This is a genomic window from Nitrospirota bacterium, from assembly GCA_040757595.1.
Classification (GTDB): Bacteria; Nitrospirota; Nitrospiria; order Nitrospirales; family Nitrospiraceae; genus JBFLWP01.
In genome coordinates, this window is the sequence record JBFLWP010000004.1 from 1 (window position 1) to 57,671 (window position 57,671).

At 66.2% G+C, this 57,671-nt stretch carries 44 protein-coding genes and 1 pseudogene (1 of these 45 running past the window's edge); 15 read left to right on the forward strand and 30 right to left on the reverse strand.

What is annotated here, in order from left to right; all coding sequences use genetic code 11:
* Positions 1-328: 328 nt before the first annotated feature.
* The 4 genes and pseudogenes from AB1411_05010 to gltB form a co-directional block, all read right to left on the reverse strand.
* A pseudogene (locus AB1411_05010) lies at positions 329-856 on the reverse strand (nucleotidyltransferase).
* On the reverse strand, positions 826-1,053 hold the full coding sequence (locus AB1411_05015; protein MEW6542955.1) for a hypothetical protein: 228 nt from the start codon (positions 1,051-1,053) through the stop codon (positions 826-828). Before AB1411_05015 ends, AB1411_05010 begins: the two are co-directional and overlap by 31 nt.
* Complete coding sequence (locus AB1411_05020; protein ID MEW6542956.1) at positions 1,050-2,486, reverse strand: glutamate synthase subunit beta; 1,437 nt, start codon at positions 2,484-2,486, stop codon at positions 1,050-1,052. Before AB1411_05020 ends, AB1411_05015 begins: the two co-directional genes overlap by 4 nt.
* 120 nt (positions 2,487-2,606) lie before the next feature.
* Positions 2,607-7,148, reverse strand: coding sequence for a glutamate synthase large subunit (gene gltB, locus AB1411_05025; GenBank protein ID MEW6542957.1), 4,542 nt, complete (start codon positions 7,146-7,148; stop codon positions 2,607-2,609).
* A 251-nt stretch (positions 7,149-7,399) separates the two neighbouring features.
* On the opposite strand from gltB, the gene AB1411_05030 reads away from it, so the two are divergent.
* From AB1411_05030 to AB1411_05055, 6 genes are all read left to right on the forward strand, one after another.
* Complete coding sequence (locus AB1411_05030) at positions 7,400-8,407, forward strand: polyprenyl synthetase family protein (protein MEW6542958.1); 1,008 nt, start codon at positions 7,400-7,402, stop codon at positions 8,405-8,407.
* A gap of 98 nt (positions 8,408-8,505) precedes the next feature.
* Positions 8,506-9,072 (forward strand): AmmeMemoRadiSam system protein A, encoded by a 567-nt coding sequence (gene amrA / locus AB1411_05035; GenBank protein MEW6542959.1) that lies wholly within the window; start codon positions 8,506-8,508, stop codon positions 9,070-9,072.
* 116 nt (positions 9,073-9,188) lie between these two features.
* A complete protein-coding gene (locus tag AB1411_05040) occupies positions 9,189-10,514 on the forward strand; it encodes a DUF1015 domain-containing protein (GenBank protein ID MEW6542960.1) in 1,326 nt (441 codons plus the stop codon).
* A 257-nt stretch (positions 10,515-10,771) separates the two neighbouring features.
* Positions 10,772-12,169 (forward strand): sigma-54 dependent transcriptional regulator, encoded by a 1,398-nt coding sequence (locus AB1411_05045; GenBank protein MEW6542961.1) that lies wholly within the window; start codon positions 10,772-10,774, stop codon positions 12,167-12,169.
* A 121-nt stretch (positions 12,170-12,290) separates the two neighbouring features.
* Positions 12,291-14,837, forward strand: a complete 2,547-nt coding sequence (locus tag AB1411_05050) for a heavy metal translocating P-type ATPase (protein MEW6542962.1) — start codon at positions 12,291-12,293, stop codon at positions 14,835-14,837.
* Positions 14,838-14,946: 109 nt separating this feature from the next.
* Positions 14,947-15,735, forward strand: coding sequence for a hypothetical protein (locus AB1411_05055; GenBank protein MEW6542963.1), 789 nt, complete (start codon positions 14,947-14,949; stop codon positions 15,733-15,735).
* A 23-nt stretch (positions 15,736-15,758) separates the two neighbouring features.
* Here the strand turns inward: AB1411_05055 and AB1411_05060 are convergent, their stop codons facing one another.
* On the reverse strand, positions 15,759-16,520 hold the full coding sequence (locus tag AB1411_05060; GenBank protein ID MEW6542964.1) for an NDP-sugar synthase: 762 nt from the start codon (positions 16,518-16,520) through the stop codon (positions 15,759-15,761).
* Between the two features lie 250 nt (positions 16,521-16,770).
* Here AB1411_05060 and AB1411_05065 point away from each other — a divergent pair, with 250 nt between their 5' ends.
* The gene (locus AB1411_05065) at positions 16,771-17,514 is read left to right on the forward strand and encodes a hypothetical protein (GenBank protein MEW6542965.1); all 744 of its coding nucleotides are present in this window, start codon (positions 16,771-16,773) and stop codon (positions 17,512-17,514) included.
* Here the strand turns inward: AB1411_05065 and AB1411_05070 are convergent.
* Together AB1411_05070 and AB1411_05075 are read right to left on the reverse strand one after the other, a co-directional pair.
* Positions 17,501-18,562, reverse strand: coding sequence for a helix-turn-helix transcriptional regulator (locus tag AB1411_05070; protein ID MEW6542966.1), 1,062 nt, complete (start codon positions 18,560-18,562; stop codon positions 17,501-17,503). The genes AB1411_05065 and AB1411_05070 overlap by 14 nt on opposite strands.
* Positions 18,563-18,864: 302 nt before the next feature.
* Positions 18,865-20,094 (reverse strand): phosphotransferase, encoded by a 1,230-nt coding sequence (locus AB1411_05075; GenBank protein MEW6542967.1) that lies wholly within the window; start codon positions 20,092-20,094, stop codon positions 18,865-18,867.
* Positions 20,095-20,155: 61 nt separating this feature from the next.
* Here AB1411_05075 and AB1411_05080 point away from each other — a divergent pair, with 61 nt between their 5' ends.
* From AB1411_05080 to ilvD, 8 genes are all read left to right on the forward strand, one after another.
* Complete coding sequence (locus tag AB1411_05080) at positions 20,156-22,342, forward strand: glycoside hydrolase family 57 protein (GenBank protein MEW6542968.1); 2,187 nt, start codon at positions 20,156-20,158, stop codon at positions 22,340-22,342.
* A 115-nt stretch (positions 22,343-22,457) separates the two neighbouring features.
* A complete protein-coding gene (gene galT, locus AB1411_05085; GenBank protein MEW6542969.1) occupies positions 22,458-23,462 on the forward strand; it encodes a galactose-1-phosphate uridylyltransferase in 1,005 nt (334 codons plus the stop codon).
* A gap of 120 nt (positions 23,463-23,582) precedes the next feature.
* Entirely contained in the window at positions 23,583-23,801 is a 219-nt protein-coding gene (locus AB1411_05090) for a MoaD/ThiS family protein (protein ID MEW6542970.1), read from the forward strand.
* A gap of 97 nt (positions 23,802-23,898) precedes the next feature.
* A complete protein-coding gene (locus AB1411_05095) occupies positions 23,899-24,837 on the forward strand; it encodes an ATP-binding protein (GenBank protein MEW6542971.1) in 939 nt (312 codons plus the stop codon).
* A 96-nt stretch (positions 24,838-24,933) separates the two neighbouring features.
* Positions 24,934-25,980, forward strand: coding sequence for a J domain-containing protein (locus tag AB1411_05100; GenBank protein ID MEW6542972.1), 1,047 nt, complete (start codon positions 24,934-24,936; stop codon positions 25,978-25,980).
* 145 nt (positions 25,981-26,125) lie between these two features.
* Positions 26,126-26,752, forward strand: a complete 627-nt coding sequence (locus AB1411_05105) for a periplasmic heavy metal sensor (protein ID MEW6542973.1) — start codon at positions 26,126-26,128, stop codon at positions 26,750-26,752.
* Between the two features lie 20 nt (positions 26,753-26,772).
* Complete coding sequence (locus AB1411_05110) at positions 26,773-27,507, forward strand: FAD-binding oxidoreductase (GenBank protein ID MEW6542974.1); 735 nt, start codon at positions 26,773-26,775, stop codon at positions 27,505-27,507.
* Between the two features lie 175 nt (positions 27,508-27,682).
* Complete coding sequence (gene ilvD, locus AB1411_05115) at positions 27,683-29,356, forward strand: dihydroxy-acid dehydratase (GenBank protein ID MEW6542975.1); 1,674 nt, start codon at positions 27,683-27,685, stop codon at positions 29,354-29,356.
* Between the two features lie 346 nt (positions 29,357-29,702).
* Here ilvD and avd read toward each other — a convergent pair whose 3' ends face one another.
* The 23 genes from avd to AB1411_05230 form a co-directional block, all read right to left on the reverse strand.
* The gene (avd, locus tag AB1411_05120; GenBank protein ID MEW6542976.1) at positions 29,703-30,077 is read right to left on the reverse strand and encodes a diversity-generating retroelement protein Avd; all 375 of its coding nucleotides are present in this window, start codon (positions 30,075-30,077) and stop codon (positions 29,703-29,705) included.
* 27 nt (positions 30,078-30,104) lie between these two features.
* On the reverse strand, positions 30,105-31,658 hold the full coding sequence (locus AB1411_05125) for an SUMF1/EgtB/PvdO family nonheme iron enzyme (GenBank protein MEW6542977.1): 1,554 nt from the start codon (positions 31,656-31,658) through the stop codon (positions 30,105-30,107).
* Between the two features lie 203 nt (positions 31,659-31,861).
* Positions 31,862-32,314: a DoxX family protein gene (locus AB1411_05130; GenBank protein ID MEW6542978.1), complete on the reverse strand. Its 453-nt coding sequence runs from the start codon at positions 32,312-32,314 to the stop codon at positions 31,862-31,864.
* 37 nt (positions 32,315-32,351) lie between these two features.
* On the reverse strand, positions 32,352-33,470 hold the full coding sequence (locus tag AB1411_05135; protein ID MEW6542979.1) for a DegT/DnrJ/EryC1/StrS family aminotransferase: 1,119 nt from the start codon (positions 33,468-33,470) through the stop codon (positions 32,352-32,354).
* Positions 33,471-33,495: 25 nt separating this feature from the next.
* Positions 33,496-34,692, reverse strand: a complete 1,197-nt coding sequence (locus AB1411_05140; protein MEW6542980.1) for a glycosyltransferase family 4 protein — start codon at positions 34,690-34,692, stop codon at positions 33,496-33,498.
* Positions 34,693-34,731: 39 nt separating this feature from the next.
* A complete protein-coding gene (locus tag AB1411_05145) occupies positions 34,732-36,063 on the reverse strand; it encodes an FAD-dependent oxidoreductase (GenBank protein MEW6542981.1) in 1,332 nt (443 codons plus the stop codon).
* A complete protein-coding gene (locus AB1411_05150) occupies positions 36,060-37,139 on the reverse strand; it encodes an MraY family glycosyltransferase (protein MEW6542982.1) in 1,080 nt (359 codons plus the stop codon). The genes AB1411_05145 and AB1411_05150 overlap by 4 nt, the downstream gene beginning before the upstream one ends.
* Positions 37,121-38,422, reverse strand: a complete 1,302-nt coding sequence (locus AB1411_05155; GenBank protein ID MEW6542983.1) for a glycosyltransferase — start codon at positions 38,420-38,422, stop codon at positions 37,121-37,123. The genes AB1411_05150 and AB1411_05155 overlap by 19 nt, the downstream gene beginning before the upstream one ends.
* Positions 38,415-40,376 (reverse strand): asparagine synthase (glutamine-hydrolyzing), encoded by a 1,962-nt coding sequence (asnB, locus tag AB1411_05160; protein ID MEW6542984.1) that lies wholly within the window; start codon positions 40,374-40,376, stop codon positions 38,415-38,417. Before asnB (AB1411_05160) ends, AB1411_05155 begins: the two co-directional genes overlap by 8 nt.
* A 7-nt stretch (positions 40,377-40,383) precedes the next feature.
* Positions 40,384-41,535 carry a glycosyltransferase family 4 protein gene (locus tag AB1411_05165; GenBank protein MEW6542985.1) on the reverse strand — a complete coding sequence of 384 codons (1,152 nt, stop codon included), beginning with the start codon at positions 41,533-41,535 and terminating at the stop codon, positions 40,384-40,386.
* Positions 41,526-42,770, reverse strand: a complete 1,245-nt coding sequence (locus AB1411_05170; GenBank protein ID MEW6542986.1) for a glycosyltransferase family 4 protein — start codon at positions 42,768-42,770, stop codon at positions 41,526-41,528. Before AB1411_05170 ends, AB1411_05165 begins: the two co-directional genes overlap by 10 nt.
* Positions 42,771-42,780: 10 nt before the next feature.
* Positions 42,781-44,673 carry an asparagine synthase (glutamine-hydrolyzing) gene (gene asnB, locus AB1411_05175; GenBank protein ID MEW6542987.1) on the reverse strand — a complete coding sequence of 631 codons (1,893 nt, stop codon included), beginning with the start codon at positions 44,671-44,673 and terminating at the stop codon, positions 42,781-42,783.
* Positions 44,649-45,488 carry a class I SAM-dependent methyltransferase gene (locus AB1411_05180; protein MEW6542988.1) on the reverse strand — a complete coding sequence of 280 codons (840 nt, stop codon included), beginning with the start codon at positions 45,486-45,488 and terminating at the stop codon, positions 44,649-44,651. The genes asnB (AB1411_05175) and AB1411_05180 overlap by 25 nt, the downstream gene beginning before the upstream one ends.
* Positions 45,489-45,504: 16 nt before the next feature.
* Positions 45,505-46,326, reverse strand: coding sequence for a class I SAM-dependent methyltransferase (locus AB1411_05185; protein MEW6542989.1), 822 nt, complete (start codon positions 46,324-46,326; stop codon positions 45,505-45,507).
* A 16-nt stretch (positions 46,327-46,342) separates the two neighbouring features.
* Entirely contained in the window at positions 46,343-47,776 is a 1,434-nt protein-coding gene (locus AB1411_05190; protein ID MEW6542990.1) for a glycosyltransferase family 4 protein, read from the reverse strand.
* A gap of 70 nt (positions 47,777-47,846) precedes the next feature.
* Positions 47,847-49,091 (reverse strand): ABC transporter ATP-binding protein, encoded by a 1,245-nt coding sequence (locus AB1411_05195; GenBank protein ID MEW6542991.1) that lies wholly within the window; start codon positions 49,089-49,091, stop codon positions 47,847-47,849.
* 4 nt (positions 49,092-49,095) lie between these two features.
* Positions 49,096-49,878, reverse strand: a complete 783-nt coding sequence (locus tag AB1411_05200; GenBank protein MEW6542992.1) for an ABC transporter permease — start codon at positions 49,876-49,878, stop codon at positions 49,096-49,098.
* Positions 49,875-51,929, reverse strand: coding sequence for a glycosyltransferase family 39 protein (locus AB1411_05205; GenBank protein ID MEW6542993.1), 2,055 nt, complete (start codon positions 51,927-51,929; stop codon positions 49,875-49,877). Before AB1411_05205 ends, AB1411_05200 begins: the two co-directional genes overlap by 4 nt.
* Positions 51,930-51,978: 49 nt before the next feature.
* Entirely contained in the window at positions 51,979-53,280 is a 1,302-nt protein-coding gene (locus tag AB1411_05210) for a nucleotide sugar dehydrogenase (GenBank protein ID MEW6542994.1), read from the reverse strand.
* Between the two features lie 11 nt (positions 53,281-53,291).
* The gene (locus tag AB1411_05215) at positions 53,292-54,056 is read right to left on the reverse strand and encodes an ABC transporter permease (protein ID MEW6542995.1); all 765 of its coding nucleotides are present in this window, start codon (positions 54,054-54,056) and stop codon (positions 53,292-53,294) included.
* A 2-nt stretch (positions 54,057-54,058) separates the two neighbouring features.
* On the reverse strand, positions 54,059-54,988 hold the full coding sequence (locus AB1411_05220; protein ID MEW6542996.1) for an ABC transporter ATP-binding protein: 930 nt from the start codon (positions 54,986-54,988) through the stop codon (positions 54,059-54,061).
* Between the two features lie 27 nt (positions 54,989-55,015).
* A complete protein-coding gene (locus AB1411_05225) occupies positions 55,016-55,903 on the reverse strand; it encodes a hypothetical protein (GenBank protein ID MEW6542997.1) in 888 nt (295 codons plus the stop codon).
* A protein-coding gene (locus AB1411_05230) for an O-antigen ligase family protein (GenBank protein MEW6542998.1) crosses the window boundary here: on the reverse strand, positions 55,900-57,671 show its 3' portion. 184 nt of this gene lie beyond the right edge of the window; the window shows 1,772 of its 1,956 coding nt (coding positions 185-1,956); its start codon lies off the right edge, out of view — the gene reads right to left on this strand; the stop codon is at positions 55,900-55,902. Before AB1411_05230 ends, AB1411_05225 begins: the two co-directional genes overlap by 4 nt.

Genomic DNA, 57,671 nt, shown 5'->3' on the forward strand with positions numbered 1-57,671 from the left:
GCCGTGGCTGCTCAACGCATCATGACCGCATCACCCATTGCAATCGAAGAGCAACGGGTACCCGACTGCCCGCCGTTCGTCAGCCGCGTCAGTTTTGATGGACTTCGGAAGGTACGTGAACAGCCGCACATTCAGCGGAAAGGACAAGGGAGGTGAGCGGGCCTGGTCTTACGACGCGGTTTTGGCCGACTTGCCGGACCGGAGGTACTGATCCACCACCGCGGCCATCTTGCGTCCTTCGGCAATGGCCCAGACGATGAGGGAGAGCCCGCGTGTCATTTCTCGGCCCGCTTTCGGTGATTACGTTTGGTAGGGCGAAGTCCCGAACCTGCTTTCGGATATAGCGAACATCCAACTTGGGGTTCACCGATACGACCCCGCGGATGTCCTCGATATCTTGCAGACGGTGCGAAACGGCCTTCATGATCACCAGGTCCTCCGGGGTGGGTAACCGAAAGACCAGGCTCCCGACCTTCCACCGCACGGCCCGGCGCAGAGCCTTCTGCTCAAACGAGAGTCGGCCTTGGGCCACGTCCACAGGCACACCGCTAGCCGCATGCTCAAGGAGGATCATGGCGGAGCGTTTGGCGAACGCGATCGGATCGGTGATCCTCGGCTTCAAGCCACGAGTCTGCGCAAACGCCAAGGAGCGATCGAGCGCAGCATCTTCAAGCCGAACAGTGGCGTCTATATCTGCGGTCAGTCGAGGCCCTCCAAGAAGACTGGCCGCAACCCCGCCGATGATCATACCCTCGGTTTTCGACTTTTTAAGAAGACTGGAGAATGCTCGGAGAGCGGGAACGAGAGAAGTGAGCGAGGCAGGCTTTACGCCGCGAGACCTTTGAGGCGACGCCACCGGAGTCTGGCCTCTTTATCTTGCTGACGATTCATGGCGGCTAACTTCGGGATCAGCCCCATCCCGACCGCCAAACGATAGCAGGCATCCATCTGACGGAGCTTTTCCGCAATCGGCGTGCGCCGAAATTCCTTGGCCTGGAATTCGTTCACCAAGCACCCGCGCTTCACATATTCCCGGGCTTCTTTTTTCGTCATTTCACCGCAGCCTTGGCCGACGTGCCGGACCGGAGGTACTGGTCCACCGCCGCGGCCATCTTGCGTCCTTCGGCAATGGCCCACACGATCAGCGAGGCGCCCCGGCGCACGTCGCCGCCCGCGAAGACCCCGTCCACGCTGGACATGTAGTTGCCGTCCGTGGCCACGTTGCCCCGCGTGTCGTACTTCACGCCCAGCCCGTCCAGCAGCCCCAGCTTGACCGGGCCGGTGAAGCCCATCGCGAGCAAAACCAAATCCACGTCCATCTCGAACTCGGTGCCGGGAACCGGCACGAACTTGCCGTTCTCGAAGGAGACCCGGTGCGCGTGCAGCTTGGTGACATGCCCGTTGTGGCCGGAGAACTTGGTCGTCGAGACGCTCCACTGCCGGTCGCAGCCCTCCTCGTGGGCGTGCGAGGTGCGCAACTGCATCGGCCAGAGGGGCCAGGGCGTGGAGGCGGCGCGCTGCGGCGGCGGCTCCGGCAACAACTCGAACTGATGCACTTCGCAGCAGCCCTGCCGGTGCGCGGTGCCCAGACAGTCCGAGCCCGTGTCGCCGCCCCCGATGATCACGACCCGCTTGCCCTTGGCCGTGATCGGCTCGTCGGTGATCACGTCGCCGGCATTGCGCCTGTTCTGCTGGGTGAGGTAGTCCATCGCCAGGTGGATGCCCCTCAGCTCCCGGCCCGGCACGGGCAGCTCGCGCGCCTGCTCGGCCCCCAGGGCCAGGCAGATCGCGTCGAACTGCCGGCGCAGCTCCTCCCCGCCGACATCCACGCCGACGGTGACGCCGGCCCGGAACTCGACCCCCTCGGCCTTCATCTGCTCCAGCCGCCGGTCCACGACCCACTTCTCCATCTTGAAGTCGGGGATGCCGTAGCGCAGGAGCCCGCCGATCCGGTCCGCCTTCTCGAAGACCGTCACCTGGTGCCCCGCCCGCGCGAGCTGCTGGGCCGCGGCCAGCCCGGCCGGGCCTGAGCCCACCACCGCCACGGTCTTGCCGGTCTTGACCGTCGGGAGGACCGGCTGCACCCACCCCTCGTCGAAGCCTCGGTCTATGATGTTCCACTCGATGACCCGGATCGAGACCGGGTCCTCGTTGATGCCCAGCACGCAGGCCGACTCGCAGGGAGCGGGACAGAGGCGCCCGGTGAACTCCGGGAAGTTGTTCGTCGTGTGGAGGGCCTTGAGCGCGTCCTGCCAGCGGCCCCGGTGCACGAGGTCGTTCCACTCAGGGATCAGGTTCACCACCGGACAGCCGTTGGTGCTCTGGCAGAAGGGCACCCCGCAGTCCATGCAGCGGGCGCCTTGCGCCTTGAGCTTGTCCTCCGGCATCGGCTCGTAGAGCTCCTTCCAGTCCGTGATCCGGAGCTCGACCGGCCGGCGCTTGGGGCCCTCGCGGGCGTATTTCATGAAGCCTTTGGGATCAGCCATTTCCAAAAACCGTGACGCGTGATTGGTGACGGGTGACGTGCGAGAGACGCGACGCAGAACAGAACCGTCGTGCGTCGCCCGTTGCTCGCGAACGACGACGCCCGTTTCACGTCTTACGTCTCACGTGTGCGCCATTTCCTTGTGCGCCTGCTGCTTGGCGGCCGCCGCCTTCCGCTCGGCGAGCACGCGCTTGTAATCAATCGGCATGATCTTGACGAACTTGGGCAGCATCGTCTCCCAGGCCTCCAGGACCTTCTTGGCCTTGCGGCTGCCCGTGTGCTTGAGATGGGCCTCGACCATGGAGCGGAGCGTCTGCTTGTCCTCGGCGGTGGCGACCTTCTCGAGCTCGACCATCCCCAGGTTGCAGCGCTGCTCGAACTTTCCGTCCTCGTTCAGCACGAAGGCGATGCCGCCCGACATGCCGGCCGCGAAGTTCCGGCCGGTCCGGCCCAGCACGACGACGACCCCGCCGGTCATGTACTCGCAGCCGTGGTCGCCCGTGCCCTCGATGACCGCCCGCACGCCGCTGTTCCGGACCGCGAACCGCTCGCCCGCCATCCCGTAGAAGTAGCACTCGCCGCCGGTGGCTCCGTAGAGCGACGTGTTTCCGATCAGGATCGTCTCCTCCGGGTTGTAGGTGATCCCCTTGGGGGGCACGACGACGATCTTGCCGCCCGAGAGCCCCTTGCCCAGGTAGTCGTTCGACTCCCCTTCCAGGATCAGCGTGATGCCCTTGGAGACGAACGCCCCGAAGGACTGGCCGGCCGAGCCGGTGAACCTGATCGTGATCGTGTCCTCCGGCAGCCCCTCCAGCCCGTACTTCTTCGCGACGCGGCTGGAGAGCATGGTGCCGGTCGTCCGGTTCACGTTCCGGATCGGCAGCTCCAGCGTTACCTTCTCCCTCCGCTCGATGGCCGGCCGGCAAAGCTCGATCAGCTTGTTGTCCAGGATGCCGGCGAGCCCGTGGTCCTGCTTCTGGACGCAGTGGGTGGCGATCTCCGGGCCGACCTCCGGCATCTTGAGCAGCGGCGAGAGGTCCAGGCCCCTGGCCTTCCAGTGGTCCACGGCCTTCTGGGCCTTGAGCTTGTCCATCCGGCCGATCATCTCCTCCATCTTGCGGAAGCCCAGCCTGGCCATCAGCTCGCGCACTTCCTCGGCCACGAAGAAGAAGTAGTTGACCACGTGCTCGGGCTGGCCGGCGAACTTCTTGCGCAGGACCGGGTCCTGCGTGGCCACCCCGACCGGACAGGTGTTCAGGTGGCACTTGCGCATCATGATGCAGCCCTCGACGATCAGGGGCGCGGTCGAGAAGCCGAACTCCTCCGCCCCGAGCAGGGCCGCGACCGTCACGTCCCGCCCGGTCTTCATCTGCCCGTCGGTCTCGACCCGGATGCGCCTCCGCAGGTCGTTCAGGACCAGGGTCTGGTGCGTCTCGGCCAGCCCCAGCTCCCACGGGATGCCGGCATATTTAATGGAGGAGAGCGGCGAGGCCCCGGTCCCGCCCGAGTCCCCGCTGATCAGGACCTTGTCCGCGTGGGCCTTGGAGACCCCGGCCGCGACCGTCCCGACCCCGACTTCCGCCACCAGCTTGACCGAGACCTCCGCCTCCGGGTTGGAGTTCTTCAGGTCGAAGATGAGCTGGGCCAGGTCCTCGATCGAATAGATGTCGTGGTGCGGCGGCGGCGAGATGAGCTGCACCCCCGGCGTCGCGTACCGCAGCCGCGCGATGATCTCGTCCACCTTGTGGCCGGGCAACTGCCCGCCCTCGCCGGGCTTGGCCCCCTGGGCCATCTTGATCTGCAGCTCCCTGGCGTTGACCAGGTAATGGGAGGTCACGCCGAACCGGGCCGAGGCGACCTGCTTGATGTAGGAGTTCTTCGAATCCCCGTTCGGCAGCGGGACGAACCGCTCCGGGTCCTCGCCGCCCTCGCCCGTGTTGCTCTTCCCCCCGATGCGGTTCATCGCGATCGCCAGGGTCTCGTGCGCCTCCTTGCTGATCGCGCCGAAGGACATGGCGCCCGTCGTGAAGCGCTTGACGATCTCCTTGGCCGGCTCCACTTCCTCCAGCGGGATCGGCTCGGGCGCGAACTTGAAGTCCAGGAGCCCGCGCAGGTTGGAGCGGCGCCGGCTCTCGTCGTTCACGAGCGCCGCGAACTCCTTGTAGGTCTTGGGGTCGTTCGTCCTCGTCGCATGCTGGAGCTTGTAGATCGTCTCCGGGTTCCAGTTGTGATGCTCGCCCTGGACCCGGTAGTGGATCTCCCCGCCGAAGTCGAGCTGCCGGATCGGCGCCGGCGCGTAGGCCTGGCGGTGCCGGCGCAGGGTCTCCTCGCCGATCTCGCGGAGGCCGATCCCCTCGATGCGGGAGGCGGTGCCGGTGAAGTACCGGTCGATCGTCTCCCGGTTCAGCCCGATCGCCTCGAAGATCTGCGCGCCGCAGTAGGACTGGACCGTGGAGATGCCCATCTTCGAGAAGATCTTGAGCAGCCCCTTGTTGATGGCCTTGATGAACTTGGTCTCGGCGGTGGCCGCGTCCAGCCCCTCCGGCAGGTAGCCGTCCCGTTCCATGTCCACGAGCGTCTCGAACACGAGGTACGGGTTGATCGTCCCGGCCCCGTAGCCGATCAGGCAGGCGAAGTGGTGCACGTCGCGCGGCTCGCCGGTCTCCAGGATCAGCCCGACCTCGGTCCTCGTGCACTCGCGCACCAGGTGATGGTGCACGGCCGCGATGCCGAGCAGGCTCGGGATCGGCGCCCACTCCTCGTTGACTCCCCGGTCGCTGAGGATGAGGAACTTGTACCCGTCCCTGATCGCCTGGGAGGCCTCCTGGCAGAGGGTGTCCACCGCGGCGGCGAGCCCGTCCGGACCCTCGGCCACCCGGAAGAGCATCGTCAGCGTCTTGCTCTTGAAGCTCGGGTCGGCGATCTCGCGGATCTTCTCCAGGTCGGCGTTGGACAGGATCGGCTGCTTCACCCGGATTCGGCGGCAGGACTCAGGCGCCTCGACCATCAGGTTCGGCTTGGGCCCGATGTTGGTCACGAGCGACATGACCAGCTCCTCGCGGATCGGATCGATCGGCGGGTTGGTCACCTGCGCGAAGAGCTGCTTGAAGTACTTGAAGAGGAGCTGCGGTCGCTCGGACAGGACGGCCAGCGGCGTGTCGGTCCCCATCGAGGAGACCGGCTCCTCGCCGGCCACGACCATCGGGGTGACGACCATCTTGAGCTCTTCGACCGTGTAGCCGAACGCCTGCTGGCGCTGCCGGATCGTCGGATGGTCCGGCTGGGGCACGTTCAGCGGCTCCGGCAGCTCGTCCAGCGAGACCCGGTACTGGGTGACCCAGGCCCGGTAGGGCTTCCGCCCGACGATGTCGGCTTTGATCTCCTCGTCGTCAATGATGCGGCCCTGCGCCGTGTCCACGAGGAACATGCGGCCCGGCTGCAGGCGCCCCTTCTGCCGGATCTCCTTCGGCTCGGCCGGCAGCACGCCCGCCTCGGAGGCGAGCACGACGAGATCGTCGCTCGTGACCTGGTAGCGGCAGGGCCGCAGCCCGTTGCGGTCCAGCGTCGCCCCGATCAGCTTGCCGTCGGTGAAGCAGACCGCCGCCGGCCCGTCCCAGGGCTCCATCATCGCCGCGTGGTACTCGTAGAACCCCCGGCGGTCCAAGTCCATGTGCGGGTTGCCCACCCACGGCTCCGGGATCAGCATCATCATCGCGTGCGGGAGCGAGCGGCCGCCCAGCACGAGATACTCGAGCGCGTTGTCCAGGCAGGCCGAGTCGCTCTGGTGCTCGTAGACGATCGGGTACAGCTTGGGCAGATCGGCGCCGAACAGCTCGGACTGCAGCCGTCCCTGGCGGGCCCGCATCCAGTTCACGTTCCCCTTCAGCGTGTTGATCTCGCCGTTGTGGCAGATGTACCGGTAGGGATGGGCGAGCGGCCAGGTCGGGAACGTGTTCGTGCTGAACCGGGAGTGGACCAGCGCGAGCGCGCTGACCACGCTGGCGTCCTTGAGGTCCTGGTAGTATTCCGCCATCTGGCGCGGGAGCAGCAGGCCCTTGTACACGATCGTGTTGCCGGAGAGGCTGGGCACGTAGAAGTGCTCGCGCCCCTCGATGGCGGACTCCCGGATCACGCGCTCCGCGCGCTTGCGGATCACGTAGAGCTTGCGCTCGAACTGCGCCTCGTTGAGGATGTCGCGCGCGACGAACACCTGCCGGATGACCGGCTCGGTCCGCCGCGCCTGGGTCCCGATCGCGTCGCTCTTGACCGGCACGTCCCGCCAGCCCAGGAGCCGCGCGCCCTCCTCCGCGATCACCTTTTCGAAGAGCGTCTCGCACGACTTGCGCGCGGCGGCCTCCCGGGGCAGGAACACCATGCCCACCCCGTACTCGCCCGCGTTCGGCAATTTGATCCGGGCCTCCGCCGCCGCCCGCTTCAGGAACTCGTGCGGCACCTGGAGCAGGATGCCGGCGCCGTCGCCGGTGCAGGGATCGCAGCCCTGGGCGCCGCGGTGAAACAGGTTCTCCAGGACTTGCAGCCCCTTGCGGACGATGTCGTGGGACTTGTGCCCCTTGATGTTGGCCACGAAGCCGATGCCGCAGGAGTCTTTTTCGTGGGCCGGATCGTAGAGGCCCTGTTTCGGAGGGAGTCCGGGAATGTTCATGGGCGGCGAATCCGGTTCCGTGTTGAAGGTCTGTCCGTCTGGGCGGGACCGCGCCCCCGGCGCGACCTCCGCGAAGGGATTCGTCAGGTTGGGTCTGATGCCGTCGGCGGCCCCAATCGCTTGCGTGAATCGGAGTGTCACAATAAAGGATCGCACGCGCTCCTGTCAAGGCAACGGACCGCGTCGCGCGAGCCTTCAACGCGCCGGAATGAGGCTTGACAAAGGCGGACCCCTGCCCTAGACTCGCTCGCATGAATCACGGGCCCGCGACCTCGACCCTGCACACGATGGCGGACGTGTGGGACGCCTATCGCGGAGACCTCGACGGCGTCGAGGACCAGGTCCGTAGAAACCTCGATTCGTCGGTTGCCCTCGTCAACACGGTGGCGGCCCACATCCTGAGCAGCGGCGGCAAGCGCATCCGCCCCCTCCTGCTCCTCCTCTGCGCCCGCCTCTGCGGCCACACCGCCAGCGACCACCTGGTGCTCGGCAGCCTCGTGGAATACATCCACACGGCCACGCTCCTCCACGACGACGTGGTGGACGACGCGGACCTGCGCCGGGGCCGGCAGACGGCCCGCAAGGTCTGGGGCAACCAGGTCAGCATCCTGGTGGGCGACTACCTCTATTCGAAAGCCATCTGCCGCATCGTCGGATTCCGGAACCAGGCCATCAACGAGGTCCTCTCCGAGGCCTGCCGCAAGATGGCGGAGGGCGAGGTCCTGCAGCTCTACTACAACGGCAACCCCGCCGTCACCGAACCCGAGTACCTGCGCATCGTCGAATACAAGACCGCGTCGCTGATCGCGGCGGCCTGCCGGATCGGCGCGATCATCGCGGAAGCCCCGGCCGACAAGCAGGCGGCGCTGTTCCGGTTCGGCCGGCACCTGGGCATCGCCTTCCAGGTCGCCGACGACACGCTCGATTACGCGGCCGACGGCGACCGGCTGGGCAAGTCCCTGGGACAGGACTTGCGGCAGGGCAAGGCCACGCTCCCGCTCCTGCACCTGCTGCAGCACTGCTCGGAGCAGGACAGGCAGATGATCAAGGACCGGATGGAGACGAGGACGCTCACGGACGCGGACCTGCTGCGGATCACCGGGCTCATGCAGGAATACGGCTCGATCGCCTATGCGATGGAGCGGGCCCGCGAATTCGTGGCCGCCGCAAACCATGACCTGACTTCCTTCGAGGAGGATGCCCCGTCCAAACGCGCCTTGTGCGTCGTCGCGGAGTACATGGTCAACCGCGACCGCTAGCCCAAGAACCCGTGACACGTGACCCGTGACAGGTAACAAGGGCGCGCAGCGATGCGCCGTCGAACTCGTCACGCATCACGCGCCACGCATCACGTATCATGAGTCTCTTCCCCATCACCCACCACCCGTCACCCATCACGTCCCATCCGGCGCATCCGCTGGTCAAGCTGGCGGCGGAGGCGATCGCCGCGTACCTCTGGCGCGGACAGGTGATCGAGCCGGCCGCCGCGCTGTTCTCGGACCTGCCCGACGCCCTCATGCCCGCCGGCTGTTTCGTCTGCCTGAAGCGGCAGGGGCGGCTCCGCGGGTGCATCGGCACGACCGAGCCGCTCTACGAGACCCTGGCGGGCGAGGTCATCCGGAACGCGATCGGGGCCGCGACCCGCGATCCCCGCTTCGCGCCGGTGGAGCGGTTCGAACTGGACGAACTCAGCATCACCGTGGACGTGCTGGGACCGGCGGAGCCGGTGCCGGACCAGACCGCGCTGGACCACCGGCGGTACGGCATCGTCCTCCGGTCTGGCGAGCGGCGCAGCGTCCTCCTGCCGGACATCGAAGGGATCGGCTCGGTGGCCGAACAAGTGGCGGCCGCCCGGGACAAGGCCGGGCTCGCCCCGCACGATCCGATCGAGCTGCTGCGGTTCGAAGTCACCAGATACCGTTAAACGTGAACGGTGAGACGTGAGACGCAAACGGCCGGCTGTCAGAAGTCCTGAGATGCGTTTCCGCATTTCCGGTTCACCGTTCACGTTTCACTCTTCACCTTTCACGAAAGTACGCAATGGCTAATATCATTCCGTTCCGGGGAGTCCTGTACAATCCCGCCGCGTCCGGGGACATCGCCCAGGTCGTGGCACCGCCCTACGACGTCATCGACGCGGAGGCGCAGCGGGCGCTGCACGCGCGGAATCCGCACAACGTCATCCGGCTCGAGCTGGGGCTGGACGAGCCGGGCGACGGGCCCGCCTGCAACCGGTACACGCGCGCGGCCGGGCTCCTGCAGAGCTGGCTGGCGGGCGGCGTGCTCCGGCGCGACCGCGAGCCGGCGATCTACCCCTACCAGATCGAGTATGTCCCGCCCGCGGCCGGGCCGGACGCCGGCACGAGGGTGCTCAAGGGTTTCCTCTCCACGGTGGAGCTGGCGGACTTCGGCACCGGCCGGGTCTATCCGCACGAGAACACGCGGGCCGCGGCCAAGGAGGACCGGCTGCGCCTCCTGGAGGCCTGCCGCTCCAACTTCAGCCCGATCTGGTCCCTGTTTTCCGATCCGGAGGGCGGCATCCTCGGCCTTCTCGACAAATCCGTCGACACGGACCGGCCGCGCCTCGACTTCCGCGACGATGCGGGATTCCGCCACCGCCTCTGGGCGATCACGGACCGGACCGTGCTCGGAGAGATCGCGGAGGCCATGCATCCCAAGCCCCTGTTCATCGCGGACGGACACCACCGCTACGAGACCGCCCTCGCGTACCGGAACCTGCGGCGCCGGCAGGCCGGGGCCGGTCAGTCGAACGGTCTCCGGCCCTACGACAGCGTGCTCATGCTCTTCTCGAGCCTGGAGGATCCGGGCCTGACGATCCTGCCCACCCACCGGGTGCTTCGCACCCAGCCGCCTCCGCTGGCCGAGCTCGCGGTGCAGCTCCGCGGGGCCTTCACGTTCGAGGAGTTCCCGTTCCAGGAACAGGCGGAAGCGGACGCCCGCCGCCGCTTCATCGGGACGCTGCGCGCCAGGGGCCTCGCAGGCCACGCCTTCGGCCTGGCGTTGCGCGGGGTGCCCCGGTACGTCGTCCTGAGCCTACGGCCCGATCAGCCGGTCTTGGCCAACCCCTCCGCGCGAGACCGGCTGGACGTGTCGATCCTGCACAGTTCGATCCTGGGCCGCCTGTGCCCGTCCAAGGCCGACGAAGAGGCGATCTTCTACACCAAGGACGACGACGAGGCCCTGGACTGGGTGCGCCGCGGATCGGCCGAAGCGGCGCTGCTGCTCAACCCGACCAAGGTGAGCGAGGTTCGCGCCGTCGCGGCGGCCGGCGAGCGGATGCCGCACAAGTCCACCTATTTCTTCCCGAAACCCTTGACGGGCTTGGTCATGAATGTCATGGACTGACCAGGCAGAGAGACCCGGAGTGCGGCATCCGTTGCCGCACAAGTCCTTCTGTTCTCTTCCAAGCCCCTTGACCGGCTTGGTCAGGAATGTCATGGACGATTGATCGCGCCGCAGACCACGGTCTGCACGGAATCTCCGGAGCGGACACGCCATGCCACTCGATCGCGCCACCCCGACCTCCCCCATCCCGCCCGTCCCTTGCCTCGGCGTCAACCGTCGGACCGGCTCGCAGGAGCCAGCCATGCGAGGTGCCCGCCATGAGAGTCAAGATCCTCGTCGTCGATGATGACCCGGACATCGTCACGATCCTGAAGGATCGGTTGGAATCGCTCGGCTACGACACGGTCACCGCGGAAGACGGGACTCAGGCGCTCACGCTCATCGAGCGGGAACAGCCCGGCCTCATGCTGCTGGACCTGGAGATGCCCGCGCTCTCGGGCCTGGACGTGCTCAAGCGGATCGCCCAGGCCAGGCAGAGCGGGCGCGAAGGGTTCGATGTCCCCGTCATCATCATGACCGCCCACGGAACGATCACGAAGGCAGTCCAGGCGATGAAGGAGGGCGCCTACGACTTCCTCACCAAACCCGTCGAGACGGAGCACCTGACGATCGTGATGCAGAAGGCCCTGGAGCGGGAGACGTTGCGCCGCCAGGTCGAATACCTCCGCACCGAGGTGGACGCCCGCTATGCCACGATCGTCGGGACGAGCCCCCAGATCGCGTCCGTCGTCGAGCTCGCCAAACGGGCCGCCCAGTCCGACGCCGGCGTGCTGCTGCTGGGGGAGAGCGGCACCGGCAAAGAGCTCTTCGCCCGCTCCATCCACCACTGGAGCCCCAGACGGGCCATGCCGTTCGTGGTCATCAACTGCGTGGCGCTCACCGAGACCCTGCTGGAGAACGAGCTCTTCGGGCACGAGAAGGGGGCCTTCACCGGGGCGGACCGCCAGCAGAAGGGCAAGATCGAGATGGCGGACGGGGGGACCCTCTTCCTGGACGAAATCGGCGACATGCCGACGGCCCTCCAGGCCAAGCTGCTGCGGGTCCTCCAGGACCGCGAGTTCCACCGGGTCGGGGGCACCCGCCCGGTCCGGGTGAACATCCGCGTCATCGCCGCGACGAACAAGGACCTCAAGCAGGCCGTCAAGGAGGGACGCTTCCGCGAGGACCTCTTTTTCCGGCTCAACGTCGTCACGCTGACGCTCCCCCCGCTTCGCGAGCGCCCCGCGGACATCCCGCAACTGGCCGAATTCTTCCTCAAGCGGCACGCGCAGGACGCCAAGCGGCCCAGGGCAAGGCTGACGCAGGAGGCCATGGCGGCCATCACCTGTTATGCCTGGCCCGGCAACATCCGGGAGCTGGAGAATGCGCTCGCCCGAGCCGTCGTGCTCAGCCAGCACGAGGAGATCGGCCCCGAGTCCCTGGCTCTCTGGGGTCCCGACGGACTGCAGGCCGCCCAGACGAGCGGCTCGGCCGGCTATGAGGACCTCCCCTACCACGAGTCCATGGAGGAGCACAGCCGTTCCATCATCCTGCGGGCCCTCCAGCGGGCCAACTGGTGCCAGACCAGGGCGGCCGAGCAACTCAAGCTCCAACGGACGTACCTGGCGCGGCTCATCAAGCAGAAGAACATCCCGGTCCAGCCCCAGCGCGGATGATCCTCCCCGGCCCTTCCCGTGGTAGGATACGGGCGCAGGCGCGTGGCGAGAGGCTCGATGCAAGCGACTTCCATCCGTTACCTCTCGCCCCGCGCCCCATGCCTCGTGCCGGAGATTAGAAATGGCGATAGACCCAGTTTGCGGAATGACAGTCGAAGAGGAGAAGGCCGCCGCGACGTCGGTTTACAAGGGCACGACCTACTACTTCTGCGCCCCCGGCTGCAAACGGACCTTCGAGGCAGGCCCGGACGCGATCCTCAAGAATGGCCCTCGCGGCATGCAGGCGCCCGCCCCCCAGATGGTCACGATCGGGAAAATCCAGAGGGCGGAGCCACGCGGCCCCCGTCCTGCTCCAAGCCCGACCGCGCAACCGGCGAAGGGCTTGCCCCAGCCCCCAGACGTTTCACGTCTCACGTCTGACGTCTCACGTCTCACGATTCCGATCGAGGGGATGTCTTGCGCCTCCTGCGTCGCCAAGATCGAGCAGGGGCTGGGCGGGATGGAGGGAATCGTCAAGGCCTCGGTGAACCTCGCGACCGAGCAGGCGACGGTCGAATACCTGCCGAACGTGACGAGCGTGGCGGCGATCCAGGAGACGATCCGCGGCCTGGGCTACACGCCGGTCCTGCCCGCCGGACCTTCGGCGAGCGAGCGGGAATCCCCCGCGACCAAGGAGGCCCGCGCGCGGGAGGCCTACCGGACGCTCACGATCCGCTTCTGGGCCTCGGCGGTCCTGACCCTGCCGATCATGGTCCTCGGCATGTCGGAGCACCTGGGTTTGCCGGTCGCCCGGACCGCCTCCTTCTGGCTCCAGCTCCTCCTGGCCACGCCGGTGCAGTTCTGGGCGGGCTGGCAGTTCTACCGCGGGGCCCTCGCGGTGGCCCGGCACGGCTCCTCCGACATGAACACGCTGATCGCCGTCGGAACCTCCGCGGCCTACGGCTACAGCGTCGCCGCCACCCTCGCCCCCGGGCTCTTCGCCGCCGGCGGCCTCGTGCCGGCCGTCTACTTCGACACCTCCGCCGCCATCGTCACGCTCATCCTCTTCGGCCGCGTGCTGGAGGCGAGGGCCAAAGGGCGGGCCTCGGAGGCCATCCGCAAGCTGGCCGGCCTCCAGCCCAGACAGGCGCGGGTCGTCCGGGAGGGGCACGAGCAGGACGTGCCGATCGAGGAGGTGCGCGTCGGCGACCTGGTCATCGTCCGTCCGGGCGAGCGGATTCCGGTGGACGGCCTGGTCCGCCAGGGAACGTCGGCGGTGGACGAATCCATGCTGACGGGCGAGAGCCTGCCGGTGGACAAGCAGCCGGGCGACCTCGTGATCGGCGCGACGCTCAATCGCGTCGGCGGCCTGAAGGTCGAGGCCACCAAGGTCGGCCGGGACACGGCGCTCGCGCAGATCATCCGCATCGTCGAGGAAGCCCAGGCCGCCAAGCCGCCGATCGCCAGGCTGGTGGACCGGATCGCCGCGGTCTTCGTGCCGGCCGTGATCCTGGTCGCCGGGCTCACGTTCGTCCTCTGGCTCGTCCTCGGCCCGGCGCCGGCCCTCACCCACGCGCTCGTCAACTTCGTCGCCGTCTTGATCATCGCCTGCCCCTGCGCCCTGGGTCTGGCCACCCCCACCTCGATCATGGTGGGCTTGGGCAGGGGCGCGGAGCTCGGCATCCTGCTCCGAGGCGGGGACGCGCTCGAGCTGGCCCACCGGCTCACGACGATCGTGCTGGACAAGACCGGCACGCTGACGAAGGGCGAGCCCTCCGTGGCCGCCGTGGTGCCGGTGGCGGACGGCTGGACCGTCGAGCGTCTCGTCGGCCTGGCCGCCTCGGCCGAGCGCAGCTCGGAGCACCCGGTCGGCGAGGCCATCGTCCGCCACGCCCGCCAGCAGGGAATTCCCGTGATGGACGCAGCCGAGTTCGCGGCGATCCCCGGCCACGGCATCCGGGCCAAGGTCGCCGCCCCCTCCGGGGCCCTCACCGTCTCGCTCGGCAACCTCCGGCTGATGGAAGTGGACGGAATCCAGGCGGGGCAGGACGCGACGAAGACGGCGGAGCAGCTCTCGAACGCGGGGCTCACCCCCATGTACCTGGCGGTGCGGGAGCCGGAGGCCAAGCTGGCGGGCATCCTGGCGGTCGCCGACACGCCCAAGGACCACGCGCAGGAGGCCGTGGAGGCCCTGCACCGGCTTGGCCTGGAGGTCATCATGCTGACCGGCGACAATCCCCGCACCGCCAGGGCGATCGCCGATCAGGTGAAGATCGACTGGGTTCTGGCCGAGGTCCTGCCCGAGCAGAAGGCGCGGGAGATCAAGAAGCTGCAGGAGCAAGGCAAGGTAGTCGCGATGGTGGGGGACGGGATCAACGACGCCCCGGCCCTCGCGCAGGCCGACGTCGGGATCGCGATCGGGACCGGCACGGACGTGGCCATGGAGGCGGCCGACGTGACCCTGGTCCGCGGGGACCTGCGGAACGTGGTCCTCGCCATCGCCCTGTCGCGGGCCACGACCAGGAACATCAAGCAGAACCTGTTTGCGGCCTTCATCTACAACGTGCTGCTGATCCCGGCCGCAGCCCTCGGCTACCTGAACCCGATCTGGGCGGCGGCGGCCATGAGCCTCTCCTCCGTCAGCGTCGTGGGGAACGCGTTGCGCCTGCGCCGGTTCCGCCTGCCGTGAGCGCCCGGCTCACCGGCCTCGTTGCTTCCCGCCCCATTCGAAATCCGCGTTTGGCTTTCCTTCTCGGGCCTTCCGTGATAGAGGAAGGACAACGCACGGACCGGCCATCATGTTCGACCTCACCGTTCCCGACATCGTCCCGTACCTCCTCGCGATCCTCGGCCTGCTCCTGGTCTGGCAGGTCTACAAGATCCAGGTGCAAGCCGGCCGGATCGAGACCGTCAGCTCCTGGGACCGGTCGGGCATCCGCCTGTTCGTCCACGTCACGCCCGCCGACAGCCATGCGTGCAAGGTCTGCAAGGCGGCCCACGGCATGGCGTTCCTGCCGACGATCGTGGCGGCCAAGAAGTTTCGGGCCATGGACCAGAACTGCACGAATCCGGCCGGATGCCGCTGCCTGCTCATCGGGCTGATGGGGGCCTGGCCGGAAGCGGAGCGGGTGCTGGCCTACCTGCAGGTCAGTCAGGGACGGGCCCACCTGTCCGCCCAGCAACTGGCCCAGTTGATTGACGGCGCGCAGGCCCGGCGGACGGGCATCGTCGCGGACCAGATCTCGGTGAGCGTCCTGGACGCGATGCGCTCCGAGGAAAGCGCGCCGGACCAGGCCATCGCTCACTATCGCTTCGTCGTGGAAAACGCCCAGAAGGAACGGGACCTGCCTTTCGTGATCCCCGCCTATCTGCGGCTGGCCGATCTCCTGGAACAGCACGGCCGCCACGAAGAAGCGCTCGCCGTGGTCGAGCAGTTCCTGAAGGCCTCCGGGCCGAGCGGCCTGCAGGAAGGACAGGCCAAGCCGGCGCCGGCCCCGACTGAAGCCGAGCGCACCCTCATGTCGCTCCGCAAGACCCGGCTCCTGGCCTCGCTCAAGAAGGCCGAAACCGCCAAGCTGCCGTCATAAGTCGGCGGCGGAAGGCGAGCCGCTCATCCGGGGAGGGCGGGCCGGCGCTCGCGGGCCGCGAGCGTAATGAGGCCGGCCTCTGCGTCCTTCTGAACCTGAGCGTACCGATCCGGGGTTCCGACGTCCGACCAGTAGCCGCGCATGAGGAAGCTCCCGATGAGCTCCCCCAGCGCGAGCGAGCGGACGTAGGCGTCGATGATCGAGGACTCCTGCCCCGACGGCACGACGTCGAGCAGCCGCGGCTCCATCACGTGCACGCCGGCGAACATGTGCGTGAAGCGGGGCCCGCCCGCTCCTGCATCCGCCCGCCCCCAGCCGTTGATCGAGCACACGCGCCCCGCTTGGTCCACCTCCACCGGCCCCCAGCGTCGGGCATCCGGGTCTTCCCGGAGGACCATCGTCGCCAGGGCGCCCCGCTCGCGATGGGCCCGCACGACCTCGCCCAGGTCCAGCTCCATCATGGTGTCCCCGTTGAGCACGAGGAAAGAGCCGCCGCCGAAAAAGGCCTCGGCCTGCTTGATCCCCCCGCCCGTGCCGAGGATCACCGCCTCGCGCGAGTAGGACACGGACATGCCCCACTTCGACCCGTCTCCCAGCGTCTGCTCGATCAGGTACCCCAGATGGTGCAGGTTGACGATCACGTCCGTGATCCCGTGCTGACGCAGCAGCAGCAGGTTCCAGACGATCAGCGGGACGCCGGCGACGGGGAGCAGCGGCTTGGGAATCGTCTCGGTCAGCGGTCTCAGGCGGGTGCCGAGCCCCGCCGCCAAAATCATCGCCTTCATTTTAGGGCTCGATACCCCTTAAGAATTCGCATTCTTGCCAATTTCGTGGAAGCAAACGTGGAAGATGCTATAATCCGTCCCCCTCGGAGTTCTCACTATGCCCGCGCGCACGAATTCAACCCTAGACAGACTATCTCAGGACTACGAAGCACTCAAAGACCAGACAGGGCGCGATGCAAAGTCTGTCGCCGTGGCCGATAACTTGAAGCGGTTGACTGAAACCTCTCTCAACTTCTTATCTTCCTCGTGCGTGAAGGTTCCCCTAACCTCGCGAGTGTATGGCAAGCACTATTACTCCTTTGCCAGAAAGGGGAAGGGGACCAAGCACCTATCAAGGGCGGTAAACGAGCAACTCTTCATCCCAAACTGTCGGGAGCAACTCAAACATCTCCTTGAAGGCACATTGGCGACCCTGCCCTTCCAGACCAGAGCTCGCCTCCTCTACACAGTTGCCATGTCTTACTGCTGTGCCGCGGACCTTCTGAAGACACGGGATCAAAAAACTCCGGCAACTTTTTTCGAGTGTCTGGTTGGGCACCTCTTTGCGCGAACCCTTGATGTCAATCCACGCACGCAGGTCGAAGTTCTCCGCCTAGAAGAGGAAGCCGGGACCCTACCCACTGATTTCATCTTCGATCTCGGCTCAGGAAGACCAAAGTTCCATGTTCCTGTAAAGACCTCGACCAGGGAGCGAGTGATCCAGGTTTTTGCCCATCAAAGGGTTCTCGATGGTGTTCATGGTTTTGGAAAGTTTAGAGGCATCCTAGTTTGCTTGACAGAAACAAAGCTAGATCACAAGTCGCGCGAGGTGATTGAGATCTGTGTGCCGAAACAATGGAATCTCTATCAACGGTTTATTGCTCCCATGCACCGGTTTTACTACTTTGACATTCCGCAGAAATACGCCGACCTCTCCACTGGTGATCCTCCAATGGCAGTGGTCCCATTTGCGAAGTTCTTCGATGAGGCAGCAGATCTGGCTATCGGGAAGTAGGTGGCTTCGGTCCCATCCATCGTGTTTTGCCATCTGACTTGCGGAAAACGAGAAAGTAGGAGTGATTCTTACGGGCGTGGATTTGCTTGAGAATTCTGCTGACCCCAGGACGGTTATTCCGAAGAAGGACAAACAGATCCTCAACGATAAACCCTTTGCGCGTATATTCGTTAATTAACTCTACATGGGTCAGGCGTTGTTGATTCGCACAAACCTCGTCGGCACATTTCACAATAAAGATACCTTCGTCCCTCAAGACCCGGTGAGCTTCGGCGCCGGCGGCGAAATACAGATCGAGCACTGCCTCATGGTATTTTCTTCCTGAGCCGTTCCTTGCCACATTGTTCTTGTAGTAGCCCTCGTAGTTTTGATGTCCCACATGGGCCGTGCCCCCGGGTGTATGCATGTAGGGCGGATCAAGGACGACACAGTCAATGGACCTATCCGTGTAGGGCAATGAGCGACAGTCAACGCCCTCTTCAATATCGGTAGCCAAAAGCTTGTAGGACTCTTTGGGAATCCTCTTCCAGAAAACGCCCTTTCCGTACGTCACGTCCGCTACCGTACTTCCTGGGGATACATAGAGGGAGAGAACCCGTGGGAAAAGCTCGTCGTTGCTTCCGCAGGACGAACTAAAAACAAGATCGTTGGTCGAAACACCGTCAGGTGACTTGCGCTTTGGACGCCCAGCAGGAGCGGTTTCATCTGTAGCATCCGGCAAGTCACCATCAACAGAAAGAGAGCGCGCCATCTTGCCGAGCGTCCGATATTTGCCTAACGATTCCTGAATTAAGAGAGCGGACTTTTGAGGCTTTTTCTTGATCGCGGTTCGCCATGCAGGCGGTATTCGATCCGTAAGGATCATGAGCTCGGCTTCGTCACAGTCAAGGGCCTTTGAGAGTTTGTGAAGGACTTGTTCGGAAGGTTGGACTTGTCCTGATTCGATCCTTGAGAGGTAGGCATGGTCAACCTTGACCTTCTTTGCCAAGGTCTTTATCCCCAACTCCTTTCCTTTCCGAAGTTGCCGAAGGCGGCCCCCCAAATTCATGCCGGCATTCTATGAAAGGGTGACAAACTTGTCAACCCTAAAGTCGGACCAGGGGGACCAGCACGTTGATTTCCGGCTTCCCAAACGCATTGCACGCCCTTGGAGGCGTTGAAAGGCCATCCTAAATGTCAAGCCAGACATCCGTGACCACGACGAACACCCTCCGGGATGTTCAAAGCGGCCGCCCAACAGCACCCGCCAGGCGGGTACCCGGCGAGCGAAAGCCCGAGGCGTACTTCTTGCTGTACGTTGAGGGTTTGAGCGATGCGAGAATGCAGGCGGAGGCCTTTTTCAACATCCTGCTAGGCGAGTTCCGGCACGTAGCGGGCCAGCAGGTCGCGGAGCGGATGGAGCTGGCGGTAGCGGTTCAGGTTGCGTTTCACGTTGGCCAGGGTGTGCGGGATGTACCGGAGATACCGGTCGTTGCCCTTGACCAGGTGGATGTAGACGAACCGGCCCGCCGCTTTGAGGTTCCGCTGAATGCTGGTCAGGTCGAAGAGCCGCAGGAAGACCGGCCGATCCAGCGGAGCTCCGGCCTTGGCCCGTCCCTCCAGGTAACGGACGATCAGTGCCTCGACCATCTCTTCCTCAAGCGACAGGTAGGAGTCGCGCAGCAGTGAGGCCAGGTCGTAGGAGGCGGGCCCCATCAACGCGTCCTGGAAGTCGAGGACCCGGATTCGTCCGTGCTGCACCATCAGGTTCCGGCTGTGGTAGTCCCGGTGGGTGAAGACGCGGGGCTGCTCGGCCATCAGCGCGGCGATTCTCTGCATCTCCGCCCGGATCGCCTGCCGATCCCCTTCGGGGATCAGCCGCCCGCGGCGTTTCTCGATCCCGTACTCGAGGAAATGGTCGAACTCCCACATCAGTAGCGGCGCGTCAAAGGCCCGGCTGAAAGCCAGGCAGGAGGGATCGGGCGGAAAGGTCGCCTTCATGTGCAGCGTGACGAGTCCGTCCACCGCCCGCTGGTAGAGGGCGGGCGTGTCCGGGCCGGTCGCGTTGGCCGAGGCCTCGGCCAGCGTCACGTCCCCCAGATCCTCGAGGTAGAGGAGCCCCGCCGCCCGGTCGTAGTAGTAGAGGGAGGGGACCGCCACGCCGGCCTTGGCCAGGTGCCGGAGCACGTTGACGAACGGCAGCTCCGCGATCGCGACGGCGCCGCTCACCGCCTCCTCCGACTGTTTGAAGGCCTCGGGCTCGGCCAGTTGCATCAGGACGAGCGAGGCCTGCGGGGCGCCGCTCAACTCGACGCGGAAGTAGCGGCGGTTGGAGGCGTCCCCGGCCAGCGGGGCCAGCTTGACGAACCGGGCCGGGAACGGAAGCGCGGTGCGGACCGTCTCGGCCACGAGGGACTCGTCGGGGGGAGCCTGAAGTCGCTTCGGCTGGACGGGATCAACCGCGGCCATCGCGCGCATTATACGCATCGCCCGGCCGCTTGTCACTCGATCGGCCCATCGCGGGACACCTGACCGGAAAAAAGTGGAGGGCCGGCCAGCCAGCGCCAGCCCGATGCCGCCGGCGCGGCGAGCGCGCTTCACGGCGGTTTCTTGCAACCCTCGCGAGGCCTGTGACATACTGCAACGGTCACCGCACATCGCCATGAAGACCGTCCATCTCTGTTTCCTCTGGCACATGCACCAGCCGTACTACACGGACCCGGTGGCTGGCTGCGCGTCCATGCCGTGGGTCCGGCTCCACGCCACCAAGGCCTATTTCGACATGGCCTGCCTGATCGAGCGGTTTCCGGGGATCAAGGCCACGTTCAACTTCACCCCCTCGCTCGTCACCCAGTTGCAGGAGCTGGCCGCCGGGTCGGTGCGCGACCTGTTTCTGGAGCATGCCCAGAAGCCGGCGGCGGACCTCACCGCGGCCGAGCGGGCCTTCGTCGTCCGCCACTTCTTCGCCGCCAACTGGGCCACGATGGTCCGGCCCTCCCCCCGCTACCACGAGCTGCTCGTCAAGCGGGGGATGGACATCCACGGGCAGGATTTGGACGCGCTCGCCAGGCAATTCACAGCCCAGGAACTGCTGGATCTCCAAGTCTGGCAGAACCTGGCCTGGTTCGGATACGGGGCCCTCGCTCGCCATCCGGATCTGGCGGCCCTCCGGCGCAAGGATCGCTGGTTCACCGAGGAGGACAAGCAGACGGTGCTGGCCATCCAGCGGCACACCGTCGGCGAGATCCTGCCGCTCTACCGACGGCTGGCCGAGGCCGGACAGGTCGAGTTGACCACGACTCCCTTCTACCACCCGATCCTGCCGCTCCTCATTGACACGGACTTTGCCAGGCGCGCGCGCCCCGACCTGCCCCTCCCCCAGCGGTTCCAGGCCCCGGCCGACGCCCAGGCCCAAGTCCGCAAGGCCGTCGCCCTGCACGAACGGACGTTCGGGACGGCTCCGGCGGGCCTGTGGCCTTCGGAGGGCTCGGTCTGTCCGGAGATGGTCCCGATTCTCAAGGAAGCGGGGCTGCGCTGGACGGCCACCGACGAGGGGGTCCTGGCCCGCTCGCTGAGCGGCTGGAGCCGGCAGACAGACCTGTACCAGCCCTACCGGATCGGACCGGAGGGAGAAGACCTGACGATCATCTTCCGGGACCGCGACCTCTCCGACGCCTTCAGCTTCGTCTATGCCAAGGCCACGCCCGAGTCGGCGGTAGAGGACGTGCTGGGCCGGATCGGCGAGATTGCCAGGCAGGCGCCGGCCGACCGGTTGCTGCTTCCTGTCATCCTGGACGGAGAGAATCCCTGGGAGCATTACTACGACAGCGGCGAGCGGTTCCTGAGCGGCCTGTACGGGGCGCTGACCTCCGATCCGGTCAACGGGGTCCGTGTCGCGGTCGAATCGGTCAGCGGGGCGCTCGCCCACTTCGAGGCCCCGCAGCGGCTCGTCCACCTCCATTCCGGCTCCTGGATCAACGCGGACTACAAGATCTGGATCGGGCACCAGGAAGACAACCGTGGCTGGGAGCTGATTCGCGAGACCAGAGCCAGGCTCGCCGAAGCGAGCGGGCGGCTGCCCGAAGACCAGATCCGTGCGGCCTGGGAGGAGCTCTACGCGGCGGAGGGCAGCGACTGGTTCTGGTGGTACGGGGACGACTTCCAGACCGACTACAAGACCGAGTTCGACCGGCTGTTCCGCCTGCATCTGCGCAACGCGCTGGCGCGCGCGGACCTGCCCGTTCCGGATTTTCTCAACGAGCCGCTCATCGGAGAGCCAGAGCCCTATTCGGTCCACCTGCCGGTCAACCTCATCTCCCCGACGGTGGACGGGCTCGTGTCGGACTTCTTCGAATGGCAGGGCGCCGGTTCCATAGACCCGGCCCCGCCGCTGGGGGCCATGTGGCGAGCCAGCCGGATCTTCACCTACATCGGATTCGGCTTCAGCCTGGACGCGCTCTTCCTGCGATTGGACCCGGGCGAGGCGGCCGCACCCGACCAGCCCGCCCGGGTCGTCGAAGTGCACGTGGAGACGAACGCCCGGCTCCACAAGCTGACGTTCCCGCTCACCGGCCCGTCGCCCGACCACACGTTCACCCTCTGGTCGGCCTCCAGGGAGACAGGAGCCGCGTCATTCGTCGAAATCGGCCGGTACGGCACGATCGGCTGGCGCAAGGTGATCGAGCTGGCGGTGCCCTTCAAGGACCTGCACCTGGAGGCGGGGCAGGAGTTCCGCATGAGCCTGGCGGTCACCGAGGGAGGGTTGGAGATTGACCGCTATCCCCGCCACCTGCCGCTGGTCCTGACCGTGCCGGACCGCGACTATGAGGCGACCCTCTGGCGGGTCTAAAAGATCGTGAAAGGTGAGAGGTGAACCGTGCAACGAAGGAGAACGAAGGCCATGAAGAGCATACACCACCCTTCACGTCTCACGTCTCACGCCTCACGTCTCACGAGGGGTGTCTATGCCTGACCTGCGTCGTGATCCAGTCGTCGGACGGTGGGTGATCATCTCCACGGAGCGGGCCGGCCGGCCTCGCGACTTCTTCCGCACCGAGGCGCCCCGGCAGACGTCGCCCGCCCTCTGCCCCTTCTGTCCGGGCCAGGAGCGGCTGACGCCCAGGGAAATCCTGGCCTATCGCCCGCAGGGCGGGGAGCCGAACCTGCCGGGCTGGACGGTGCGCGTCGTCCCCAACAAGTTTCCGGCTCTGCAGATCGAGGGCGACCTGGGACGCGAAGGCATCGGCCTCTACGACCGGATGAACGGGGTCGGCGCCCACGAAGTCATCATCGAGACCGCCGACCACAAGGACATGCTGGCGGACCTGCCGCCCAAGCGGATCGAGGACGTGATCTGGGCCTACCGGGACCGGATCGTGGATCTGAAACGCGACCTGCGCCTGCGCTACATCCTGGTCTTCAAAAACCACGGCGAGGCCGCCGGCGCCACGCTGGAGCACACTCACTCCCAGCTGATCGCCCTGCCCATCATCCCGACCAGCGTGGTGGCGGAGATCGAGGGCTGCCAGGCCCATTTCCAGCAGAAGGAGCGGTGCATCTATTGCGACATCGTCCGCCAGGAGCTGAGCGACGCCGAGCGGATCGTGGCCGAGAACCCGGAATTCCTCTGCGTCACGCCCTTCGCCTCGCGCTTCCCGTTCGAGATGTGGATTTTGCCGAAACGGCACTCGGCGTACTTCGAGGAGAGCCAGAAGACGCAGTTCGATCTGCTGGCCCGCATCCTCTCCGAGGCCCTGCGGCGGATGAACAAGGTCCTGACTCGGCCGGCCTACAACTTCGTCCTGCACAGCTCCCCCATGCACGAGAAGACCGGCGAGTACTACCACTGGCACATCGAGCTGATTCCCAAGCTCGTCCAGGTGGCGGGATTCGAATGGGGCACCGGCTTCTACATCAATCCGATCACGCCGGAAGAATCCGCCAAGTTTCTGCGGGAAGCAGAGATCTGATCAAGTCAGAACGATGAACGATGAAGTATGAATGGGGGCCTCTCCTCCGTTCAGCATTCAGCGTTCAGCGTTTCCGAGGGCGATTGCAATCGAGGTCTGGGCGGGCATATCATCGCCTCCATGAAAGTGCAGCTCAGTCATCCCGACCGACAGGTCGAGGTCAAGGGGCCGAAGCGCGTCAAGGATCTCTTGCGCGACCTGAACCTTCTGCCGGAAGCCCATCTCGTGATCCGCGGGGACGACCTGGTCACGGAGGACGAGTTCCTCAAAGACGAGGACTCGGTGGAGGTCCGGCCGGTGATCTCCGGCGGCTCAAGAACGGTGATGCGTGACAAGTGACGCGTGACGAGTAGGGAATGATGAGGACCCGCGCAGTTTACCTCCATTTCCTAAATCACCCGTCACCCCTCACGCGTCACTCATCACGGTGGTTCCCATGCGTTGCAAGAAATGCCGGACGAAAGCGGTGATCGGGCTGCCCCGCCACAATGCCGCCTTCTGCAAGCCCTGTTTCGACGAGTTCGTCCACGACCAGGTGCGCCGGGCCATCAAGGCCGAGCGGATGTTCGGCCTCAAGGACCGGGTGCTCGTCGCCGTCTCCGGCGGCAAGGACAGCCTGGCCCTCTGGGACATCCTGCTCAAGCTGGGCTACCAGGCCGACGCCCTCTACGTGGACCTGGGCATCCCCGGCTATTCGGCCAAGTCGCGGGACAAGGTCGAGCGCTTCGCGGAGACCGTCGCCGCGGCCAGACAGGCCAAGCTGCTGGTCCATCAGGTCGCCGAGGAGGAGGGGGCGGGCATCAAGGAGCTGTCCGAGCTCATCCACCGCCCGACCTGCTCCACCTGCGGAACGATCAAACGCTATCAGTTCAACCGGGCCGCGGTGACGCACGAGTACGACGTGATGGCCACCGGCCACAACCTGGACGACGAGGCCGCGCGGCTGCTCGGCAACCTGCTCCGCTGGCAGGAGGACTACCTCGACAAGCAGGGCCCGAGCCTTCCAGCTTCGGTGGAGGGCTTCGCCAAAAAAGTCAAGCCGCTCTACCGGCTGGCCGAGCGGGAGATCGCCGCCTATGCGGTCCTGAACCGGATTGAGTACATCGTGGAAGAGTGTCCGATGGCCAAGGGCTCCAAGATGCTCCTGTACAAGGAAGCCCTCAACCGGCTGGAGACCGAATCGCCCGGCACCAAGCAGACCTTCTACTGGGGCTTTCTGGAACGCCAGGCCAAGGCCCAGCCGGCTCCCGCCTCCATGGCGGAGAAGGATCGGGCCGCCCTCCATCCCTGTGCGACCTGCGGCCAGCCGACCACCGCCGACGTCTGCAGCTACTGCAAGATGATGGCGCGCGCCAAGACCTCGTCCCGCCGATAGCAGGCTCTACGCCATCGGCTCCCCGCCCCTCCTTGCATTGATCCAGCGGACGCCGTAAGCTGCAGGCAATCGTGTCACGGACAGGATGGTCCGGTTATGGCTTCTACTGAGCGAGACTACTACGACGTGCTGGGCGTCCCCCGGACGGCCAGCCAGGACGAGGTCAAGAAAGCCTACCGGCGGCTGGCGCGCCAGTACCATCCCGATCTGCACGCCGGCTCGCGCAAGGCCGAAATGGAAAAGAAGTTCAAGGAGCTGAACGCCGCCCACGAGGTGCTCGGCGATCCCGAGACCAGAAAGAAATACGACCGCTACGGGCACCGGTGGCAGGAGGCGGAGGCCTATGAGAAGGCCCGGCAGCAGGCCGGCGCCGGCATGGGACGGGGGCAGGGCTTCAGGGCCGGGACCGGCGAGGGCTTCGACTTCGGCGACATCTTCGAAAGTTTCTTCGGACGGCGCGCCCGCGCCGGCGGCGAGGCCGGCTTCCGCGGCTTTGCCGTGCAGGGCGAGGACCTGGAAACGGACGTCCAGTTGACGTTGCGCGAGGTCCTGGCCGGCGTGACCCGCCGGCTGAACCTGTCGGGACAGATCCCCTGCCCCACCTGCGGCGGCAGCGGCACGCAGCGCGGCAAGCCCTGTCCGGCCTGCTCGGGGACCGGCGGCAGGACGGAGACCCGCACGATCGAGGTGCGCATCCCCGCCGGCGTCCAGGAGGGCACGAGGGTTCGCGTGCCGGGCAAGGGCCATCCGGGAGTCAACGGGGGCAAGCCGGGGGACCTCTACCTGCGCGTGCATGTGGAATCCGACGGGATCTTCCAGCGACAGGGCAGTGACGTGCACGCGGCCCTGCCGGTCTGGCCCTGGGAGGCGGCGCTGGGGGCGGAGGTGCTGGCCCCGACCCTGACCGACCCGGTGCGGGTCAAGGTGCCGCCGGGCAGCCGCGCCGGCGCGAAGCTCCGGCTCAAGGGCAAGGGGCTGCCGACCGCCTCAGGCGGGCGTGGCGACCTCTTCCTGGCCTTGCAGATCGTCATGCCCCCGTCCGTCTCGGACGAGGAGCGCAAGCTCTACGAGCAACTGGGGCGGGCCCCCCACCCGGATCCCCGGGCCGACCTCCTCCGGCAGACAAGCCGGACAGGAGCCTGAGCCCCCAGTGCACGACGATTCCCTTGCCATGTCGAAATGTGAAGTGGCAAGCTACAGAGGTCGGCTTGTCCCCGTGTCGGAAGGAAGCTCATTGGCCGACCATATCAATAGGACTCAAGGACTCATTACAACTAAGGAGGATGCGATGAAAAAGACGCTCTCGGCAGGCGTATTGGCGGCGTTGTTCGTGGCTGGTCTTGCCATGCAGCCGGTCTGGGCTGACGAGGAGCGCGGCTACGGCAAGGGTCATGAGGGAGGGTACGGAAGCGGGCACGGCTGCTGCGGGAAGCACGGCTACGGCATGAGGGGCCACCATGCCTCCACGGGCCACCTCATTCGCGGGCTCCTGCATTCGCAGAAGGAGATGGGTCTGACCGACGAGCAGATGGCCAAGTTGAAGGCGATCCATCTCGACCTGGACAAGGCCCGCATCAAGGCCGAAGCCGACATCATGATCGCCGAGCGGGAGCTCGACGCCCTCGTGGACAACGAAAAATCCGACCTCTCCGCGATCGAGGCCAAGGTCAAGGAGAGCGAGAATCTCGAGGCAGGCCTGCGGGTGGCCGCCATCAAGGCCCGGCGGGACGTCATGGACGTGCTCACGCCGGAGCAGGCGCAGCGGGTGAAGACCGTGCACGAGACGATGATGCACAAGTCCAAGGAGGGGAAGAAGGGCGAGGGCATGGGGCACGGCATGATGAAGGGCGAGCACGGCGGGATGTCCAAAGGCGACGGCAAGAAGAAGGACGACAAGTCCGAGATGAAGCACTGACGCGTGACGCCCCGCCAGCCATGCCGTTGCAGCTCTTCACCGCGCAGGTCGAGGGGGTCCGCGACCTGACCCACGACGTGAGGGAGCTCCGCCTGCGGCTCCTCGAGCCGCAGGCGATCGCCTTCAAGGCGGGGCAGTTCGCCTCCTTCGAGGTACCGCACCCCCGGTTCCCCCGGCCCGCCACGCGCGCCTATTCGATCGCCTCCCCGCCCAGCCAGCGGGACAGGGTCACCCTGCTCTTCAACCTGGTCCCGGGGGGGCCCGGTTCCACCTACCTGTTCAGCCTCAAGGAGGGGGACAGGACCCAGTTCAAGGGACCGGCCGGCACCTTCTACCTGCGCGACGAGCCGGCGAGGGACCTGCTCTTCGTGGCGACCGGCACCGGCATCGCCCCGCTCCGCTCCATGCTGCTCGACCGGTTCGAGCGGGGCTTCGCCCGCTCCGTCACGCTCTTCTGGGGCCTGCGGAGCCAGCGGGACCTCTACTACCAGGACGAGTTGGAGCGGCTGGCCAAGGAGCGGCCCAACTTTTCCTACGTCACGACGCTCTCGCGCCCGGAGGCCGGCTGGACCGGCCGGGTCGGGCGCGTCACGAAACTGGTCGAGGAGCGGGTCGCATCCGTGGACCAGCTCGCCGCGTACCTGTGCGGGAACAGCGGAATGATCAAGGACGTCACCGCCATCATCGGCGGGAGAGGCCTCTGCCCCATCCACCGGGAGAAGTGGTACGACGACACGGGGGAGGAGGCCCTCTAGCCACGCGCCGGCTTTCTCCCTCGTTGACCGGCTCCCCTCGTCTGTGCGACAGTGCTTCCCGCGCAGGAAACCGTGACGCGTCTCTCGGATTCGGCACCGCGCCTCGCGCTTCACGAGTGACGAGAGACGCGAGGCGAGTTGAGCGCTTTAGGAAATAGCGGAAGTCGAGGACAAGATGGCGAATCCCCTGCAGAGAAAGAGTCGCGAATTACTGGAAGGACCGGGACGGGCGCCCGCGCGCGCCATGTTCAAGGCCGTCGGCTTCACCGACGAGGACCTGTCCCGCCCGCTGGTGGGCGTCGCCAACACCTGGATCGAGGTCATGCCCTGCAACTACCATCTGCGGCGGCTCGCCGAGCGGGTGAAGGCCGGCGTCCGCGCGGCCGGCGGCACGCCGATCGAGTACAACACGATCGCCGTGTCCGACGGAATCTCGATGGGCACCGAAGGCATGAAGGCCTCGCTGATCAGCCGGGAGGTCATCGCGGACTCGATCGAGCTGGTCGCGCGCGGACACCTCTTTGACGCGGTCGTGGCCCTCTCCGGCTGCGACAAGACGATCCCCGGCACCGTGATGGCGCTGGCGCGGCTGAACCTGCCGTCGCTCATGCTGTACGGAGGCTCGATCATGCCCGGCCAGTTCCAGGGCCACAACGTCACGATCCAGGACGTGTTCGAGGCGGTCGGCTGCCATGCGGCCGGCAAGATGACCGACGCGGAACTGAAGGATCTCGAAGACCACGCCTGCCCCGGCCCGGGCGCCTGCGGCGGCCAGTTCACGGCCAACACGATGGCCATCGCCTTCGAGTTCCTCGGCATCTCGCCGATGGGCCGGAACGGCGTGCCGGCGATGGACCCCCGCAAGGACGACGTGGCCTTCGAGTGCGGGAGGCTGGTCATGGAGCTGCTCAAGCAGGACCTCCGGCCCGGGAAGATCATCACGAGGAAGTCGCTGGAGAACGCGATGGCCGCCGTGGCGACCACCGGCGGCTCGACCAACGCGGTCCTGCACCTGCTCGCGGTGGCCCGCGAGGCCGGCGTCAAGCTCACGATTGACGACTTCGACCGGATCAACCGGAAGGTGCCGCTGCTCGCGGACCTCAAGCCGGGGGGCCGGTTCATGGCGGCGGACCTCTATGCGGCGGGCGGCACGACGCTCGTCGCCAGGCGGCTGCTGGAGGCGGGCCTGCTGCACGCCGACCAACCCACCGTCACCGGCCGCACGATCGGGGAAGAGGCCCGCGAGGCCACCGAGACGTCCGGGCAGCAGGTCGTGCGCCCGCTGGCCAATCCGATCAAGCCGACGGGCGGGCTGGTCATCCTGAAGGGGAACCTGGCGCCGGAGGGCTGCGTCGTGAAGGTGGCGGGCCACTCGATGACGACGTTCCGGGGCCCGGCGAAGGTCTTCGACCGGGAGGAGGACGCGTTCGCCGCGGTGAAAGCGCGGCAGATCAAGGCCGGCGACGTGGTCGTGATCCGCTACGAGGGCCCCTCCGGCGGGCCGGGCATGCGCGAGATGCTGGCCGTGACCGCGGCGATCGTGGGCGAGGGCTTGGGCGACTCGGTCGCGCTGCTGACCGACGGCCGCTTTTCCGGCGCCACCCACGGGCTGATGGCCGGCCACGTGGCCCCCGAGGCGGTCAAGGGCGGGCCGATCGGGGCGGTGAAGAACGGCGACGTGATCGTCTTCGACGTGGCCAAACGGCGGCTGGACGTGGAGCTGTCGCAGAAGGAGATCAAGGCGCGGCTCAAAAAGGCGAAGCACCCGGCCCCGCGCTATACCTCCGGCGTCATGGCCAAATACGCCCGCCACGTGTCGTCGGCGTCGGAAGGCGCAGTCACGAGCTAAGAGCCACGGCTGACGGGGGAGGGATGGGAGGGGTCGGTTCGTCGGGTGGTTCCTGTTCCGGTTCGCGGATCACTCCCGGAAGAGTTGCCCCCACTCCGTTCGACCCGATCCCGGAACGGCGCGGCACTGATGAGGCGAGGCTTCTTCTCCTGGACGAGGAAGGTGCAATAAGGGCCAGGCTGGTAGGTCCGCTCCCGCAACTCGGTCTGAAGGCGTAGCAGTTCCGCTTCCAGCCGAAACGTGAACGCGCTCACATTGGGCATGAACCGCTTGCCCCGCGCGGCGCGCCGTGCCGCCAGCAATAGATTGGGCCAGGCTGTGACCTTTGCAAATAAACCGCCCGGCGTCACGCGCGGCCCCGCTGTTGTCGGAGCCAACCGCCGACCTGCTGGCCCAACCCGACCAGTTCCTTGGCCGCATGCTCGTACTGCTTCACGCTCGTGAAGCCCAAATCCCTGCCGAGGCGGACCAGGAACCGCAACTTCTCCAGTTCCAGATTGGCCCGCTGGAGGAGCGGAATCTTGTCCCGCGTGTAGGCGGCCTCCACCAGCAGCATGAGCACGGTCAGGATCGCGGTTTCGATCCGTTCGCCGAGGATGAAGCGGTGGGAGCGGGGGAACTTTCCGACGTGCTGGACGAACCAGAGCAGGAGGTCGTAGGCCCGCGTGACCAGCGCCGGCTCTGCCGGCGCTGGGACGGTGACTTCGGACTCAGACCTCACAGGGTCACAGTCCCACAGAGCACAGGGTCAGCGGGCGTCCTGGGCGCATCGGAACCCGAGGTCGCTGAGCCTGAGCGACGGATCGACCCTGTACCGATCCGCGGATCGTACGAGCCCCGCATTATAGAGCCACGACCCGCCGCGCAGCACTTTGGTGCTATTGTCGTAGTCCGAACTGGTCCACTCCCAGACATTGCCGGCCATGTGGTAAAGCCCGTAGGGGCTCTTGCCCGCCTCGTAACTCTCCACCGTGGCCAGGGTCCCGTAGCCGTTCCATCGGGTGTTAAACAGGGCATGCCGGCTGCTGGGCTCCTCATTGCCCCAGGGGTACTTCCGTCCATCTGTGCCTCGTGCCGCCTTCTCCCATTCCTGCTCAGTTGGTAACCGCTTCCCATAGTGCCGGCAGTAGGCGTCGGCATCATGCCACGTGACATTGACCACCGGCCGATCGCCGCTCCCCACCAGCGCCACCTGCTGCGACCAATCGGACGGTTGCGCCCGCCTCGTGTCTTGGATGAAGGTGGCATACAGCTTCGTCGAGACTTCGTACTTGTCGATGTAGAAGGCCTCCAGGGTGACGCGGCGCTCCGGCTTCTCATCCGCATCGCCGTCGTTGCTGCCCATGATGAACTCCCCCGCCGGCACCAGCACCATCGGCGCCCCGTCTTTCCCCGTGATCTCGCGGCCCGTCTGGCGCAGGGCCTCGTATGGCCTGGCGCGGGCCACCGTGACCGGCAAGGCGCTCCGGACGCCGAGCACCTCCTCCCCCGGCAACAGCACCGGCGTCTGCTCGCGGTTGAGCTCCTCCACGGCGGTCTCCGCCACCTGCTTCCGGACGTAGGGATACAGCTCCTTGAGGGTCACGAGCCCGTCCTTGTCCTGGTCGGCCTCCCCGTGCAGCCCCGTGAGCAACGCGTAGGTGAAGAGGCCGTGCCCGGCCTTGTCATAGTCCGAGCTGATCTGGGTGCCGGTGGATGCCGCGAGCACCACCACCTTGCCTGCCGCCAGGAGGGGGTTCTCCAGCGAGAGCACCATGGGCCGGGCGCCCTTGGCCAGCAGGGAGCGGCCGACGCTGCCGGAAAAGCAGGAATCCAGCAGGACGAGCACCTGTTTGGCCGGCAACGCGTTCAGCGACTCGTACAGGGCCTTGAGCGGATACAAGCCGTCGGGGTAGTCCGGGTGTCCGTCCCAGGGGACCAGAAAGGCGTCGCCGGTCTTCGGATCGGGCGTGCCGTGCCCGGCGTAGTAGACATAGACCACGGACTCCGGCTTGACCCGCATCCGCAGCCACTGGCTCACGGTGCGCAAGTCGTTGCCCGTCGCCTTGGCGTCGGTCAGGAGCCGGATATGGGACCTGGGGATGCCCGCCTGCGTCTCCAGCAGCTTGGCGACCGCTTGGGCGTCCTGCACCGCGTAGGCGACTTTCGGGATGACCTCCTCGCGGTACTGGCTGATGCCGATGACCACCGCGTAGGCGTCGGGCTGTTGGAATTCCTGGATCGCGGCAGAGGCGGGCAAGGGGAGCAGAGCCGAGGCGAGGACGGACGCGAAGGCGACGAGGGAGCATCGCGCGTGTCGCATGGGCACCCTCCAGCGTAGCGACGCGAGGCGGAAAGGCGAAACCGCGAGACCGCCGTCTGGGAAACAATACGTCTCATCGGCCCATCTGTCAACCCGCCAAGGCCGGCCACTCCCCCCGCATGGGACGGGGCTCCCGCGGGAGAGGGGCGTGGCGGAGGCAGGCCCCGCCCACCGCCCTGGTCTCCCCGCCTTGGCAGCCAACGTCAGCGGGCCAGCTTCTTCGCGACCAGCCCGTCCACCGACCAGCGGCCGGCCCCGGTGAGGACCAGCGCGGCGGCGATCGCGATGGCCAGCAGATGATACTCGTAGCCCTCGCCCGCCTGCTTCCCGAACCAGTTCATGAAGAACCCGTGCGGGAGATGGACCAGCGTGATCGCGCCGGCCATGATGAAGGCCAGGCTGGCGGCCACGAAGCGGGTCAGGAACCCGACCAGCAGGCCGAGGCTCCCGAAGAACTCCCCGACGATCACGAGGAACGCGATGAGCGCGGGGAGGTGCATCTGCTCCGTGAAGAAGCCCATGGTGCCCGCAAAGCCGAATCCTCCGTACCATCCCAGCATCTTTTGCGCCCCGTGGGGAAAGAAGACCACCCCCAGCATGACCCGCAGGACCAAGCTGGACCAGGCCTGGTCCGTCTGAAAGAGCTTGCGCAGCATCTCAGCCCTCCTTTGTTTATCAGGCTGATCGTAAAGGTCAGTGGCGGGCGTAGAAGGTCTTGATCTGATCCACGACGTAGGCGAGCTGCTCGTCGGCCAGCTCGGCGTAGATCGGCAGGGAGAGCGCCTCTTCGGACGCCCGCTCGGACTCGGGGAAGGCTCCCTTCTGGTGGCCCAAGTCGCGGTAGCAGTCCTGGAGGTGCATGGGAACGGGGTAGTACACCTCCGTCCCGACGCCCTTGTCCTTGAGGTAGGCCTTGAGCTCGTCCCGCCTCTGGGCCCGGATCGTGTACTGGTTGAAGACATGGCAGTTGCCCGCCTGGGGCTTGGGAAGCGTCACCCGGGGCGGAAGCTTGGCCTCTTCGAACAGCCGCTCGTACCGGGTCGCGTTTCGCCGCCGGCCTTCAGTCCAGCGATCCAAGTGCTTGAGCTTGACGCTCAACACCGCAGCCTGCAGCGCATCCAGCCGGCCGTTGATCCCGACCCGCTCGTGCACGTAACGGATCCGGCTCCCATGGACCCGGAGCATGGCCAGGGTTTCGGCCAGCTTGGCATCGTTCGTGGTGACCAGGCCTCCGTCTCCGAACCCGCCCAGATTTTTGGACGGGAAGAAGCTGAAGCAGCCGGCGTCGCCCAGGGCTCCGGCCTTGATCCCGTTCCGGGCCGCGCCGATCGCCTGACAGGCATCCTCGATCACCGCCAGCTTCTTGCGCCGCGCGACTTCGTTGATGGCTTCCATCTCGGCACACTGGCCGAACAGATGGACCGGAATGATCGCCCTGGTCCGTTGCGTGATCGCCCGCTCCAGGAGGGTCGGATCCATGTTGAACGTGTCCGGCTTGATGTCCACGAACACCGGCCTGGCTCCGAGCCGGGAGACGGCCCCGGCCGTCGCGAAAAAGGTGAAGGGGACGGTGACGACCTCGTCTCCCGCCTTGACACCGGCCGCCATCAGCGCCAGGAGCAGCGCGTCGCTGCCGGACGAGACCCCGACCGCACGAGCGGCGCCGACGTACTGGGCCACGGCTCGTTCGAATTCGACGACCCTGGGTCCCAGGATGAAGCCCTGCTCTTCGCAGACCTCCTCCACGGCCGCCATGACTTCTTTCCGGATCTCCCTGAACTGCGCCTTCAGGTCCAACAGCGGAACGTGCACCACGGTCTCCTTCGGGTCAACGCCTCTAACGGGCTGCTGGTGTACCATAGCCCGGCGCAACTCTCAAGCGATTCCGCTCTTGCGCCTCGTCGAGCAGGCGGCCGTACTCCTGCTCCTGCCGGCGCACCATCTCCCGGATGTCGAACTCGGGGGAGAGGGACTGCCCTTGGAGGCCCATCAGCCCGGCGCGAGCCGGATCGGCCAGCAGCCGGAGCACCGAGCCTGCGATCCCATCCGTGTCCCCCGGACGGACCAGATACCCGTTGACTCCGTCCCGTATCACTTCCTCCGCCCCGTCCACCCTCGTGCCCACCACCGGCACCCCGCTGACCAGGGCCTCCAGATAGACCCGGGGCAGCCCCTCCCAGAGGGACGTCAGCACGAACAGGTCCAGGCAGCGCATGAGCTCGGGCACGTCGCGACGCCAGCCGAGGAGCCGCACGACGCCGGACAACCCGAGCCGTTCGATCTCCCCTTCCACCACCCCGCGCAACTCTCCGTCCCCGACCAGGATGAACTGCGCGTCCGGCCTGGCCCGGTGAACTGCGGCGGCGACTCGCACAAAGTCCCTCGGCGCCTTCTGCGGCTTGAAAGGCGCGACCATGCCGACGACCGGCCTGGTCGGATCGAGCCCCAGGGCCCGCCTCTTTCCGTCCCGATCCACGCGGGTCCGGCGGATGGCTTCCAGATCCACCCCGCTGCGGACGACCGTGCAGCGATCCGGCGGGAACAGTCCCAGCTCGATCCCCTGCCGACGGTTGGCCTCGGACACGGAGAAGAACCGGGTGGTGACCCGGGCGGCAGCTCGCTCCGCGGCGATCAGGGTCCGGCGGAGCAGCGGGTGCCTGGAGCTGGGAAATCCGAATCCGTGAATCGTATGGACGATGATCGGAACCCCGGCCAGCTTCGCGGCCCACCGTCCCAGAATCCCGGCCTTGGAGCTGTGCGTGTGGACGATCGTGGGACGGAGGCGCCTCAGCAGCCTGGTGAGCGCGAGCAGGGCGCGCAGGTCCAGGAGCGGATTGATCTGCCGAACCAACGAGGGAACCTGATGGAACTCGACCCCGGCCAGCGACCGGGCCTCCTCGTCCAGCAGCCCCGGCTCCCCGGCGATCAGGATCGGACGGAACCGGGCCCGGTCCAGGTGGGCGACGGTGAACAGCGTGTTCTGCTGCGCGCCCCCGAGCTCCAGTTTGGTGAGGATGTGGGCGACCGTGGTCATGGCGAGTTTTGGGCTTTTAGTTAGGAGTTGGCCGGATGCTCACGATTCACAGCTCACGACCAGCGAGGCCAGTTGCCTAAGCCGCTCCGCCAGCCTCTTCCCCTGGCCGATCGCGTCCTCCATGGAGGTGTGTTCCCAGCGTCCGTACCGGCCGATCGAATGGATGCCCCTCCGTTCCAGCTCCTCTAGGATCGTGGGCAGGGCCCTGGCCCTGTGCCGGTCGAAGAGCACATAGGCGTAGCGGATGTCGCGCACGTCCGCCGCAACGAACTCGTCCCGCGGCGTCATGATCCCGGCCCGCTCCAGACCCAGCCGGACCAGCCGGAGCACCTCTTCGGCCCGCTTCGTCTCGGTCGGCTGGTGGGAGATCTCCACGTAGAGCGAGCTGCACCCGGACGGCCCCAGCGACGGGGAAAAGTTCATCGGGAAGCCGGCCCGGTAGAAGGGATAGTCCGGCTCGGGAAAGTAGATCCAGTGCATGTCGGTGAGCCGCTCCCGCGCCACGCCCAGATTGACGCTGTACACGGACACGCAGCGGAGGCCGGCCGCCTCTTCCCGGAGCGCTCGCGGCAAGTCCGTGCAGCGCCGGACCAGCTCCGGCACCGGAATCGTCGAGACCAGCCGGTCATAGTCCACGACGGAGGTCCCGTTGGCCCCGTGCCGGAACGTGGCCTTCCGGCGCCCCGTATCCACCTCCACCAGCTCCGCCCCATAGGCGACCGGGCCGACCGACGGGAGAAAGGCCCCGGGCAGCACGGCGATGCCGCCCCGGTCCGGGTACAGGAACGACGGATTGTACCCGAAGGCCTTGTCCTTGATGCCCAGCGCGCCGTTGATCACGTCCTTCAGCTCGGGCTTGGGGATCAGCCAGGAGACCCAGTCGGCGGTCAGCTCGTCCAGGGATACCTGCCAGAGCTTCTCGTTGAACGGGACCATGAAGTGCTTCGCGAACCCCTCGCCCAGGTTCTCCAGAATCCAATCCTTGAACGACGCGAGTTCCGCCGCCGCCTTCCCGGCCGGTCTCGTCAACGTCGCGATGAACCCGACCAGACATTCGCGCACGACTTCGGGCGGCAGTCCGTAGGTGTTGACCTGGAACGGATACTCCGTGTAGGTCCGGTGCGAGTAGATGAAGGATCGGCGCCGGTGCTGGACCAGGCGGCCCTCGAGCAACCGCTCCACCAGCTCCTTGATCTCCGCCTGGCGGAAATGCAGGAGATGCCCGGTCATGTCGAAGGTGAAGCCGTTGACCCGGTAGGACCGGCAGAGCCCGCCCGCCTCCTGCTCCTTCTCAAACAGGCGGCAGGGCACCCCGTTCAAATGATGGGCCGTGCTCAGACCGGCAAGGCCGGCGCCCACGATCACGATCATGAGACGGACCGTCCTTCCCGCACCTCGGCCGGGACTTCCGCCGGCACGGGCGAAGCCTGCTGCCGTCCGGCCGCCCGGCCGGGGCCGTCCATGTCCACCCGCTTGAGGATCAAGGCTGCGACGCCGAGCCCCGCGAGGGTCAGCCCCAGCAGGACCAAGGCCGTATCCTGCCCGACCGACATGACCGCGAGCCCGATCCCGCCCAGCCCCGCGGCCGCCACGTAGCTCAGCACCACGACCTGCGACACGGTCATGCCCCAGTGGCGCAGCCGCAGGGCCATGTGGTCCGGACTCCCCTGGAATACCGGCAGTCCGCGCAGGTACCGGACGTACATCACGAACAGCGTGTCGAAGATCGGCACGCCCAGAATGAAGACCGGCGTCAGCAGCGAAACCTGGTGGGAGGCCGGATACCGGCCGATCATGGAGAGGGCCCCCAGCATGAGCCCCAGGAACAGGGCTCCGGCGTCCCCCAAGTAGATCGCCGCCGGATGGAAGTTGTAGCGCAGGAACCCGAGCAGGCTGCCGGCCAGGGCCGTCAGCATGAACGCGATGGTCTGATCGCCGTTCAACAGGGCGATCACGAGCAGGAAGCCGGAGCAGACCAGTCCGACCCCGGCCGCCAACCCGTCCATGACGTCCAGCAGGTTGAAAGCGTTGATGATGCCGATCATCCAGACCACGGTCAGGCCCAGGCACAGCCATTCGGGGAAGGCGGCGATGTCGATCCTGATGCCGCTCTTGATGAGCACGAAGACGGCCAGGAACTGCCCGATCAGCTTGGTGCCGGGGGACAGGACGCCGAAGTCGTCGATCAGGCCGAGCAGGAGGACCAGCGTCCCGGCCAGGATGATCCCGAGCACGTCGTGCCGGAACTCGAAGGTGAAGGCCAGGCTGACCAGGAACGCCAGATAGACGGCCAGTCCGCCCAGGTACGGGACCGGCTCCCGCTGGTGTTTCAGACGTCCGTCCGGACTGTCCACGATGCCGTACTTGAGCGCAGCCTGCCGCGCCATCGGCACGCCGTACAGGCTCAAGAGAAAGGCCAGGACGAATGTCAGGATCGAGAGAAACATGCCTTGGGTTTCTCCCGGACGGAACCCCCGCTCGGACAGTCTTCTGACGCGCCCTTAAGCGAGGACGGGCCGACGGAGCCGTACAGCCCGGACAGATAGGCCAGGTACGCGTCCAGCGAATGATCTCGGACCACCCTCTCCCGAGCCCTCCGGCCCATGGCCTCCGCCCGCTCCGGCCCGCGCAACAGGCCCAGCACGGCGTCGGCGACGGACTCGGGCGTGGCTTGCACCAGTCGCCCCACGGTCTCGTCCACCAGCTTCCCGGTGAGGCCGACTTCCGTCGCAACCGCCGCCGCGCCGCTGGCCATGGCCTCCAGCAGGGCCTGTGAGGGATAATTGTCCATCCGTTGCAGCGACACGAAGACGAGCGCCTGAGCGAGAACCGGCTCGACCTTCTCGCGCCAACCGACCTCCAGACAGTCGTCGAGCCCGTGGCGGCGGATCAGGGCTTCGACCTCCTCTCGGAGCGGCCCATCCCCCAGCAGGAAGAATCGGACGCCGGGGATCGCGTCCTTGAGCTGCGCGCGGACCAGTGCGCAGGCTTGGACGAAGAGGAGGGGATTCTTTTCCTCGATCAGCCGGCCGGCAAAGACGACCCACGGCCGTTTGGCTTGGGCCGGTTGAAAGCGGGCGACATCCACCAGGCTGCCACCCGACACCCGGACCCGGTCCGGAGCCGCCCCTTCCCGTCGCGCCGTCTCGCCGATCGAGTCGGTCAGGGCGTCAACCAGCCTGGCCTTCTTGATCGCCCGACGATACAGCCAGAGCCCCAGCGAGGCGCCCACCAACTCGCGCAGGTTCGGACAGACGAGCGAGAGGATGGCCGGAGGAGCCAGGCCCAGGGTCTGCCAAGGCCATGCGAGGTAGGCCCCACCCAGCACCAGGTGGACCGCCGCCGGCCGCCGTCTCCGGAGCCACCGGCCGAGCAGCAGGGAACCGAGCCCATAGTCCAGCTTGCGGATGAAAAAGATCAGTTGGTTTCGGACCGGGCCGCCATCGCCAGGCGACGGCGGGAGAAGCTGCGTCAACCGGCCGAACGGCTCCGGCAGGAGCAGCCCCGGCCTATGGGCCTCCGCCAACAGACCGGCTCTCACCAGTCCATCCCTCAGGGACTCATTGATTACGAGCTCGATCGGGACGCCCCTTCTGCGGAGCCCCTCGTAGGCCTGAGCAAACCGCCGCTCGGCCCCCCCCAACCCGTTGTTGTTGACCAGCACCAGGGCCACGGACCGGGGGTCACACGCATCCCCGCCCGATGACGTCTCATGCAGCAGCTCAGTCACAGAACCTCCGCAGCCACCATTCCAGGTTGATCCACCGCCAGACCAGCGGGCCGATGGCCGTCCGTCCGCCGCAATAGCGCCGGTACCAGTCCCGCACGACCGGCGCGCGCCAGTAGGGGCGAGCCCGGAAGCTCTCCGACTCCAGCAAGGCCTCGATCTGCGGTCGCAGCTCGACGCGCAGCCACCGGTCCTCCGGCGTGACGAAACCCATCTTGTCGCGACGCAGCCGCACGGTCTCCGGCAGGACCCCGGCCATGGCCTCCCGAAGAACGACTTTGGTGACGCCATCCCTGACCTTGCAGTCCGGCGGGAGGCCCGCCAGCCACTCGACCAGCCGATGGTCCAGAAAGGGGACGCGCGCCTCGATCGAGAAGGCCATCGAGTTGCGGTCTTCATAGTGGAGCAGAGCCGGCAGGTCCTGCGTGACCGACCGGGCCACCTCCCTGTCCAGTGCGGTTCGGCCTCCTCGATCTTCTTCGGCCCATGCCCGGTCCGGCCCGCCGACCCGGCTGACGAACCGCCGGTCCAGCCATCCGTCCTGTCCGGTCGCACCGGCCCGCAGCCGGAGCGCCTGACCGGCCGGCAGCAGGCCCCTGACCAGCCCGGCCCAGCCGGTGAGAGGAAGGCCTCCGTGCAGGGACCGCCAAGCCCCCCACTCCCGCAGCCCGGCAAACCATCGCCCGCCCTTCACCAGATCGGCCAGCCTGGCCCCCATGAACCGGGGATAACCCAGGAGCAGCTCGTCGGCCCCCTGCCCGTCGAGGAGGACTTTCATCCCCGCCCCGCCGGCGGCCTCCATCACCGCCCATTGAGCCAGGATGCTGGTCCCCCCGACCGGCTCCTCCTGATGCCAGAGGATGTCCGGCAGCGCCCGCGCGAGCCGGGCGATGTCGGGGAAGACTTGATGGTTCGCCGCGCCGGTCTCCTCCACCACCGACCGGATGAACGGCCGTTCGTCGAACCGAACGTCCTCATGGCAGGAGGAAAAGGTTCGGGGCTGAGAGGTCCCGGCCAGCAGCCGGCTCATCACACAGACGATCGTGGAGGAGTCCAGACCGCCGCTGAGACAACTGCCGACCGGCACGTCCGACCGCAGCTCCAGCCGCACACAGTCCTCGATCAGCTCGCGCGTCCTGGCCGCCGCCTGGTTCAGGGTCAGCGCCCGATCATGAGAGCCGACCGGGAACCGCCACCACCGTTCCCGCACGAGGTCCGCCGATCCCGCCCTCCGGCCTGACCGGACCGTCATCCGCTCGCCCGGCGCGAGCTGTTGAATCCCTTCAAAGAAGGTCCCGGTGGTGTGGTCCTGTTTGGCAAGGGTCAGGTAATCGTACAGCAGGGCGTCGTTGGGACAGACCCGGCACGAGGAGTCCTGGAGCAGCGCTTTGATCTCGGAGGCGAAGAGAAACCGCCCGGCCGTCTCGCGGTAGTAAAAGGGTTTGATCCCGAACCGGTCCCGCGCGCAGAAGAGCTGCTGCGCGCGTCCGTCCCAGATCGCGAAGGCGAACATCCCGTTGAAGCGATCCAGGCAGGCCGGCCCCCAGTGCCGGTAACTCTCCAGGACCACTTCCGTGTCGCTGGCCGAGCGAAACTGAATCCCCATCGCAACGAGCTCGCGCCGCAGCTCCGGGGCGTTGTACACCTCGCCGTTGTACGTGATCCAGAACCGCCCGTCCTCGGTCCCCATCGGCTGATGGGCCAGCGGGGTCAGATCAATCACCGCGAGCCGCCTGTGCCCGAAACCGAGCGTGAAGGGCCCAACCGGCTGAGAGGAGCCGACCGCCCCGCTCAACCGGCCGTTCACCGCCACCGGCTTCTCGCGCCGGCCCGGCGCCAGGAGGACGTACCCTTCGCCGTCCGGCCCCCGGTGGGCCAGACTGGTCGTCATGGTCTCCAGCAGCCGCCCGTCCAGCGGCCGCCCGTCCAGTTGCATGATGCCGGCGATTCCGCACATGGGTCGCTCAGCGCCTGCTGGCCTGCAGAACCGGCTCCATCACCTGCCCCTGCGCCAGATCCGCGTACCAGCTTTCCAACCGATCCATCTCCCGATCCTGATCCCCGACCTCGCTGACGAGGGTTCTGTTGTGTTCGACGATCCGCCGCCGCTTCCGTGGGTCGGCCAGGGCCTGGAGAATGCCCGTCGCCAGCGCAAGCGGGTCCGTCTCGACCAGGAACCCGTTGTCTCCGTGCCTGACCACCTCGTCATACTGAGGGAGCCTGGCCAGCACGGGCACGGCCCCGCAGGCCATGCCTTCCAGGAGGGTGTTCGGCATCCCGTCCGAGCGCGGAACCATGACCATGGCCTCCGCCAGGTTCAGCCAGAGGGGCATCTGCTCGTGCGGAATGGCCCCGACGAACCGCACCAGCTCGGCGATGTGCAGATCGGCCGTCAGCCGTTTCAACCCCTCGAGGTACTCCCGGTCGGCGGACTGTTCGGGGATCACGAGGAGGACCTCCGGCCTTTCCTTCCGCACCAACGGCAGGGCCCGGATGACCAGCTCGTGTTGGTACAAGGGCTGGGCCAGTCTCGGGCTGAAGACTACGCGCCGCTCCGGCCCGATCCCCCACCGCTCCCGCAGGTGGGTCACGTCCAGGCCGACGCGGAATTGCTTCAGGTCCACCCCCCAGCCGATGCGGACGATTGGCGTCGTGCGCGGCAGCAGGGGGCGGACCCGTTCTTCCATGTACAGGGAATGGACCGTGACCAGATCGGCCGCGGCGAGGAGCCGGCCGGTCAATCCACGGCTGTACCATTCCCTGAAAGCTCCCTGCTCGGCCAGCACGTCACTGCCCCACGGCGTCACGATGAGCGGGTGTCTGCCGGCCAGGTTCAATCCCCAGGCCAGCCCCCTCGCGTAATGGACATGGACGACGTCGGGCTTCAGCCGCTGCACGGCCAGGGCCGCTCTGGCGGCGGAGAGGAGACGCCCCAGCTTGCGCGGGAGCAGCGGGGTGCTCACGTCAACCTGGACGAACTTCGTCGGCCCGTCGGCCGGCTCGACCGTGACGACGGAGGTCCGGTGCCCGCGGTCCGCGAACCATTCCACCCACCGCCGGAAGGTCACGGAGGCGGCCGGCCCGACAAAGCAGAGTCGAAGCGGCTTCATCGCCATGGGAACTCACCCGCCTGCCCGACGGCCGGCTCGCCGCACACCAGTCCGGGACGAGCCAGCCGGCCCGTCAGGTCACCGATGAGCCCCTTCAAAGCTTCTGCCGTCCGGTTGAGGTCATGGTGCGTCCGCGCATGGTCCACCGCGCGGCGCCCCAGCTCGGCCAGCCGCTCCGGGGACGAGCACAGGCTCTCGGTCTCCCCCGCCAGCCGGTCAAAGGATCCGGCCGCACAGACGCCGATGCCGTGCCGCGTCAGCACCCCGTCCGGATCAACGTTCAACGACAGGATCGGCACCGCGTGCATCGCCGCCTGCACGAAGGTGTTAGGGAACCCTTCGTAGGTCGAGGTATTGACCAGCAGCTTCGCCCGGGCAAAGAACCGGTCCACCTCGGCCCAGGGCACGTCTTCATGGATCGCCAGGTTGGGCAGGTGGCGGGCCCGCGCCAGGACGGACTCCCGAAGCCCCTGATGGCTCCGGTCTTGCGTGGCAACCATGATGAACCGCTCACAAGGCAATCGCTGTGCCAGGTCGAGAAAGAAGTGGGGCTGCTTGAGCGGGTGGAACCGGCCAACCCATAAGACCGAGTGCCGGGTGACGGGTGACGAGTGACGAAGAAGAGGGCTTGGACAGCCCGTGCGGATGAGGACCCCGGCACGCCCGTATTTGGCCTTGAGCCACCCCTTCTGTTCCTCCGTCCGGCAAACCACCGAGTCGGCCAGGCGCAATCCCAGGGGGTACAGCCACCGGAGCGGGCCTGTGACCTTCCCGTAAGGCTCGCAGAGGTCCGCGGAGGAGGCCACGAACAGGACAAATTTTCGGCGCAGGAAGCGGCAGATCACGGCATAGGCTCCGACCTCCACGCCGGCCCCGGCGTGGAGGTAGACATCCGCATCAACGGCCCTGAGCTGCCGCAACATGTCGCGGAACGCCGAGCCATAGGCCCGCAAGGTCCGGAACGGATGCCGCCACAACGAACCCTCCAGCCGCCTGAGCCCTCTTCTCGTGACGAGGGTCACGGCTCCCAGCCGCTCGGTCTTCGGCTCCTCGTCCACCGTCGTCAGCACGACGATCTGAAACTGCCGGTCACGGGACAGGGTCTGGGCGAGGAGGTAAAGCTGCACCTCCGCGCCGCCGAACGGCACACGGCTTTCCGGCCGATACATCCCGTAGCCGAGAGGCGAGATGAAACAGACGGTGAGCGGCCGTTCCATCCGATGTCCGGTCAGTTCGTCCATCGCGACGCCGTCAGATCGAACGGCTCCCGTGGTGATCCGCGTATTCGCGGTGCCAGAGCTCGAGCATCAGCAGGGCGTACAGACGGGAGCCGTAGTCGGCCTCGCCCCGCTGGTGCACGTCCAGCATCTGCCGGACCCGTTCCGGCCGGAAGTAGCCGCGCGCGAGGCACCGATCCGCGAGCAGGATGTCGCGCACGAAATCGCGGCAGTCCTCGCGGAACCAGCGGTCGATCGGAACGCCGAATCCCATCTTGGGCCGCTCGAGGATCGAGGCCGGCAGCAGGTCCTGCATGACGCGCTTGAGCAGATACTTGCTCTGTCCGTTCCGCACCTTCAGGCGAACCGGCAACGCCGCGCAGAACTCCGCCAGCCGGTGGTCCAAGAACGGAGACCTGGCTTCGAGACCGTGGGCCATCGTGGCCCGATCCACCTTGACCAGCAGGTCGTCCGGCAAATAACTGTGGGTATCCACCCACAGGAGACGATCGAGCAGGGTGGAGGCCTGAGCGCGGTCGAACCAGTCGGTCAGCAGGTCGTAGGAATCCTTATCCCTGACGGTCTCAAAGAAGCCCGGAGCATAGAGCCCGCCCTTCTCGGCCGGCGAGAAGTAGCAGATGCGGGCCATGTACGCCCGCGCAAAGGGCGTGAGCGCCCGATCGAGCCGGTTCCTGGCCCGGCCCAGCCCCGGCACGCGCCCCAGCGCGCCGCCGATCCAACGGCTGAACCGGTCTCTGGCCGGATCGGACAGCCAACGGCTTCCCAGCTCATCCCACAGGGTGAACGCATAGCGGGGGTAGCCGGCCAGCAGCTCGTCTCCCCCGTCGCCGTTCAAGACCACGGTCACGTACTGCCGGCTCAACTGCGAGACGCAATAGGTCGGAATGGCCGAGGCGTCGGCGAAGGGCTCGTCATAGACCCGGACGAGCGTAGGCAGAATCTCCACCGCCGACGGCTCCACGACGAACTCGTGATGGTCGGTCTCGAACTTCTCGGCCACCGTCCCGGCATAGGGCAGCTCGTTGAAGGCTTCGTCCTTGAAGCCGATTGAGAAGGTCTTCACCGGCTGCCGCGTCAGCCGGCTCATCAGGGCCACCACGCTGCTGGAGTCCATCCCCCCGCTCAGGAAGGCGCCCAGCGGAACGTCGCTGATCAGCCGGAGCTTGACCGATTCCTCCAACAGAGCCAGAAATTCTTCGCGGCAGGCCTCTTCGCTCCGCCAAGTCCGCTTCGCAACGTAGTCCAGCGACCAGTAGGCGCTCTCCGATCCCTTGCCGTCCTCATAGACCAGCACGTGGCCCGGCGGGAGCTTGCGGACGCCCTGGAAGATCGTCCTGGGGGCGGGCACGTACTGGAACGTCAGGTAATGGTGCAGGGCGACGGGATCGATCGGCGGAGACGGACCGTCCGCGAGCAGCGCCTTGAGCTCGGACGCGAAGGAGAGGCGGGCTCCCCTGATCGAGTAGAACAGCGGCTTCTTGCCGAGCCGGTCCCTGGCCAGCACCAGCCGCTGGGCCCGCTTGTCCCAGATCGCGAAAGCAAACATGCCCCGGAGCATGGGCAGGCACTGGAGCCCGTACTCCTCGTACAGGCGGAGTACGACCTCCGTATCGGTGCGCGACCGGAAGGCATAGCGGGAACGAAGCGAGTCCCGCAGCTCTTCGAAGTTGTAGATCTCGCCGTTGTAGACGATCCAGACCGTGCCGCTCTCGTTCGCCATCGGCTGGCGCCCGGCCTGGCTCAAGTCCAGGACGCTCAGGCGCCGGTGGGCCAACCCCACGTGTCCGTCCACGTGGAGACCGGCGTCGTCCGGGCCCCGATGGCTCAGCCGGCCTCCCATGGCCGCGATCACCCGCGCCTCCACGGGCCGCCGGTCAGCCGTCACCTGTCCCGCAATCCCACACATTCCGGTTTCTCCGATACGGCAATCGCGCCCCTCCGTCGACTGTCTTGGGGCTCGGCCGGGGGGACCCCGAGCTTGTACAGCATGCAGGCGCTGCCCAACAGAGACGAAGCGAGCTTCCGCGAGCGCAGCGACCATCGTTTTCCGAACACCATCTGGCCGGTGTAGAACAGGTGCATCGGCTGCGTGCAGAGGACGAGGAAGTTGTGTCTCTGGAAGCTCTCGACCCAGTGGCGCCGGTTGAAGGTTCTCAGCTCCGTGAAGACCGTGCCGGTTTCGCCGTGCCGGGGCGGGACCGCGTCGGCCCGCAGCATCCCGACGATGTTCAACGAGACGCGCGCAGCGCGCTTCGCCTCCGCCAGGGTGAATCGCCTCGGCAGCAGCATGGGAGCGAGGCCGAGCGCCCGCTGCGCCAATTCGACATAGTGCGTCACGATCGTCCAAAAGCGCCAGACGGCGGTGGGCAGCACATGCACGCAATAGCCTCCCGGCTTGAGCACCCGGCGGCTTTCCCCGTGGATCGGCTCAAGGTCGGCAATGTGCTCCAGGGTATTGGAGGAAAACACGACGTCGAAGGTCTGATCTTTAAACGGAAACGCCTTGCCGTCATATTCGACGACCGGAAAGACGCGCGCGCCACGATAGTTGGAAGCCGGCACGTCGATGGAAGCCACCTTGAATCCTCGACTGGCTAACAGCTTGGCCTGGTAACCCGTCCCTCCCCCGATTTCCAAGATCCATCCTCGTGGAGTGAAATGTTTGACGATCTCGTTGATCTCGTGCTCCCGGACGATATGGAGGAATTCGGTGGAAAACACGGCCCCACGTCCCGAGTTAGCTTCGCACGCCGATGTACACCAGATGCGACTGGCTCCCCACGAGTAGATTCTTGCTCTCCTCGGCCAGCGGCTCAGGATTCTCGGCGACCAGCTTCTGGCCGCGGATGAACCGCTTGAGTCTCTTGACGAGCCTTCGCTCCTCGCGGGCCTTCGCAGCCCTTTCCTCTTCGTCCTGACGTCTCTTGATGGCTTTCAAAGCCTCGATGGGAAACCGCTGATCGGAAAAATCCACTTGATGCAGGAACAGGCAACTGAACCCCTGCCGCCGAAGAAACTCCGTCAATCGGTCCGGGGTGAACGAGCGCACGTGCTGCCAGCGATGGAACAACGTCTCGCACATGGGACAGTAGGCAGACCCCAATTCGAGATCTTCCGCATTGGGGGTCGTCACGATCAACGTGCCGCCTTCGACCAAAAATGACCTGACCTTCTGGAACGCTCCCTCCAACTCCTCGTCGAGGATGTGCTCGATGACCTCCACCATCAGGACGACATCGAATCGCTCGGGGCCGCCATCCTGTACGACGCCCAAATACTGGGGATGTTGGGACATCTCGCCCGGAATGCGAAGGCGGCGGGCCACGACCGGCTCGTACGCGGCGGTCGCAAATCCCCTTTCAACAAGAGCCCGCACGAGGTCGCCTTCTCCCGCACCGAAATCCAGATGGCGCCCTTGAGGTTTCAAGTGACCGCCGACCAGTTCGATGAGGTACGGAGCCGCCACTCTGGAGAAGTTGTATTCACGCAGTCTCGTCTGGGAGACGCCGGACCAAAAGCGCCCAATGAGTTCAGGGGTCCAATGGATCATCCTGGCCATAACCGTTTGTGGGCACCTACCTGTTCCGCATCGGGTGAGGCGCTCCTTCTTGCGCACGTGAGGCCGATGCCGGCAGCCGCCCTTGTCTCCTAGGCTCGTTATAGATAGCCCGGCAGATCTGTGCGAATCGGTCCGCGCTGGCGGACGGGCTGTGATGTGCCTGCACGTAGCGGCGGCCGTTCTCGCCCAAGCGCGCTCGCAGCGCCTGATCCGAGCACAACTGCCGGACATAACGCTCGAACCGAGCCCAGTCCCCGTTCGCGCAATACCCGATTTTGTGCTTCTCCAGCACGTTCTCCGGATTCACCGTCCAAGAGACAATCGGGGTCGCGCAGGCCGCCGCCTGGAGAAAGGTATTGGGGAAGCCTTCGAACTGCGACGTGTTCACGAACAGCTTGGCCTGTTCGAACAGCGCCATGGTCTCCTCAAAGGGGATGGTTGGCAACAGGCGGAGATTCGTCAACTCTGCCGCCGCGCGGCGCAGCCTGGACAGATTGTCCGGATCCACCTGGCTGTCGGGGGCGACCATGACAAAGCTCTCCTCCGGCATGCACCTGGCCAGATCAACGAACATCTCCGGCTGCTTCCACGCATCCACCCGGGCCACCCAGAGGATCGTGGTCCGATTGGCATGACGGCGTGTCCCAAGTGGAACGGGGCAGGAAGACCGAATCAGATGCGCCTCCCGCCCATAGCGGGCCCGCATCAGGGCAACCTGCTCCCCATGCTGACATATGACCGCATCCGCGCTGCGCAGACATCTCTCGAACCGTTTCCCGTGGCGGCCCCAGTCCTTGGCATACTTGCCCGTGACATCGTTGTCATGCGCGACCATATAGACGAACCCCTTTCGAAGGAGCCGACAGGCAAACCAGACGTACCAATGCTCCGGGGCGGCGCACCGGGTCACGTAAATGTCCGCGTCGGCAGACCGCAGCATCTCCAGCCACTCCCTGAGCCGCCGCACATGCCTGACAAACTCGCGCGCGCGCCGGAGGGGCCCGAGATACAGAGGGGCCAACGCCCTGCGGCATGAATATGCACTACGGACGAGGCCTCGAACGGCCTCGGCGATCACGGCTGGGGATCGGTCCAGCCCCCGGCGACAGGCCTTTGCAAATCCAGGCGAAGCAACCTGTGGTTCGACGCTCTGCGTCGCCCCTTGCTGGCGCGTGCCAAAATTCGCCTCCAGAACGACCGTGATGTCGCCGATCCGCTCTCGTTTGGAGAGCACGCGATTCCCGGTGAGGGCGGACACTTCGAACAACGGATTGCGCGCCAGCTCCGATGCGAGCGTATGGATCTGCACTTCGGCGCCGCCGAAGGGAAGACCGGACAAGGGCCACAACAGCCCGAACAGGTTGGCGGAGATAAAGCAGACGCGCAGGGGTTGATCAGGTTCCGCGCCGCCATTGGGCCCATGCCATTCAGTCTGGGAACGTGCCGGCACTTCGCGAACGGCCTCCTCGGTCGAAAGGCGTTTCCGAAGCTGCCCGGAAGCAGCGCTCTGGCTTTCCGGTTCAAACATGCCCGCCCCACTGATGGTCAAAGCGGACGAGTCCCCCATCCGGATGGGTCCTCAGGACTTCGAATCGCGCCACACGCTCGCGCAAATCGTAAGGCGCAGCCCAGTTGCCCCCGGACGTTACGCCGACCGTCAGCCAGTAGACGCCGCCCAGCAAAGGGAGCCGCGGATACGCCACCGTCACGGTTCCCTCCCTCCCCTCAACTTTGACCGGTGCCCCTTCGAGAAACGTGTTGCTCCCGTGGACAAACGCCCCGTCTTGGGCATAGACGTTTACCCCGAAGTTGGGATCCGAGAACGGGCCGTTGACACGGTAACGGATACGGACGATGAGCGGGCTGAACGTCCTAAAAACCGCTCTTTCCTGCCCAGACCCGTCGCACGTCGCAACGTCCACGATCTCAATCTCGCCGCTTCCGATCCGCCGCTCCACGGAACCGGACCCGGCAGGCGATTGGGTCATGCGATCCTGTTTCTGTGCCCTGCGCACCGTCTCGAGGTACGCGTCCGTGACCTTCTGAGGGACGCCGTCACACTCCAATCGTCCCTCTCGAAACCACAACGCCCGCGTACAGACCTTCTCGATCATGACGAGATCGTGCGACACGCACACGACGGTCGCCGAGGCTTTCAGATCATGAATCTTCTGCAGACATTGCTGTTGAAAGGCCGCGTCCCCGACCCCCAGGATTTCGTCGGCGAGGACGACATCGCCCCGCACATGGGCCGCAATCGAAAACCCCAGTCGCGCATACATCCCGGAGGAATAGTACTTGACCGGCACTTCCAGGAACCGCCCCAGCCCGGAGAATTCCGCAATGCGGTCGTAGCAACTCTGGATCTCATGGCGCCGCATTCCCAGCACGAGGCCGTTCAAGTACACGTTCTCCCGGCCCGTCAGGTCCAGGTTAAACCCGGCCCCGAGCTCGATCAGCGACGCGACTCGCCCCTGCACATGCACCCGGCCCGCCGTGGGGGCCGTGATCCCGGCCATCAGCTTCAGAAGCGTGCTTTTCCCCGCGCCGTTGGCTCCGATGACCCCGATCACTTCGCCCCGCTCGACGGCAAAGCTCACGTCCTTGAGCGCCCACAGGGCTCCATCGGCCGGTTGATCGGCCCCGCCCGACCTGCCGCGCGATCCTCGACGCCATCGCGACAGGGACTCCCGCAGCGTCCGCGGGTGGTTCGCGTAGCGCTTCGACACGTTCTCGAATTGGACCACGTACTCGGTCGTTCCCATCGCGCTACATCACGTCCGCAAATCGAAGCTCGACCGCCTTGAAGTACGCGTAGCCGAGGCCCAGCACCCCGGCCGAGATGATCAGCACGGCGCTCAGCGAGCCGAGCGGCGGAGCCGTCCCCGCCAGGATCACGCTCCGGTAGGCTTCGATCAGCACGGTCATCGGGTTCAGCATGTACAGGGTCCGGATTTGCGCCGGGATGACGTCCACCGGGTAGACGACGGGGCTCAGGAACATCCAGACCTGAAGCGCCAAAGGCAGCAGGTTTCCCAGGTCCCGCCGGAGCACGTAGAAGGCTGACCCCATCAGGATCAGCCCGACGCTGAACATGACTTGAATGACCACGATGGCGGGGACCGCCAGCAGCGCGCTCGTCAGCGGAACTCCGTAGGCGAGCAGCAACACCACCAGGACCGCCAAGCCGGCCACAAAATCGACTGCAACCGTGACCAGCTTCGACAAGGGGATGACCTCGCGGGGAAAGCCGGCCTTGGCGACGAGATTCATGTGGGACACCACGCTCACGGTCCCGTAGGACAGCGAGTTGGCGAAGAACATCCAGCACACCAGACCGGTGAACGCAAAGAGTGGGTACGGAACTCCTTGAACCGGCACTTTGACGAAGACCGAAAACACGATCGTGAACACCAGCATCATGGACACCGGCTGCAGCACGGCCCAGAGCATACCCAGCCAGGTCTGCCGGTGCCTGGCCTTCAGATCGGCAAGGGCGAGAGTCCACAGCAATTCACGATACCGCCATAATCGCTGGACGTGACGAATCATGACCGACCCTGAAGGTACGCGCCCCCCTCGTCTCGCGACGGACGCAGGGGCCCGGGCAAATGCAATGGACGAGAGGGACCCGCCTCTTTGCAGAAGCGCACCACCCGATCGAAGGGCCACCAGAGCGCGTAGGCCAGGACAAATGTCGCGAACGGCACGGTGTGAACCCCCAGCCTCGGCTCGAACCCGAGGGTCATGAAGAACGGGATCACGTTGATCGCGAGCGCGACGACCGCGAGCAGCTCGCGATACGGGCTCAAGAGGAGCAGGGCGAATCCGATCAGGTACAGCAGGTGCCCGCTCCGGGATCGGATGCCGGTTTGCACCTCGAACAGGTCCGTGCGCCGCACATACATGTCGAGCAATCCGTCGAACGTCCTGCCCGCCAATTCACGGGCGCTGTGCAGTCCGACCATGTAGTCGAAGCTTCCCACCGGCGCTCCGGCAAAGCTGTTTGACGCAAATTCTTCCGCCGTCGGGCATCCCCTGCATCCGGTCTTTTTAAAGGCCACAAACTCGTAATTCCTGTTCCAGACCGCCACGTGGTTGAGGCTGTAAAACGGGTCGCCGAATTCGTGCGCGCTGTAGGCCAGGTGGGGGACCGACACCGCCGCGACGAAGGCCAAGACGAGAGCCGCGACCCGCCAGGATTGTCGGTTCCTCCAGGCCCAGAGGGAAATCAGGGGAACCAAGAACAGATAGCTGTTGAACCGCAACAATTGGGCAGCGGCGCCGGCGAGGGCCATCCCGACGGCGCGCCTTCGAATGGAGAGCCGCTCGACGGAGACGAAGACGCAATGGACTACGCCGAGCACGGCGAGCGTATAGGCCTCCTCGCGGAGCCCACGCGTGCTCAGCTGATCCAGGTACGGATTCCATGCGACCAGCGCCGCGACAACGATCCCGCAGACCGACGATCCCGTGTAGTCCCGGAAGAACTTGTAAACCATGACGACCACGAGGAGCGAAAGCAGAACGGTCAAGAGGCGCAGGTTCAGCGCGGAATCGCCCGTCACCCAGAACCACCCCTTGATCATCCAGATCCAGAAGGGCTCCCGCGCGCCAGTGTCGTAAAGGGCGCGCATCGTCTCCGCCAGGTACCGGTAGTAATTGGCGTCGGGATCAAGCGGCACCCACGCGACCTTGGACAAGGTCGCCAGGCGGTCGCTGCCGCAAGCGACGAGGATTCCCGCCAGGGCGAACGGAGGCCACAGGCTCTCGGCTGCTCGGGAAGCCGGCCCAGCCCGAGCGGACCAGCCGAGAAAGCCCAGCAAGACGGCATAGGGGATCAGGAAATACGCATCCCGATCCTGGCCGGCCAGGACCCGCTCCCACCATTGCGGGGTCGGCCTTGCGGTCGTGAGCCAGACGAACCCTTCGGCCAGAACCACCTGGCTGCACAGGACGGTGAGACTGAAGAGGAGCGCGCCGGCCGGCCGGTTCAGCCAGCGAACGAGGTACGCCAGCACCGGCGTCAGAATCAGCAATGCGGCGATCGCGAGATTGGGGAAGACGAAGAAGGACTTCACTTCGACGAGGCGCAGCCTCGAAAGCAGAAGTGGTTCGTCCCGCTGCCCGGACGCCGAGAACCTGATCCAGATCGTGGGTCCCGGGCTGACAGCCGACGTAAGATCAATGCGCTCGCCGTCGAATGAAACCGGGCCGGCAATCTTCCGAAAGGATCGGCCATCGCCCGACGCGGAGAGGACGGCGCTGACCGAGGATCCGGGTCGGCCATAGAGCATGGCCCTGAGCTGGCCGTCGCGGTCGGCAGGAATCGCAACCGTGACGGTTCCCGTACACCGTCCGCACAAGACGAGCCCTTTCGGCGTGACGGTCCACTCCCCTTGGATCGCCTCCGACTGGCCCGCCAGGACCTGCCCCTGCCCGTACGTCTTGTCGTACTTGACGTCCGCCCTCAGGCCGGATACGAGGTCGAACCGCCCGCCGACCACGGCAGCCGCCGCCACCAGGGTGGACAGGGCGACCACCAGCGCAAGCTCCCACCGTTGTTGGCTGCTCAGGCCCATCGCGCAACCGAACCATTCCATCCGGCGCCGCAGAGCCGGCGGTTCCCGTCCCGGTTCCTTCGGGAAGGCCCTATAGCAGGACGATCTTCTCCCTGCCCGCCGCGACGCGCTTCGTCGCGTTCCTTGTGTCGAAGACGACGGGGGCACGGCGGACCACCTGCTCGTAATCGAAGGCCGAGTGGGCCGTCAGGATCAGAGCGCAAGCGCAGCGCTCCAACCGCTCGTCCGTGAGGGGCACGGCCTCATAGGACCGCCCCGCGATCGCAACCGAAGGGGTGAAGGGGTCCGCATAGCCGAGCCGGGCCCCCTCGTGCTGCAACAGCTCCATCACCTTGATCGCCGGCGTCTCCCGCCAATCGGCCACGTCCGCCTTGTACGTCACGCCCAGGATCAGAACATCCGCTCCGTTGAGGCAGAGCCCGCGCCGGTTCAGGACGCGCTGGAGCTTGGACACGACGTAGTAGGGCATGCTCTCGTTGATCTCGCCGGCCAATTCGATGAACCGCGTGTGGAGGTCATATTCCTTGGACTTCCAGGCCAGGTAGTAGGGATCCAGCGGGATGCAGTGCCCGCCCACGCCCGGCCCGGGATAGAACGGCATGAAGCCGAAGTTCTTGGTCGCCGCGGCATCGATCACCTCGTAAACGTTCAACCCCATCCGGTCGCACAGCACCGCGAGCTCGTTGACCAGCGCGATGTTGACGGACCGGAAGACGTTCTCGAACACCTTGGTCATCTCCGCCACGCGCGGCGAGGAGACCGGAAAGATCTTCACGATGGACTGCTCGTAGAAACTCCTCGCGGCGGTCAGGCAAGCCGGCGTCACCCCGCCGACCAGCTTGAAGGTGTTGTGGGTCTTGAACGAACGGTTGCCCGGATCGACCCGCTCCGGCGAGAAGGCGATGTAGAGGTCCTGGCCGACTTTTAGCCCGCCTTCCGTCAGGATCGGCATCATGACCTCCTCCGTCGTCCCCGGATAGGTCGTGCTCTCCAGGACGACGAGCATGTCCGGATGCACCTGTCTGGCCAGTTCCTTCGTCACCTTGACGATCGCACTGATGTCCGGCTCCTTGTTCCTGGTCAAGGGCGTGGGCACGCAGATCAACACGACGTCGCATCCGCGGAGCGCCTCGAACTCGCTCGTCGCGGTCAGCTTGCCCTTGCCCACCACCTGTCGCAGCTCGTCCGAGTCCACGTCCGAGATGTAGTTCTGGCCTCGCGCGACCATCTCCACCTTCTCGGCGACCTCATCGATCCCGACGACCCGGTACCCCGTCTTGGCCTGCAGCACCGCCAGGGGCAGCCCGACGTAGCCCAGCCCCACGACTCCGACGACAGCCGTGCGGTCCTTGATTTTTTCCAACAATGCCATCCCAACCTCCCTCAAAAATCCCGGTTCCGGAACACCAGGCAGGCCGCCCCGAGCAGCAATCCCGCATACAACAGCCCGTAGGCCGACGCGAGAGCCTGATAGGACCAGGTCACGGCCACGCCCGCTCCGGCCGATCCCTTGATGTTCAGCACCTCCAGATTCGGACAGAGATAATAGAGACTTGTCACGACGGCCTGCAACATCCCGCTCTCGCTTTTCTCGGCCAGGCCTTTCAGGTCCGACGTCAAGTGTCCGATGACGTACAAGCCGAGCGCCATGATCGCGCTCAGGGTGGAGGAGCTGAACGTCGAAAACAGCAGGGCCAACGCGGTCACGAGCAGAAGCTCGACGAAGGTGAGCTGGACGGCCTGCAGCAAAGCCGGATGGAGCGTCGCCTGGTTCATCCAGAGCGTGGCGAGGAAGACCGCCAGCATGATGAGCACGTTGACCAGCAGCGTAAGCGCCAACCCCAGGTACTTGCCCAGGATGAACTGGGTCCGGCTGATCGGCCGCGCCATGATCGTATAGACCGTCCGCCGCTCGATCTCCTTGCTGACCAGGCCCACGCCCACGAAGATGGCGATCAAGACCCCGACGAGGTTGATCGCGGCCAGCCCCATGTCCGTGATGATTTTCTTTTGCTCCATGATCGTCAACGTTCCCAGAACGACCGACCCGCCGATCAACAGCAGCGCGAAGAACAGCAGGTTGTAGAGCACCCGGTCCCGCAGGTTCTCCCGGAACGTGTTGAACGCGATCACCGTGACCGGTCCCATCGTCACCCCTGCACGTCCGGCCGGAAGAACCAGTCCTCGATCGAGCCCTTCTGGGGCATGACCGACACGAGCGTGCCCCCTTGCGCTCTGATCGCCTCCACCACGTCGTCCAGACGCTCCGGCCCGGGCAGGACCACGAGGCTCTGTCGTCCCCGCTGGACGATCCTGGCGGATGCAGCCGCGATCGCAGGCACCCGCGAGGCTTCGATCCCTTCGCAGACGACCTCGACGGACTGGACGTGCTGCTTGGCCGTCAGTTCCTCGACGCGGCCCGACGCGATCAACCGTCCCTTCACCACGATCCCGACCCGGTCGCACATGATCTCGACGTCGGGGATGATGTGCGTGCTGAAGAACACCGTCTTGCCCTGCTCGCGAAGTCCCAGGATCAGGTCGCGGATCTGCTTCCGCCCGATCGGATCGAGCCCGGACATGGGCTCGTCCAAGATCACCAGCTCGGGGTCGTGGATGAGGGCCTGGGCCAGCCCGATCCGCTGGAGCATCCCCTTCGAAAATTTCCGGAGCTGCCGGGACCTGGCCTCAGTCAGCCCCACCAGATCCAAAAGTTCCGACACCCGCCGGCTCAGGCCGGCCCCGCCCAGGCCGGCCAGCCGACCGTAGAACGTCAAGAACTCTTCCGCGGTGAGGTAATCATAAAAATACGGAGACTCGGGCAGGAACCCGATCTGCTGGCGCACGGGCACGTCGCCGGCCGGCCGGCCGAGGACCTCGGCCATCCCGCTCGTGGCGCGCATCAACCCCATCAGGATCTTCAACGTGGTGGTCTTGCCCGCCCCGTTCGGCCCGAGGAACCCATAGATCTCCCCGCGGCGGACGGAGAGCGAAAGCCCGGCCAGGGCCGTCACGGGCGGTCGGCCCGGCCAGCCGGGTTGGAAGATCTTGGTGAGCCCTTCGATGACGATCGCGTCCACGATCTGCTTCCGCCTCAGCTCCCCTCCCTAGTTGGGACGATACACCCGCAGCCGCTCGCGGAGCCCCGTGCTCCTGACCGTCCCGTCGGAGGGATTCAGCTCATAGGTCCCGCCCAGCGGCTCCTCGGGAATCTGGACCACGATCCCCCCGGCGACCAACTCGTCCAGTCGCGCAGGGAAGCGCCCATAGCGGTCGCGATACCGCCGGACCCCTTCCTCGAGAAACCGGATGTCCTTCTCCGCCACCACTTCCCTGATCCGCCGTTCCAGTCCCTCTCGCATCCGCGGGTCCTCTTGCTGGTGATACATGCGCTGGAGAAACTCCAGCGCCGCGTCCAGGTCGCCGGCCTCCACGGCCATTCTGGCTGCGAGCCGGGGCAGGTACTCCGGGGCCCCCTTGAGCGCGGCCGCGCGCCGGAAATGGGGTGCGGCTCTCACCGGGTCGCGCAACTCAAAGTAATAATCATAGCCGAGCAGAAACGGGAGATCCCACACGTCCGGATTGTGCTCGACCCCCTTGGTCAGGATCGCCACGCTCTCGGGGATCAAGTTTCCCCAGACAGCCAGGTTCGCCCCGGCCGCCTGATAGGCGTAGGCGAACTTCGGGTCCAGGTCTGTCAGCACGTCCACCGCATGGTAGGCGACTCGATACCCCTCGGTCGTCTGCTGCCTGGCGCCGAACAGATGCACGGCCTTCAGCCAGATGAGGTCGGCCACCACCTGCCGATACCCCAGAACGGCGACCTTCAGATATTCCCCCTTGGGCAGATAGGTCAGTTCCGCCGCCATGGCCAGAGCCGGGCGCTGCCGCTCCAACAGGGTCAGCACCGAAACCGCCGCCCCCCCGAGGACGCACAGCAGACTTCCGGCCGCCAACCAGCCGGCCAGCCGCATGGGCAAGGCGGCCCCGCTCATGAACCCACCCCTGCGAGCACCATCCGCTCCAGCTCCGCGGCATTGACCGCCAAAAACCGCTCTTCGACCGGATCCTTCGCCCACCCCTCGTAGCGCTTCTGCCTCTCGCGAATTTCCCAGTATTCGCGCACGGCATCGCCGCGACGCCCGGCCGCGAGATAGAAGCGCGCCAGCCATTCCCGGCCGGGCAGAAAATTCGGCTCCAGCTCGACGGCCTGCCGCGCCCACACCTCGGCCCGTTCCGGCTCGCCCAGCGCAAGCCGCACGCGCCCCGCTTCCAGACGATGAAACGGCGAGAAGGGCTCCAACTCCGCTGCCCGCTCATAGGCCTGGACAGCCTCGCGCAGCAGCGTCGCCCGCCGCGCACGGGACGCCTGCGCGTTCGGACCGTTCGGCGGCAGAGAGCCGGCCATTGAAGCCGACACGAGGCCCAGCAATCCCGGCAGACGCCCGTCCAGGGGGTTGAGTTCCATGGCCGTGCGAAGCTCCGCACGGGCAGCCTCGGCCGCCGCCGCGTCGCGGGTCCGCTCGTAGATCCGAAAATAGACGGCCGCGAGCGAACTGTGGTACAGGGCCTTGTCCCGGTCCAGTTCGATGGCGGCCGCGTAGTCGGCGACGGCTTTCCGGACATCCTGATCGGCAGCCGCTCGAGAGCCGGCCTCGAACGTCGTCCAGGCGACCCCCAGCCTCACGACATGGACCGCAGCCAGAACCAGCGCCAGCGCGCCCAATCCGGCCCAGACCAGCCTGGGACGGAGCGGAAAGGACCGAATCTGCCCACTCGCCGCACCAGCCAGCCGACGGCCGGAGAGCACGATCCCCACGCAAAGCGTGAGGAAGAGCGCAATGGCCGGCTCGTGCAGGTTGGCATCCACCGCCGCCTGGGTCAGCACGGTCGCGAGGGCCGCGCTCGCACCGACGAGCGCGATCCGCTGCCGACGTCCAAGCCGCTCCCGCAAGGCCCTGGCCGCCTCCCGCGCGACCAGGATCACGCCCCAGATGAAGACGAGGAGCCCGGCGAGGCCCATCTCGACGCCCATCTGGAGGTATTCGTTGTGGGCATTCTGGGCGACCTTCCCGTACCTGGTGATCTCCCCCTCCACCGGCTGCGCATAACGGGGATAGACGTATTGATACAGGCCGAGCCCCACCCCGAACGGATGGTCCGCCATCGCGCGGAGAGAGGATTCCCAGATCTGGACCCTCGCGTAGCTCACCGGGTTGATCGCATGCTCGGCCAACACCCGGTCCCGCAGCGGGTTCGGAGCCGCGATCCCCAGCAAGACCGCCATGAGGAGCAGGCCGATGCCCTTCCGGCCAAACCGCAGTCCAACCACCAGGGCGGTCCCGGCCAGGGTGGCGAGCATCCCGCCACGTGAGCCGGTCAAGAAAATGGCCGCGAGCAGAAGGGCGAGGGCTCCCAGCGAGCCGGCCAAGAGAACCGTCCGGACCCGGCCTGATCCCGTTCCCCACCCGCCTAGTCTCCGCCGGTAGCAGACGAAGGCCAGCAGGATCACCCAGACTGCGGCCAGGTAACCGGCCAGGAAGTTCGGATTGAAAAAGGTCCCGCTCGGCCTGATCGCGCGTCCCGGCCCCCACTGCACCAGCGCCCAGGCCGCCTCGCCGACTCCCATGCCGATCAGGATCGTCAGCAGCTTGAACACGTGATCCCACCGTTCGATTGAGGACACGAGCACGAGGAGCAGCAGCCCATAGCCCAGGAGCACGATCAGCCACTGCCAGCTCTGATTCGCGTAGGGGGAGAAGA

Bases quoted from the DNA above. Each gene is read 5' to 3' on its own strand.
- AB1411_05015 (MEW6542955.1), bottom strand. From the start codon at position 1,053: ATGACGAAAAAAGAAGCCCGGGAATATGTGAAGCGCGGGTGCTTGGTG.
- AB1411_05020 (MEW6542956.1), bottom strand. From the start codon at position 2,486: ATGGCTGATCCCAAAGGCTTCATGAAATACGCCCGCGAGGGCCCCAAG.
- gltB (MEW6542957.1), bottom strand. From the start codon at position 7,148: ATGAACATTCCCGGACTCCCTCCGAAACAGGGCCTCTACGATCCGGCC.
- AB1411_05030 (MEW6542958.1), top strand. From the start codon at position 7,400: ATGAATCACGGGCCCGCGACCTCGACCCTGCACACGATGGCGGACGTG.
- amrA (MEW6542959.1), top strand. From the start codon at position 8,506: ATGAGTCTCTTCCCCATCACCCACCACCCGTCACCCATCACGTCCCAT.
- AB1411_05040 (MEW6542960.1), top strand. From the start codon at position 9,189: ATGGCTAATATCATTCCGTTCCGGGGAGTCCTGTACAATCCCGCCGCG.
- AB1411_05045 (MEW6542961.1), top strand. From the start codon at position 10,772: ATGAGAGTCAAGATCCTCGTCGTCGATGATGACCCGGACATCGTCACG.
- AB1411_05050 (MEW6542962.1), top strand. From the start codon at position 12,291: ATGGCGATAGACCCAGTTTGCGGAATGACAGTCGAAGAGGAGAAGGCC.
- AB1411_05055 (MEW6542963.1), top strand. From the start codon at position 14,947: ATGTTCGACCTCACCGTTCCCGACATCGTCCCGTACCTCCTCGCGATC.
- AB1411_05060 (MEW6542964.1), bottom strand. From the start codon at position 16,520: ATGAAGGCGATGATTTTGGCGGCGGGGCTCGGCACCCGCCTGAGACCG.
- AB1411_05070 (MEW6542966.1), bottom strand. From the start codon at position 18,562: ATGAATTTGGGGGGCCGCCTTCGGCAACTTCGGAAAGGAAAGGAGTTG.
- AB1411_05080 (MEW6542968.1), top strand. From the start codon at position 20,156: ATGAAGACCGTCCATCTCTGTTTCCTCTGGCACATGCACCAGCCGTAC.
- galT (MEW6542969.1), top strand. From the start codon at position 22,458: ATGCCTGACCTGCGTCGTGATCCAGTCGTCGGACGGTGGGTGATCATC.
- AB1411_05090 (MEW6542970.1), top strand. From the start codon at position 23,583: ATGAAAGTGCAGCTCAGTCATCCCGACCGACAGGTCGAGGTCAAGGGG.
- AB1411_05095 (MEW6542971.1), top strand. From the start codon at position 23,899: ATGCGTTGCAAGAAATGCCGGACGAAAGCGGTGATCGGGCTGCCCCGC.
- AB1411_05100 (MEW6542972.1), top strand. From the start codon at position 24,934: ATGGCTTCTACTGAGCGAGACTACTACGACGTGCTGGGCGTCCCCCGG.
- AB1411_05105 (MEW6542973.1), top strand. From the start codon at position 26,126: ATGAAAAAGACGCTCTCGGCAGGCGTATTGGCGGCGTTGTTCGTGGCT.
- AB1411_05110 (MEW6542974.1), top strand. From the start codon at position 26,773: ATGCCGTTGCAGCTCTTCACCGCGCAGGTCGAGGGGGTCCGCGACCTG.
- ilvD (MEW6542975.1), top strand. From the start codon at position 27,683: ATGGCGAATCCCCTGCAGAGAAAGAGTCGCGAATTACTGGAAGGACCG.
- AB1411_05125 (MEW6542977.1), bottom strand. From the start codon at position 31,658: ATGCGACACGCGCGATGCTCCCTCGTCGCCTTCGCGTCCGTCCTCGCC.
- AB1411_05130 (MEW6542978.1), bottom strand. From the start codon at position 32,314: ATGCTGCGCAAGCTCTTTCAGACGGACCAGGCCTGGTCCAGCTTGGTC.
- AB1411_05140 (MEW6542980.1), bottom strand. From the start codon at position 34,692: ATGACCACGGTCGCCCACATCCTCACCAAACTGGAGCTCGGGGGCGCG.
- AB1411_05145 (MEW6542981.1), bottom strand. From the start codon at position 36,063: ATGATCGTGATCGTGGGCGCCGGCCTTGCCGGTCTGAGCACGGCCCAT.
- AB1411_05150 (MEW6542982.1), bottom strand. From the start codon at position 37,139: ATGTTTCTCTCGATCCTGACATTCGTCCTGGCCTTTCTCTTGAGCCTG.
- asnB (MEW6542984.1), bottom strand. From the start codon at position 40,376: ATGTGCGGAATCGCCGGCATCATGCAACTGGACGGGCGGCCGCTGGAC.
- AB1411_05165 (MEW6542985.1), bottom strand. From the start codon at position 41,535: ATGGCGATGAAGCCGCTTCGACTCTGCTTTGTCGGGCCGGCCGCCTCC.
- AB1411_05170 (MEW6542986.1), bottom strand. From the start codon at position 42,770: ATGGACGAACTGACCGGACATCGGATGGAACGGCCGCTCACCGTCTGT.
- asnB (MEW6542987.1), bottom strand. From the start codon at position 44,673: ATGTGTGGGATTGCGGGACAGGTGACGGCTGACCGGCGGCCCGTGGAG.
- AB1411_05185 (MEW6542989.1), bottom strand. From the start codon at position 46,326: ATGGCCAGGATGATCCATTGGACCCCTGAACTCATTGGGCGCTTTTGG.
- AB1411_05195 (MEW6542991.1), bottom strand. From the start codon at position 49,091: ATGGGAACGACCGAGTACGTGGTCCAATTCGAGAACGTGTCGAAGCGC.
- AB1411_05200 (MEW6542992.1), bottom strand. From the start codon at position 49,878: ATGATTCGTCACGTCCAGCGATTATGGCGGTATCGTGAATTGCTGTGG.
- AB1411_05205 (MEW6542993.1), bottom strand. From the start codon at position 51,929: ATGGAATGGTTCGGTTGCGCGATGGGCCTGAGCAGCCAACAACGGTGG.
- AB1411_05210 (MEW6542994.1), bottom strand. From the start codon at position 53,280: ATGGCATTGTTGGAAAAAATCAAGGACCGCACGGCTGTCGTCGGAGTC.
- AB1411_05215 (MEW6542995.1), bottom strand. From the start codon at position 54,056: ATGGGACCGGTCACGGTGATCGCGTTCAACACGTTCCGGGAGAACCTG.
- AB1411_05225 (MEW6542997.1), bottom strand. From the start codon at position 55,903: ATGAGCGGGGCCGCCTTGCCCATGCGGCTGGCCGGCTGGTTGGCGGCC.